A 57,671-nucleotide genomic window follows, 5' to 3' on the forward strand; every position below is an offset into this window, starting at 1 on the left:
CGCGCTGCCGCCATCGCGTTCAGGGATCGATACAATCGCAACTGGCGCCTTGAAAAGCTGGGCTTCAAATCACCCCTCGAAGCCCGTCAGGAACGGCTGATGAAGCTGGCCGCCTGAGTTGCAAGAGCGTGTCCAAACAACCGGAGCCGGTACACATGCAGATAAACCTCGTTGTGCACGAGATCAAAGGGCGCGGGAAAATGCCGAAACTTGGCGTTTGCGCGGGGCAGCGGCGGCTCGCCGCGCTCGATCTGCTGTTTTCCCAGGGCCGTATTACGAAGGATTACCAGGTGCCGGTGCTGGTTGTGAGCGAAGGCGAAGCCGTTGCCGCATCGCTGATCGAGAACAGGGAAAGAGAGGACATGCACGTCGCAGATGAAGCGGTCGCTTTCCGTCTGCTGGTCGATGAGGGTAAAAGCGTGACCCACGTGGCAGCGGTTTTCAAGGTGTCCGAGATGGTCGTGCGGCGTGCGCTCAAGATTGCCAACCTGTCGCCCGCCATGCTGGAGATGCTGCGAGATGACAGTCTCGATTACGAGCAGGCCAAAGCGTTGGCGCTGGCCGACGATCACGCGACGCAGGAACGCGTGTGGAACGAGGCGCCCAACGCCTGGCAGCGCCGGCCGTCAGAGTTGCGCGCGGCGCTCACGAAGGCGGAAATCGACGCGCGCGAGAGCGCCCTGGCGAAGTTCGTCGGACTGGACGCCTATGAGGCGGCGGGTGGCCACGTTCGACGAGATCTGTTCAGTGACGACCAGAATGCAGGCTATATCGAGGATTCTGAACTGCTGCATCGGCTCGCGACGGATCGGCTCGTCGAGCTATCCCAAACCATTGCGAAAGAGGGCTGGCAATTCGTAGAAACGAGGACGCGCGGCGACTTGATGGAGATCATGCAGTATGGCCGGGTGCACTCGACCATGCGCAAGCCGACCACGGAGGAGCAAGCGGAGCTTGACGCGCTGGTGAGCGTGCGCGACACGGCGCAAGCCGAACTTGACGCGTACTACGATGAGGATCGTGAAGTAGACGAAGACCGGTATGACCGGCTTGACGCGGCAGTGACAGCGGCCTCATACGCCGTGGACCAATACGCGGTGCGGTTCGAAGCGTTCGACGCGGACGACATGAAGCGCGCGGGCGTTCTCGTCTATCTTGATGAGGACGGGCAGGTATGCGTCGAGCGCGGACTTGTGCGCCACGACGATGCGAGAAGGCAGTCCGACGGTGGCTCGCGGACCGATGGCGCATCGGCGAGCCGTAGTGCGGCGGCGAAGCCAAAGCCGCTGCACGGCGAAAAGCTGTGCAAGCGGCTCACGGCGCACCGGACGGCTGCGGTGCAGGCGGAACTGATGACGCGGCCCAGCGTGGCGATGGCTGCGCTGATGACTCGCATGGTTCCAGTCGTGTTCGGGGAAGTCTATTCGCGACAATTTGCGGAGCACGCGATCCGGATCGACGCGCACACGTCACGAGATGCGCTGGTGTCGAACGCCGACGACATGGCAGAGAGCGTCGCCTGGAAGATGCTTGAGGGCGAACGTGCGAAATGGGCGGGGGTGCTGCCGAAGCGTCGCGATGGGTTACTGGCGTGGCTGCTGCAGCAGGAGGCGGACGTCATCTCCCGGCTGTTTGCATTCTGCGTAGCGGCGACGCTCGACGGTATCAGCGGGACGGACAGTGCCCACGCCATCAACGAGGTTACAAATGTGCTGGAAACGGACATGGCGTATTACTGGAAGCCTACGCGTGCCAGCTACTTCGATCACGTACCGAAGGCGCGCATCGAAGAGGTGATCAGCGATGCCCTGTCACCGGAAGCTGCAGCGGAGCTACGCGGCATGAAGAAGGGCGGCGCTGCAGCGACTGCGCAGCTTCGGCTGTCGGAGTCGGGTTGGCTGCCCGAAGTGCTGCGTAACCGCGAGGTGCCGGAACATCGAATCTACGGTTATGACGACGCTGAAGACGAAGATCCCGGTGACGAGGTCGACGCCGATAGTGGCACCGATGAGGCGGAGGAGGACGCGGTAGACGCGTGAACGACGGAGAGATGAGCCAGTAGAAGCCGTTGGGGTCCTTCACCCCGGCGGCTTTTTGCTATGGAAGGGGAGAAAAGATGAGCCGCGACCGCACGCCAGGTCGACCAGGCTCCTCTGCAACGCTGGTTGGCCCGCGTGCACAAATGTGGGTGTTGCGCGCGCCGCGCGCCCGACCGGGCGCAATCGACGGTGCGGCACGCCTCAGCGTCTGCGCGGGCTGCCGTATTTGCGTGCTATTTCATCGAGTCCAGTGCTGGAAAGCAGCGGCGGGTCGTATTGCTGCGCTTCGAGTTTGATCAACTGCATGCGCGAGAGGTGCGGGTTTTCGGCAGCGAGTTCGTCGAGCGTCCTGATGCCCGCGCGAGGTGGGGAAGCGGAAGGCGTGTACGCGTGCGACGCGGGTGCTATCTGCCTGACAGGGGCGGCGGGTGCAGGGATGAGTGCGGGCGATGCAGGATGGCTGATGGGCGTGCGTGTGCGGTTGGGTGCGCGTCGGCCCATGCGTTTGCGGATGCGATGCAGGGCGTTGTCGAAAACCGCGAGACTCATGGTGAGGCCGCGCTTTTGCAAACGGGCGTGGAGTTCGCGCCTGGACACTCCGCGCGCCATGGCCGCATCGATCTGTTCGATCAGATCGGCAAGCTGCGCGGTTTCAGAGCGGGTGGTGCTGGTGGCGGGCGCATCGCGCAGGTCTTCGGCGACGGTGGTGAGGTCAGTGAGCGGCATGGCGAGGTCTGCGAAGAGTCAACGCCGTTTGATAGTGCTATAAAAGTGCTAAATAGTCAAAAATGCGTGGTGAATAAAGCTTCAATAAAGCTTTAGTTATGCAAATTAATGATTGAAACCTGCTATATGGGTGCTACAGTGTTTGCTGTAGATTTGCGAATCGAGGCACGTCGGATATGTTTACGCATCGCTACGCGCTTCGTAAAATATCTCGTGCCAAAGGGGCGAGGCCCCTTTGAAACCCCGACGCGATCTACTGCCGCGTCATCCTGGTCGGCAGCTTCGCTGCCGACATTCAGCACTGCATGGTATGCGTAATGAATACGGAGGTGCAGTCATGATTCCGACCAGTGAGTGGGTGATCCAGCTTGTGATGAGGCCGCGAGCGTTTGAGCACGACAGGCGCTGGCGGTACCTGCTGTGGGCGGCTTATACGCACCCCATGACGGGCGACCAGGCGATGTATGCACTGCGCGAATGCGAAGCGCATTGGTTCCGTGCCCATCCGATCGACGGTGATCCGACACGATTCGATCTGCCAGGCCAGTCGGCCGACTGCACGCATCCAGCGGGGTTGTGACGATGCCGCCAAGGAAGAGCAACGACGGAGCAGGACTTGGCAAACCAATTGCCTTCCGGCTATCGGATGCGGACCGCGCGGTCTATCTTGAAAAGGTGAACCGAAGCGGGCTGACGCAGTCTGAATTTTTCAGGCATGCCGTGCTGACGAACCGGACGCAGGTGATCGCCCGGCCCGTTGCCAGCGCGGACCGCAAGCGGCTCCTGTACATCTTCAACAAGACCAGCAACAACCTGAACCAGATCGCCCTTCGCGCGAATTCGGGACACCTGAGCGGTGAGCTGTCGGAAGCGACCTACGAGCAAATGCTCACGGAACTGCAGATGATCTCGCGCTATCTGAAAAGCACGCTCGGGAAAGTGGACTGACCGGATACAACGCACATGGGAATCGATCATCCCTATCAGGCAACTGTCGTCATGCAGGGCACGAAACGGGATGTCGAGCAGGAAGACGACGGCATGTTCGTCACCCATCACGCATTCGATGTCGCTCCGTCGCGCTGTTCGGCCCGCACGCGGATCGGAAACCAGGGACGATGAACGATGTTAATCCGGATACGCGGCTATCACGACGGCATCAAGGCCTATCTGGAACAGGGCCAGAAGCAGGACCGTGAGTTTGAGCGCGACGAGATGGATGAACGGGTGATTCTCGCGGGGGATCTGGCGTTGACCAACGACATCATCCAGTCGATGGACACGCAGGCGGAGCGCTACATCAACGTCACGCTGTCGTTCAAGGAGGACGAGGTCTCACGCGAAGTGCTCGAGGAGATTGTGCGTGAGTTTGAAGCGTTCGCGTTTGCTGCCTACCGGCCGGACGAATACAACTTCTATGCTGAGGCGCATGTCCCGCGGCTCAAAAGCTACGCGGACCGACGCAGTGGCGAGCTTGTCGAACGCAAGGTCCATCTTCACGTGGTGATCCCTGAAGTGAACCTGCGAACGGGACGGCGGCTGGAGCCGTTTGGCAAGGTCGACCGGCATCACCGGTTCCTCGAAGCGTTCCAGGAGCACATCAACGCGAAATACGGGCTGGCGAGTCCGAAAGAGAACCGGCGCGTGCAGTTCACCGATGCGTCGGAAATGATCAGCCGGTACAAGGGCGACGTATTCGAGCCGATGAATCGCGAGCTGAAGTCCGTGATCCTCGAGGCACTGATTTCGCGTGACGTCACCCGTTACGAGGATTTCCGGGTGATGCTCACCGAATTTGGCGAGACCCGCACACGTAACGCTGGTCGCGACAGCGAATATGAAAACGTCAAGCCAGCGGGTGCGGCGAAGGGCGTGAACCTGAAGGAATTCGTGTTCTCGCGCGATTTCATCGAACTCGATGCCGACGGCAAGCGTGAAGCGCTTGATCGGAACGTCCATGCAGAGTACATCGAGACGGAGATTCCGCGCGCGACACCCCAGCATTATCTCGATGCGCTTTTCGAGTGGAGCGATATGCGCGCGCGAGAGATCAAGTATCTCAATAGCGGTAGCAGCTTCTACAAGACGTATCAGGCCGCGTCGCCGACTGAGCAGCGACGCATCCTCGACCATCGCGAACAGCGGTTCCATGACGCAGCAGGAGGATTTGATGAGCGAACAGGACGAAGCAGTAGTGGACCAGGAGACTGGCGAGATTGGGAACAGCGGTGGCACGAGCCGCCGCTCGCGGAACACGACCGCCGGGGCCGGTGGCGAAAGTGGAGAAGGGGAGCGGATCACGACCTTGACACTCACTTCGATCGATCCAGTGCGTCGTCCCGATCCCCACACCGTGTGCGAGGTGTGCCCGGCCGCGGTGTGGATGGCGACGCCGCGCGACGTCAAATGCTTCTGCCGGCTGATGCATTACTGGAGCTGGGAAACCACCAAGCCGACCGAATTGACCAACTGCGATGGACTGGCGATCGCGAGCGAGCGGGTGGAGAACAGCTAGAAGATCCAGGCAGTAACCCTCTGCTCGATGCAATCGCGGCTCGCATGTATGGTTCATGGGACGCTGCGGACAGTGCGGGTCGGGCACGGCTTGCAGCGACAGCCGCGGACAAGTTCACGCGCGCCGGTGGACCGTTTGGCGGCCCCGCACCGGGGAGCGAACCATTTGGTCTGAATCCCGCGTTGGGCGGCGGTCGACTGCCAGCGGATTTCGGTCCGCGAGATGAGATCCGCAGCCTGGCGGACGTCCAGTCGTTCGATGCGATTGGGTCGCTTCCTTTCGCATCGTCCGGTACTGGCGCCGAGGCTCTGGCAGACCCGTTCAACTCGCGCGCGCGGGCGGCGACCGGCCGGGAAGCGGATACGGTTCGGGACCAGTTCGCGCGTGATCTTGCGGAGTCACGCAGTGTCCGTCGCTCGCGCGAGCGGACGGAGTTCGCAGAGATCCGAGCGACGCTCGATGCCAGCCGGTTGCTCGCCGCACTCGCGTACTCACACGGAGTGATTGTCAGCAAGTACAGCATTGGCAAGGGTGCCGATGGCAGTGACCGGATCAGGGCGGGCTCGCGCAATCTGAACGTGTCTGATTTCCTGACCAAAGAAATGAATCTGCCGTGGACGGAAGCCGCGCAGCTGCTTCGCGAGACGTACCGGGCGCAGGTCGGACTTAGCGCTGGCCATGCGCCGCGCCACACACCCGAACGGGACCTGTGGGCCGAGTTCCAGCAATGGCGCGCAGCTAATCGCGACGGCCTGCGCCGCGCGTGGGATGAACAGACGCGGCTCGAGAAGGACCGGCGCGGCACGATCAAGGCCGCTTTCTACCGCGCACGTAGCACCGTTGCGGATCGCAAGGATCTCTCCGCCAAGGAGCGGCGTGAGCAACTGTCGGCCGCGCGCGTGGCGCGACTCGAGGGCGAGGCTGCGCTGCGTGACCGGATCGTGAGGGAGCGTGACGCCCTCAAGGGCGCAGGACGCCGGCCAATCACGGACCAGTATCGCGACTTCCTGCAGGAGCGTGCGCAGAGTGGTGACGAGCGGGCATTGCGCGAGTTGCGACGCATGCAGGAGCTCCGTCTGAGTGCGAAGCGCGCCGACGACGAGCGCGCTGTGAACATCAATCGGCCATCTGATGGCGCGAAGCAACCGGTCGGGCCTGGTCACAATGAGATCATCTATCGCGGGCCATCGATCACGTACGAGGTACAAGCCAGCGGCGAGGTCGACTACCGCAAGGACGGTGTGGCATTCCTCGTCGATGAAGGCCGCACGCTGCGGTTGTGGGACAGCGAGCCCGAAGCGATCGAGCTGGCGCTGCGTTTCGCGCAACAGAAGTTCGGTTCGACATTGTCGCTCTCCGGCCCCGAAGCATTCCAGGCCGCCGCGGCGCGCGTGGCAGCTGACACCCGCATGCGTATCGTATTCGAGCAGCCTGAGCTGGAGAGCATCCGCCAGGTCCGGCTTGCCGAACTCGATGCCGAAGTGCGGAAACGTCACGTCGTGCAGTGTAAGCGTGACGCATTGGAGCGCGACGAGCTGCGCAACGCAGTACGGAATACGCAACTACCGGTCCGTAGCGATCCGCCCACCCAAGGCCAGGACGCCGAACCGCCTGCTGATCCCGAAATACCCGACAGCGGGCCGCCTACTGAACGATGAACCACCACCCTGTTGCCCGGGTATCTGGCGGTCGTGGCGGAGGGCCTGAAATGACGAAATTGACGACGGGCAAACGCAGTTCAGATAAAACAACGACGAAGGCATCAATCCGAACTGTCCACCCACGCCCGTGCCCATTGAATACCTGCCCGTTCCGCTTCTTCCTCAGTGTCAAATTCGCCGAGTACACCGGAAGCCTCAATGACCCTGTTGACTTTCGTGATTGTGCCGCTTGCGGCGTAGCGTTCGGAGTGCAGGATTTCCTTCTGCTGCAGAATGGCATGGCCCCACAGCATGTAGCCCTTATATTGCTCGCTTTGCATCAGCGTTCGACCTCGACCTCTGCGTGACGCCCACCTACGCGAAGTACATTGCCCTCGGGCGTGATCTGGCGGGGAATGTCGTCATAGCGTGGTTCTCCCGTACGGTGCCCGACCGCGGCGACTGATGCCTTTGGGCCGGGCGCAGCCGCAACGATGCGGTGCTGCAACTGGCTACGCCCGGTGCGCATACTCGCGCGTCGACGCTTCGGTGCGTTGCGCACCGGTTGTACCCGCTGCGTGTCGCCTCGTGCCTCAGGCGGATTCCACACTTCCACGTAGCGGGCGCCGGCAAACGTGGGAAAAGCGGGAAAAGCGATCGCCAGAAGCAACAGGCCGTACCGGACTACTGTGGTCATCCTTTCTCCGATTCAAAGACGCTGCCATGGGCCACGTCGTGTGTGCCCGCCGACGCAGGCCCACGGGAAGCCCGTTCGAGGTGTCCGCGGATTTTCTCACGGCTGGATTACACGGGCGTGCGCTGCGCCGTCGCTTCTGTCCCGTCGCCACGCCAGCGTCGTCCGCCGGATCAGGTCTGCTCCAGTAACACGGACTGTCGCACAAAGACGATGGACGGGGAGGGGCTCGCGACGCCAGAATCGCCATTCGCGGCGAAGACCTCGTTAAAATAGTCGCACTGTCACACATACATTTTCAGACAACATGAGTTCCAGGCGAGGCGGGGCAGGTGTTTCTCGGCCACGAAAGCCCCTCACAAAAGCGATGTTATTGCCGATGGACCAGGCGTCGGTGCAGAAGCAATCGTTGGCGTCCCATCTTGCCCTCGTTGCCTGCCGCGACGGTCATGGCAACGGGCATCTGTTTAACGAGCTGATGCGAACCGTGTACCTCGCATGGTTTCTCCAGCAGGACGGTTATGGAAGCGAACCGGCAGGACGCTTCAAGGCGGCGGAATACGCCGTGGAAGCAGCGCTCGAACTGGCCCATGCTGCAGACAGATGGGTGCTAGGGGAAGATGCTGTTCCCGTTTTCGAGAGCCTGCTGGCGTTGCACGATGCGCAGCTCGCCACCGTACCCCTGCACAAGATAACCAGCGCAGAACGCCGCCTTAGGCAATTCCTCGCCGGCACTGCAAGTTCGCCTGTTCCGGACGTCGATCCGGACGGAATGGCATAGCAGACTCTGCCAGCGGTCGCAAACAGATGGTAGAGATCAAGTCAGGATAACTGATCATCCAGGGTCGTCTTCACCCCGGAGTGCGGTGCGCATGCTTTCCCTACCTGTCGCGATCGATGAGGCGCCCGATGCGCTGCCGCCGCGTGAGCGGAGGTGCGACGGATGCGGTCCGGGATCAATACCGCCTCCGACTATCCGCTCGTGGGAGCCTGCGCACACAGTTCGACCTGACACGCGAACGGATCCGGCAGATCGGAGGGAGGGCGATGGGAAACTGATGCACCCGGGTCGAGCCGACAGGCAGGCCAAGGCATTTTCCCGACCATTAAGCCACGGTCTACCGTTGATCAGGATGCGCAGGCGAGGCATCACGATATCAACGCCGACGTTGCGCCGAACCGTATGAGCGCAGTACGGCGAGGAAAGCTTCAACCCTTTCTAGGGTGCGCCTGGCCTGTTCAATCGGGCGACTCGGCCTGTTGGTGCAATGCAGCAATTTCTGTTACAATTGAGGTGTACTTTCCATGCGCTGTTTTCTCGCGCTATTCCAACCGGCCAGCTTATCCAAGCAGGCCGCGTCCATTGCTCGTTGCGATCTGCAACTCATGCCCGCCCGCAGCCGTGAATGTCGTCGCGCGCTCGCCGCGATTCGGCTGGCCGCTGGTCTGGCCATCGCCGGGCAAATCTGTTCAGGGGAGAATGTATGGCACGTTTTGATCGGGAGCATCCGGGGCTAGACACAGCTGCATCCGCGCCGAAGGCTGCGGGACGCCACGCATCGAAGGGCAAGGCTACCGCAGCCCTGCTCCCGATGAACGCAGTGTCCACGGCGTTGCAGGACGAAGAGCGGCAGCGCCAGATGCGCGCACTCATCCAGTTGGGGAAGGCGCGCGGCTACCTGACGCACGCCGAAATCAACGATCATTTGCCGGACAATTTCGCGCACACCGCTGCCATCGAAACCATTGTCAGCACCTTTAATGACATGGGCGTAGCGGTCTACGAGCAGGCGCCTAACGCGGAGACGCTGTTGTTGAATGACACCGCGCCGGCAGCCGTGTCGGACGACCAGGCCGACGAGGAAGCGGAAGTCGCGCTTTCGACGGTCGATTCCGAATTCGGGCGTACGACCGATCCGGTGCGGATGTACATGCGTGAAATGGGCGCGACGGGATTGCTGACTCGCGCGCGCGAGGTTGAGATCGCGAAGCGCATCGAAGACGGCCTTCATGAAATGATCCAGGCGATTGCAGCCTGCCCGGCGACTGTTTCCACGATCCTTGCGAGCGTGGAGCAGATCGAGGCCGGTGACCTGCGCATCGACGAACTGGTCGACGGTCTCAATGAAGACTCCGCAGCGGCCGGACATTCGGCCCCGGACTCTGCTGACACAAACGACATCGACGCCGACATCGACGCGGACACCGACGATGACGGCGATGAAGACAGCGATGAAGACAGCGATGAAGGCAGCGGGACGGGAGACGAAGATCGCGCGAAGGCGAACGCAGCGCGGCTGAAACAGCTCACGAGCGATAGCCTCGAGATATTTGCGCGAGTGCGCGAACTGTTCGATCAGCTTGCGCGTGCCGATGCCGCGCAAGGCAGGGGTCGCACGACCTTCACACAGACAGGCGAAGCGATCCAGCGCGAACTGGCGCCCATCCGTTTCACGGCGCGAACCATCGACCGGCTGTGTACCGACGTGCAGCAACAGGTCGCGCAGGTGCGCGCGGTGGAGCGACGTATTCTGCAGATTGCCGTCGACCGGTGCGGGATGCCCCGCGAGAAGTTCGTCGAGTCGTTTCCGGGGCACGAAACCGATCCGGGATGGACCGAACGCACGGCCGCGGGGTCGCGCGAGTATGGCGCCGCGCTCGAACGCAGTCTGCCCGCGATTCAGGCCGAACAGCAGAAGCTGATCGATATCGAAGCGAACGCCGGACTGCCGTTGCAACAGTTGAAGAAGATCAACCGGCAGATGATGGCGGCCGAGTCGAAAATGCGGCAGGCGAAGCGCGAGATGATCGAGGCCAACCTGCGCCTCGTGATCTCCATTGCGAAGAAGTACGTAAACCGCGGCATGCATTTTCTGGATCTGATCCAGGAAGGCAATATTGGCCTGATGAAAGCCGTCGACAAATTCGAATATCGGCGCGGCTGGAAGTTTTCGACCTATGCAACGTGGTGGGTGCGGCAAGCTGTCACGCGGTCGCTTGCGGATCAGGCACGCACGATCCGCGTGCCAGTGCATATGATCGAGTCGATCAACAAGCTCAACCGGATTTCCCGCGAGATCCTGCAGCAGACCGGGCAGGAGGCTCATCCTGCGGCACTGGCGCAGCGCATGGAATTGCCGGAAGAGAAGGTTCGCGGCATGTTGAAGGTCGCGAGGCAACCCGTTTCGCTCGAGACGCCGGTGGGCGAGGACGCCGACGCGACGCTGGGCGACATGATTGAAGATCCGATGGCGGCATCGCCCGCGGATGCCGCCGTGCAGGCGAACCTGCGCGCCGCGATCGATGAGGCGCTCGATGCGCTGTCGCCGCGTGAGGCGAAGGTGCTGCGGATGCGTTTCGGGATCGATACCGCGTCCGAGTATACGCTCGAGGAACTGGGCAAACAGTTTGACCTGACGCGGGAACGGATCCGGCAGATCGAAAGCAAGGCGATGCGAAAACTGATGCACCCGAGTCGGGCCGACAAGCTGCGGCAATTTCTCGATCGTTGAGCCACAAACGCGGGCGTCGGCGCGTTGCGTTGTCGAGGAGGACGGGATCTCACCGCGGGTCAGAGGGCAGGGCGATGCTTCGCGCGCACCGGGGCCAGGCTACCCGATGCGCTTCATGCGTCATTGCAGAACAGGTCGTCGCACCACCACCGACTCACAGGAGGACTGCCTGCTGCAAAAGCTCCAGCGCCTTCAGTTCGTCCAGTCGACCCGTGCGTGCCTTGCCTGCCAGCGTCTTGAGCAACGCTTCCGCAATGGGCGCGATACCGTGAAGATTGTCCAGGCTGGTCACGGAAGCGGGGAGCGACACGGGGGATTGCTGCGGGATTGCAGCGGCCGGAAGCGCCTCAGGGAGTGCCGGTGTGGCTGCCGACGCTTCGCCGCCATCCCCTTGTTCTGGTGAGCGACCCGCGCGCACGTCAGGGGCATCACTGACATGATCATCCTGGCGGACGACGACCGTTTGTTTCTCTTCTGCGAGATCCGTCGAAACAGGTGACGGGCTTTCCGGGCCGGTCAGGACGCCCGCCCGCGCGCGCCCCGTGTGCGCCTTCGCATCGGCGGGTTTCACTGACACACCATCTTTCGTTGCGGCCGCGAGCGGCTCGTGTTGTTCGACGGATGCACGGCCGCGCGAAGCGGGCATAAGCAAATGCGACACAGCCGCCGGGATCCCGGCTTCCGAGCGCGGCGTGTCCAGCCAGCCAGCTGGCAGACCAAGTCGCTCGGTGAAGCGGTTTGCTTCGACACTATCCAGCCGTTTCTTGCCATACAGCCGATGGGCCATGTTGGATCCGCTCATCGCCATGACGACACCCAGTCTTGCTTTCGATCCCTTGCGACCCGTGAGAACGTGGAGATTCGCGCGCCGAATTTTTTCTACGTCGCCGCTGTCGTTTAGTGCCAGCGCCTGCTGTTGGACTGTTGCAGGCGATGTCCTGTCTTTCGAGGGCGCGCCTTTTCGCGGCGCAGGAGGAGTGGGCTGTTCGGCCATCTGGCTTCGACTGTTCCTGACGGCCCTGGGCGACCCGCCCGCTGTTTTCTTCGGCATCTGCGCTTCCCCGGACAAACTGTCTTCAGGATATCGTTGCTGGCCGCCGTCCAGGACGGAAGGCGGCATGGGTGTTTCCGATACTACGTCTGGTTCGTCGTCGGTCTGGACGAAATCGAGCGGTGATTTCAGGCGGGCGATGGTTTCGGCCGCGAGCGCAGGATTGGGCTGGTCAAAGAAACCGTGAGGCAACCCAAGCGTGGTTTCCATGTGAAAGGCGGTCTCGGGCGTGAATCTCTCGCCCTTCATCAGTTCGGCCACCCGCGCCATGTTCGATCCAAGTCCCAGGGCGATATTCTCAGCACCCACCGTATCGACCAGAAACTGGAACGATCGCGTCTTGAAAATGGAGGCAGTCTGGGCGGTGTCACGGGCTGGTGCATTCACGTACGGTGGTCTCTGCCGGCTGGACGGAGATCGCTTCTCGTGACGAGGTTGGCGCTGGCCGCTGTCCCGAGGTCCCGCATATCGTCCGCGGGGTTGACTCATATAGTAGGGCTCCATGCGATCATTGGTTTGCTGACCGTGTGATTATAAATGAGGCGATACTGGCGTTGGACGCGTCAACGACGCCGTCGGGCGAATACGCACGCGGGGAACAAAACATAGCGCGGTATTGAGTCAGTGTCGGCATTTTCCAGTCGCGATCTGGTTAAGCTCGACCTGTAAAGCAACGGGCTCTGGTGCAAATAGACAATCTGAAGGATATTTTTACTATAGAAAGGATACCTCATCAAGCAGACAGGACGGCCTTCCAGACTGCGGGCGCAGCGGTATCTTTGAGGCCGAGCTTCGCGAGGCTGAATTGACCCTTGCGAATACGATGGACCAACTCAATACCTGAGAGAGTGATCGCTGCGTTCCTGAAACGTTTGAAGCCGAGCATGACTGTCGTCCGGGACTTGATATTGCGGTGATCCTGCTCGACCAGATTGTTGAGATATTTCGAGGATCGGACCGTCGTGTCCTCAGGCAGCAAGCCATCGGCCTGCATTTCGCGCGCAGCGCGATGCGAGGCTGCATAACCATCAAGCGTGATGGTCTTCGGTGGCTGTCCTTGATGTTCGATTGCCTTCCTGAAAAAGGCTTTTGCCGCCTTCACGTCGCGCCTGGCGCTGAGCATGAAGTCTACTGTCTGGCCCATCCGATCCACCGCTCGATAAAGATAGACCCACTTGCCGCGCAGTTTGAGGTAAGTCTCGTCGACGCGCCACGACTGGCCAGTGGGCCTGCCAAAGCGGTTCCACCGTTTAACGAACTCCGGCGCATAGCGCCGCACCCAGCGCAAGATCGTGGTGTGCGCCAGCGACGGACCCCGTTCCGCCATCATTTCGACCAGATCGCGCAGGCTAAGCTTGTAGCGCAGGTACCAGCGAACACACAGAATGATCACATCGCGGTCAAAGTGACGGCCTGCGAACAGTTCGTCCAGGCTCTTCAGCTTGCTCATCGTCGACTCTCAATTTCGTTCAGCCCGACACCTTAACCGATTCGCTCCCGCGCTATTTGCACCAGAGCCGTTCAATAAAGGCTTCGACGAGGTGGTTGTCGCCAGCATCCTGACGGTGCGCACGATGCTCGCATCCCGCGCACTCCGCGTCTCGTCGATCGTGAGCTACTGTACCGCGGGACTAACCTACTTCTTCGACTATCTCGAAACAGTCGAAGTCCGGCCCACATCCGGCGAGCTAAACAGTCGCCTCATGCAAGGATTCATCAAATGGCTGGCGACGGAGCGATCCCTTCGGTACACCGCGCAACGAAATGTCTACGCGGCGACGAAAAGCGTTCTGTCCGAGATGATTCGCCTCCAACTGGTCTCGTCCGATCCCTCTATTTTTCCTCCAAACCCGTATCCCAAAGCGTCGGCGCAGGTCGAAGGAGTGACTCCGTTCACAATGACGGAACGTAAGCGATTGGTAGACGCGCTGAAACGTGAGTTGATAGCAGTTCAAAAGGGCGATTTCGTTGGTTCGGAAAGTGAGGCGCTTGTGATCTACGCGCTCGCGCTGTGCCTTCGTACCGGATTGAACACTGTTCCGCTCATCGAATTGACTAGAGATTGCGTGAAGAGTCATCCTTTGCGATCCAACATGCGAATGCTGGTTCATACAAAGTGGCGTTCGCATTCCGTGCTCCATGCCCCGATAGAAGCGAAAGCTGCGCAGACTAGTATCTCGAGCGATGCGGTAGCGCTACTCGGTATCGTTATGAAGAGAACCGAAGGCCTTGCCAACGAGGCGTCCGATCGACTGCGAAATAGACTTTGGCTCTACCGTAGCGAGAGCAGCATATCAAAAGGTGAGATACGCGTTCTCGTTACGTCCGATTTGTATCGTGGCGCAAGTCGCCTGGTATCACGCCACGGCCTTCGCGGTGACGACGACAAGGCGCTTCGCGTCAATCCGACACGGTTTCGTAAAACACTCGAAAATCGACTTTGGCGACTGTCAGGCGGGGACCTGTACAGGCTTCTGAGCTTCCGTGAGTTTCTGCTCGAAGAAAAGGACAGAGTCGGCTCGACAAAGTGGGTCGAGCACTTTGCTTGGATCGTTCGACTCATCGACGCTCTCGTATCGGACCGGTTCGATCCGAAGAAAGCGGCCGCAGCTGCGGCTAGGACGAAAAAACGGCGCCATCCCTTCTGGGCCAGTCCCATTGAGCACGGAGTGCGAGTTGAGTAAGAGTAGCCCTCTTCATTCATTGCAGAGCGGTTCCAAATTCGGCCCGGACGCGGGAATTGGCGAACTCGATAACGTCTCAGTGGTAACCGAGAATGGGAAAACCCTAGCGGTATCCCGTTATGCCGACGACGTCTGGGACTTCTGGCCATATTTCGAACAATCGAACGTCCAGCGCAGCGCAAAGCGCATCTCTTGGGCGAGTTTGTCCTCTGCGTTCGTTCCAGGAGTCAAAGACGTCATCTTCCGCTATTGGATTGCAGGACTGCCCGGCCGAACGGGTTTTGTCGCGTTAAGACGGGAGAGGTAGTATTCGAGCCTGACAAATATGCTTTGGCTGGCCGATGAAGAAGACCCAAACACCGCGAAAGACGCTTGCTGCGGGCATCACCCGAGTGCTAAAGCGCCTTCACTATCCGCTCGATGTGATGTTGCTATGCGTGCGGTGGTACGTCGCCTACTCACTGAGTTTGCGTAATCTCGAAGAAATGATGGCCGAGCGCGGTATTGAGGTTGATCATTCCACGGTGCATCGTTGGGTGATCAAGTTGGTGCCGCTGTTCGAGAAGACGTTCCGTAAGCACAAGCAGCCGGTAGGCAAGAGCTGGCGGATGGACGAAACGTATATCAAAGTCAAAGGCCAGTGGAAGTACCTCTACCGGGCAGTGGACAAGGCGGGCCAAACCATCGATTTCCTGTTCAGAGCCAAGCGCGACAAGGTGGCAGCGCGGCGCTTCTTTGAAAAGTCGATCGCTCAGAACGGTGTACCCGAGACGGTAACCATCGATAAAAGCGGCTCTAATCTGGCTGCGTTGCACGCGGTGAACGCCGAGCGAGAGACGCCCATCACGATTCGTCAAGTCAAGTACCTGAATAACGTGGTCGAGCAGGACCATCGGGCCATCAAACGCATCACCCGACCGATGCTGGGCTTCAAGGATTTCCACTGCGCGCGCGTCATTCTCAGTGGCGTCGAATTAATGCACATGCTCAAGAAAGGGCAGATGAAATGTCGGGGCGAGACTCCGCTGTCTCCCGCACAGCAGTTCTACTCGCTCGTTTCATAAGCAATCCTCCGCATATCACCGCTGCTTGACCCATTGACCTTACTGCGACAGAGCCCGATCCGAAGCACGCGGCAGCCGACGGCACGCAATGGAATCTCTACGAAAATAATCTGCTGTCGGAACGGCACATCCGCTACGGCGGTTACGGCGGCATCGCCTATTACCATGTGAGCGATGTCTACATCGCGTTGTTCTCGCACTTCATCCCTGCGGAGTGTGGGAGGCAATCCATATTCTCGACGGCCTGACAAAAAACGACTCCGACATCCAGCCTGATATGCTGCATGGCGACACGCAGGCGCAGAGTGCGACAGTTTATGGACTGGCCTTTCTGCTCGGCATCCAACTGATGCCACGCATCCGTAACTGGAAAGATCTAAAGTGGTTTCGCCCCCTGCCCGGCGAAGCGTATCAGCACATCGACAGCCTGTTCACGAAAGAGGCTGTCGACTGGGATCTGATCGCCTGCCACCTGCCGGATATGCTGCAGGTCGCGCAGTCGATTCGCGCCGGGCGAATCTCGCCGTCGACCATCCTGCGCAAGCTCGGTACGGCGAGCCGGAAAAACAAGCTCTACTTTGCATTCCGGGAACTGGGGCGGGTGGTGCGTACGATATTTCTGCTCGAGTACATCAGCGACGAAGACCTGCGTCGTGTCACTCAGGCGGCCCAGAACAAATGCGAAGGCTTCAACAAGTTTGCGCAATGGGCGTATTTCGGTTCCGACATCATCGCGGAGAACGTACGCGACGATCAACTGAAGATCATCAAGTACAACCATCTGATCGCGAACCTCGTGATCTTCCATAATTGCCACACGATCACGCTTGCATTGAAGGAGCTGGAACGCGAGGGGATGCAGCTAACGCCGGAACTGCTCGCGGCATTCAGTCCCTACCGGACTCACCACCTCAATCGTTTTGGGCTGTTCGAGTTGAAAGACCGCGCACCCGTGCCGATAGATTACGGGATCAGGTTCTGAGTCCGCTCCTGTAAAGGCTCACGGGGCGATGATACGCATTTCCGTACGAATCCTTACCCCTACCCAAGACAGGCAGTCCGCTGTCCCTGCTGCCGTCCGGAAGACATCACGTTCGACCCGTTCGCCCCGGGTCGTACCGACCGCCAGCCCAGCCAGGCGTCGCAAGAAAGCGGTATAAACGCAGAATGTGACCGTCGTTTAAGGAAACCGGCTGCATGGCTGACCTCTACCTGCTCACTGGGCTGACGCTCCCACAGGGTGTCGCGCATGAGTCCCTGCCCGCGACCGTGACGCGCTTCGTGTCGGATTGCTGGCAGGGCATGAGCCGCACGCAGATGATGGCCCGCGCGAAACGGCGGGGTCTGCGCCTGTCGTTCCGCGCGACGGCGCCATGTCCATCTGGCGAAACTGGCGTGTTCGAGTTGCGCTTCAGCGATGGCGCAGGCGCGTGCCTGATGCTGGCGCGGCTACAGCGAATCGGAAAAAGGAGCAATCTACATCGGCAAAACGGCGGGACCTACGTGTCCCGGCCTCCGCCGCGAGACTCCCGGCAGATCAGCCTGTTCTGAGGCGTCGGTAGCGGTTGCCGCGCAAGCGGCTGGTCGATATGCTCCCACCCTCCAACATAGACCCGGAGTGAGAAGTGCGGCGCGTGACAGTCAGGAAATCATCGGTGCATGGCCGCGGCGTGTTCGCGCTACAGGCGATTCCCGCCGGCCAGCGGATCTTCGAATATCGCGGTGAGGTCACTTCGTGGCGGCAGGCGTCAGCCGGCAGCGGCGATCCGGCACGCCCGGCCATACGTTCATCTTCGGGCTGGCTGACTGGCGCGTGATTGACGGTAGTCGGACCTGCAAAATTCATTTAGCGAGTTGAAGGAAGCCGCGTGCGGAGCGTGAAAGCAACGTTATCGACGTGAAGTCGACGAACAGGCGCAGAACCATGAGAACAAAAAAGGCAGGCTTGATGCCGAGCCGAGCGATGGCGCGCAGCAGCCAGCGCAGGTTAGCCGACGGCGCACAGCACCGCATGCAGGGCGTCGCCAGTTTGCCCCTTCAGCCAGCAGCGTCGCATGCCGTGATCCTGCTGGACATGGCCGTTGATCGGCTCGATGGCCTGACGCCGTTTGAGCCAGCGGCGCTGGGGTGCCGACAACGTCCTGCTCTTGCCGCGATGCACGACCTGTACCGGCGCCACGTCGGCATCGACGCCGCGAAACCCGAGATCGACCAGCGCCGTCTTCGCACGGGGTGCGCCCGGCACCTCCTGCAACAGGATCGATGTCTGCTCGAGCTGTTCAGCCAGGGTGTGGCCGTCGTAGGGGTTGCCCGGGAACGCCCGTGCGCCGACGATCAGGCCTTGCTTCTCTGTGATTGCCAGGCTGACCTTGACGCCGAACTCATAGGGCTGCCGCGCCTTGCCCTTCCCGATGCACTCGATTTCCGGGGCATGCAATGCGTACAGTTTGTTCTTCGGGCGCTGGCGGCGGATTCGCCACGCCCGTTCCAGCCAGACGCGAAGCTTGACCTGCTCTGACTCCGAGGCGTCAGGCAACTTGCGCTCGATGTCTCGCAGCAGTCGTCCCAGCACTGTGCGCTGTCGTTTGAGCACGCGACGCAGGCGCTTGAATTGTTTGGCGTGCACGTAGCCGCCAGCACGGCGACGCAGACGCTTGCCCTCGCGTTCGTAGGTCTGCTTCAGACTCAGACCCGCGCGCTGCGCCAATTGCACAAGTTTGGCCCGCGCCACATCAAGCAGGCGACTGTCGGTCGGATACGCGATCGCCTTCTCTTGGACTGTGGTATCAACAATCACGCGTTCGAATTCGGCGGGTGTTACCGCCTTCATGTGCACGGCGGCGGCGATCGTTGTGGCCAGCAATTCCTCGACACCCGCTTCGCCCAGCGCTTGCCGGAAACGCACCAGGTTGGTTGGGTCGCACGGCAGGCGGGGCTGAAAGTACTCTTCGCCGCAGAAGAACTGGAAGTACACGTCCTGCGCCCAACGCTCGCATACCGACTCGTCACTTTCGTTGTACGCGTGCTTCAGGTAGAGCAGGCCGACCATCAGGCGAACCGGCAGGCGCGGCCGGCCTGCCGCGCTCGGGCCAGCCCCCGCCAGCGTCGCCGCACTCCCGAACAGATCGACATCATCACTGACTCGCCCTTCGCGAGCACGCCGCTCGAACACCGGGGTCAGCGTTGCTTCGATCGACGCCCACGGCATTCGCGTGGCCAACACCGCCAGCGGGTGACGAAGATCAATCATCGCGTCCAGACGGCTGCGAAAAAAATCGGGCGTGCTCATCGGCGAGGCTCGCAAACTCCCGGAAAGAAAATCAGATCGATATTGCTTCTTGGAGTTCGACAGTCAACGAACTTCTTCCGATCACTTGCTGCAGCTGGCTCTGCGCAGTGCTGAAGGGGCGACTAAGCAGCCGTTGGCGACCTCATCCAATCGGCCATCTTGAGACACTCATAGGCGCGCCGCGGCGGACATTGCAACGTCGGCTTCGAGCCAGACAGCGGACGCTGGCCGATTGACCCTAGCTGCCGCATCGCCGGCTCAGCCGACTCGCGGACCGCAACCGCCAGAAAATTGCTCGCGCTGCGTGCAATCACGATGAAAGTTCTGGATAAACCGGCACCGTGAACTGAAAGACAGCGCCGCGCGGCACGTTGGCGCTCGCCCATAATCGGCCGCCGTGTGCTTCGATGATCGAACGGCAGATTGACAGTCCCATCCCCAAACCGGCGGACTTCGTTGTGTAGAACGGGGCGAAAATGTGTTCGGCGGTGTCCGCGGCAAAGCCCGGCCCCGAATCGCGCACCGCCACGAGCACGCAGTCAGCGTCGGCTGTCCCGGTGGTGACTATTAATTCTCGTGCGCCATCGCTGACGCCGCTGATCGCCTCGATCGCGTTGATAACCAGGTTGAGGAGGACTTGTTGCAGTTCGACACGGTCTCCCTCGATCAAAGGCAAGCCGTCTGCGAGTTGCGTCTGTACCGAGGCGTCGCTCTTGTTTGCTGCGCCACGGGTTAGCTCGAGCACCCCGCGAATCGCCATGTTGAGGTCCACCGGTTCCTTCTGGGGTGGTGCCTTCTTGATCAGTGCACGGATCCGGCTGATCACGTCCCCCGCCCGACTGCCGTCGTCGACGATCCGGCGGAGCCCCTGCCGGACCTTCTCCACGTCAGGCGGCTGGGCGCTCAGCCACCGCAGGCCAGCCTGGGCGTTGGTGACCGTCGCGGCGATCGGCTGGTTGACCTCATGGGCGATCGAGGCCGCGAGCTGGCCCATGGTGGCGACGCGGTTCGCGTGCGCCAGCTCCGTCTGCACCTCCCGGTAGCGCCGCTCGCTTTCGCGGGCTTCTTCCGCCGCCCGCTTGCGCTCGGTCAGATCGAGCACGAAAGCGACACCTTCCTTGCCACCTGATTCGATACTGGCCCGACCGATCTGTGCCCCGCAGCGTTGGGCCTGCCCGACAATGGCCGGGTATTCGTCCCGCATCCACGACTCGACCAGTTCAGGGTCGCGTTGGTACGCGCTTTTTGCGACGGTGGGTTCAGAATCGGACAGATGAATCCTGGTGCCTAACGTGGGCGGTATGTAGTTTCACGACCACCCGGTTCCAGGTGAAGTGGACCCGCGTTCATTAGCGTAGATGTCCGAGTGAATCAGACCGATACCATCCCACCTGCTTTGGCTGCCGCTTCGACACGGTCCTTGAAGCTGAAGGGGCTGATTTCGGTCGGGCCAAACGGAAAGACGTCGCCGACTTTCGAAGGTATCGGCTACGGCGAACTCGATTAGATATTCGACCTCTTGCTTCACGCCCGTCCATTCTTGGCGCAGCATGCGCACGGCCTCTTCGACGACATCATCATCAAGTTGGTAGTCGTCGATGTCGGTGATACCCGTGGCCGCCAGGTCGGTAGCCGATGCCTCGCCGTTAGAGATTTTGTAACGCACCGCGTCGGCAATCACGCCGGCATCGTCCGTCTCACCGCCCAGAACCTCCTCGGCGACTAAGCCAGCGATGCCATAAAGCACTTTCCAGTTCGCGGGCAGGTCCGGAAAGGGAATCCCCGACGACAAAGCCGCCGCACGCATCACCTCGGGGCAGGTGCGAGTACGAAACTGACCGAGCCACGCCACCTCGTCCGGATTCCAGCTGTCGCTCTTCCACACTACTGCGTCACCGGCACCGCCAAAGCGCTCGTAGACAATCTTGTGAGCCGCTTCATGCTAAGCTGCTTACCGTTCTGACCGTCCACATCGAAGAAGGGATTGTCAAACGCGCATACAGCAACCTACGCGCCTCTTACGCAGCAGGCGGCATCAAGCGCATCGACTCTGCTCCCAGGCTCCAGAAAGTGCTCGTCACCGGACAGCCATGCATCGGACGCAACCGGGATGACATCGTCGCTAACTTCACTGACTCCGAGACGATTCTTGCAACCGGATGTTCGAGCATCCTGAACGTCCCGGTAATCTGGATGGGAAAGATACTGGCTACTGTCAATCTCCTCCATACCGAAGACGGCTATTACCGGGATGAGCACATTCCGGTCGTACGATGCCTGGCTCAGGCAGCACTGCCTGCCTTTCTTTGCGTTGAGCCTTCTTCCGTCGAATCTCTTGAACTGAACCACCAGTAAGGAACACACCATCATGTCAGACCGCGATGACAAGAACTCGGCCTGGACCGTGCCTCCGAGCCAATACCTCTCAAGCAGGCCTGCGCAGTTTCAGCTTCCAGCCGCACCAGAATCGCAGTACATCACCATGCGTGACGGCTGCCGTATTGCGGCTGACATTTACATCCCTCAAGCAGGTCCGCGAGCGGAGCAATTCCCGACGCTGCTCATCTTTACCCCTTACTACAGGCGTTTCGAGACAGACGGCAATGTTGCTGAGGCTGCGCCAGCCGCGGCCCGTTACCGGAATTTCTTCGTGCCTCGAGGGTACGCCGTCGTTGTCGTCGATGTCCGGGGCACTGGCGCGAGCTTCGGAACGCGCGATGCCCTTCGCTCTCCCACGGAACGCGATGACTACGGTAAGGTCGCAGAATGGACCGTCAAGCAACCATGGTCGAACGGCGTCATCGGGTCGACTGGCATCTCGTACGTTGGCGCTGCCGCCTGCTTTCTTGCCAGTACAGGACATCCGGCTGTCAAAGCTATTGCGCCTCTATTCGGCGTCTCGGACATTTATAGTGAGCAGTTGTATCCGGGTGGCCTGGTTTCGAAGGTCTGGACTCAGGCGTACTCCACCCTCATGGTGGCAATGGACCACGACCGGCGCGACCTTATCCGTCAAATCTCGTACTACGAGGACCCCGGGCTGCAAGGCCCGCACCGCGTGGATGAAGATACCGACGGCAATCTGCTCGCCGCGGCTGTCCATGAGCATCACAGCAACTTTTCTCTCACGGACGCAGCGGGTGAGTTTGCATTCAGAGACGAGGGGATGCTTCACGACCCAGAGCTCACCCTCGCCGTTTGCAGCCCGTATCACTACCTCGACCAGATTTCACCCGATGTCCCCATTTACTCTGTTTCAGGCTGGTTCGATGGCGCGGGCTACGCCAACGGCGCGATTACGCGTTTTCTGACTCGCGCTAACCCGAAGGACCGACTGCTTCTGGGCCCATGGGACCACGGTGCCCGTACGAATGTCTCACCGTGGCGAGAGCAAGAGGCTCCGCAGTTCAATCTGCTCGCTGAGCTACTCCGGTTCTTCGACACGTATTTGATGGGCGAGGACGCAGGTCTGGATGCTGAGGCGCCGATACACTACTACAACGTTCATGCTGAACAGTGGCAGGCGACGGCGGTTTGGCCTCCAGTCTCAAAGCCCACTCGATTCAACCTGTCCGCCGGAAGCAAACTGACCGAATCCTCGGCCGAACAATCCATAGATAGTTTCAAGGTTGATTTCGAAACATCGAGTGGCAAGCAAACGCGTTACGATTGCCTTGGCGCAGCGACCATCGTTGACTATTACCCCGACTGGTCTGACTGTTCCGCCGCGATGTTGCATTACGAAACTGCGCCGGTGGCTGAACCGATGTCCGTCGCAGGACACGCAGTGGCAACCCTTCGAATGGCGGTCGACCAGGGTGACGCGTCGATATTCGTCTATCTGTCTGAAGTCGACGTCGAAGGGAACGTCTTCTACATGACGGAGGGAATGCTTCGCGCGATACACCGGAAAACGTCCGAAGCCCCCGCAGAATATGTAACTGCGTGGCCTTTCCGTTCATATCACCGCGCTGATGCATCTCGTCTTGAGGTTGGAGTTGCAACCGACTTCGTTATCCCGTTGCTCCCAGTTGCCTGGACGTTGAAAAAGGGGAGCAGATTGCGCGTATCAATTTCCGGTGCCGATGCAGGTCACTTTGTACCGATGCCATATGGTCGCCCACCCGTCTTCTCGGTACACACTGGCATTGGTGGGAGCTTCGTCGAGGTGCCGCTTCAATCGGCCATCGCGTAGAAGACGTTCCACGCCCTGAGGTTAAAGAAGCCCGCCGCGCGGCGGGCAACTTCAACAAAGCGACATTGCTGCGCCCACCCGAGCGCCACGCGAGTCGGAGCCTCCCGTGTGGTTTAAATCACTAATGGTCGAACCAGGTTACCGCATGTTCCGCGGGAATCTCTTCTACGTAGCTTCTTCGAATGTCACCACGACGACGCTCAATAGCGGCCGCAGCGGGAGGCCGCCTGTGGAGAACAGGTGTTACGTCAAATCCGCGGTCGTAGACTAACCTCGATGCCGTCGCCTCAACGCAACAGAGATCGACAGAAATCGACCCGTACGAATGAAGTACAGCAGTACTGCTTCCTTGCTGGCAGGACGGTTATCGGCATTGCTACGAATTTGTGACAAATACTTCAGCAAATTGGAAGACCCTAATGCAGCCCGGAATGATGTCGTGCTGCACCTGCCTTCCTATACTCGCGTCGCTATTTCCACCTGAATCCGCTGGAGTTAATTCATGAAAAAAATCCCGGTCGCCCTCGCGCTCTCCGGTGCACTCGCCGCCTCGGCCGCCCATGCACAGAGTTCGGTCACCCTGTACGGCCTGATCGACGCTGGTCTGATGTATACCAACAACGTCAAGACCTCCGCCACGGCGCACGGCAGCCTTTTTCAGGCGACCAGCGGCACCATTAACGGCAGCCGGTTCGGTCTGCGCGGCGCCGAGGACCTCGGCGGCGGTCTGAAGGCCATTTTCGTGCTGGAAAACGGCTTCAACGTGCAGAACGGCAAGCTCGGCCAGGACAGCCGGATGTTTGGTCGCCAGGCGTTTGTCGGTCTGAGCAGCAACGAGTTCGGTACAGTGACGCTGGGCCGCCAGTATGACTCGGTGGTTGACTTCGTGGCACCGCTGTCCGGCACGGCTGGCACGTTCGGCGACACGGGCTTCGCGCACCCGTACGACAACGACAACCTGAACCACACGCTGCGCATCAGCAACGCGGTCAAGTACATGAGCAACAACTATGCAGGCCTGAAGTTCGGCGGCCTCTACGCGTTCTCGAATAACACTGACTTCACCCAGAACCGTGCTTACAGCGCGGGCGCAAGCTACGACTATGGCCCGATCAAGGCGGCCGCCGGCTACCTGCAGATCAACGGCAACGGCGCCGCCCCCCAGGCGAACACCAGTGGCGCAGTAGACCTCGCCGAAGCGCCTACCCAGACGGGTGGTTTCAGGTTCGGGGCGGACGTTCAGCGCGTGATCGGCGCGGGTCTGAACTACACGTTCGGCCCGGCAGTGTTCGGCTTCGTGTACACGAACAGCCATTATCAAGGCACGCAATCGTTCAACCTCAACAACGGTTCGCAGCGCTTCAACAACTATGAACTGAACGCCAAGTACACCCTGGCACCGGCAGTTACGCTGGGCATCACTGACACGTACACCGATGCCCATCTGTCAGGTGCGTTTAATGCGTCCGGCACGCACTACGGCACCGATCCGAAGTGGAATCAGGTCAATGTGCAGGCTGTCTATGCGCTTTCCAGGCGCACTGATGTTTACGCCGAAGGCATGTATCAGCACGCAATTGGCCAGAACGTTGTCGCCTTCATCAATACGTCGGGTGGTGCGTCGTCGACGGCGAACCAGGTGGTCGGCACGGTCGGGATGCGCACGCGGTTCTAAGGAAGCCTGAGGCGGGACGGATCTAGCCCTGTCGCAGGGCGCAACAGCAGTGTGTGCGCCGGCAAAAGCAACCGCCGGCGCAAATTAATCTGGGCACGACCGATACAGCCTGATTGAAAAGGTCGCGTCCAGATGCGTTGGGACTCTCGTCGCGGGTCCTGACGAAACGGCAGTCACGGCGTAGTGAAAGCGGAGCGAGAGTCCGTGGACACACCTGCGCCGACGCGACTTTCTCCGGGAATTATTTTTGGCCCCGTCCCCGTCTGGACGGGCATTTTTTTTTACTGACGAGGGCGATACGTGTGATGTGAGCGGAGGCCGGTACATACGTTCCTTATATCTGATAATGTCCTCTATCCCATATGGGCTGGCCATTAGACGGTGTTAGGAACTTCGAAGTACTGGGATTGCATGGACAAGCATAAGCATGGCGAAGACGACAAAATGCAGACCTGCGAGTGTTTCGGGCAAGCGTTCGTAGTCACGAGCGAGGCGTCGAAAGCGGTTGAGCCATCCGAAGCTGCGCTCGACTACCCATCGACGTGGCAACAGCACGAAACCCTTTTTCGCTTCATCGAGCTTGACCACCTGGAGATCAATTCCCTGAGCGCGCGCGGCCTGCGCAGGAGCTTCGCCCGTGTAACCCTGATCGGCAAAGGCCACTTTCACGGTTTCTCCCGTTGCCTGCTGCACCTGGCGCGCCAGCTCTATCACCTGTGCGCGCTCCTGCTCGTTGGCCGGCGTCACGTGTACGGCGAGCAACTGACCCAGCGTGTCGACCGCCATATGCACCTTGCTGCCACGCTTGCGCTTGTAGCCGTCATAGCCTGCGCGTGGACCGCTCTCACATGTCGATTGCATCGTACGGCCATCAAGGATCACCGCGCTGGGCTGCCCCCGCCGCCCCTGCGCGACACGGATGATCGAACGAAGATCACTCACCATGCACTCGAAACAGCCGGCCGCCAGCCATCGTTGCGTCTGCTGGTACACGAGTTCCCACGGCGGAAAGTTGGTCGGCAGCATTCGCCACGCAGCCCCAGCGCGAGCCATCCAGCGCAACGCATTGAACATCTCGCGCAACTCGTATTTACGCTGTGGTGCACTCTCATCCATCAACGTCAGATACGCTGCTACGAAGCTCCATTCTTCGTCTGACACGTCTGTCGGGTACGCTTTACGTTTCTCTCTTGTCATCCCTCCAGGGTACCAGGTTCTGACCGGAAGTTCCTAACACCGTCTAAAAAGGGCAATCAAAGCGCTGGCCGTGATGACACATTGCGGAAGCTCTGCCTCGGCGAGAAGCAACGGGGACGGACCGCTCCAACGGAAGTCATCGTCGGCCGGAATGGCCATCGAATCTTAGCCGCTGCATACAGCACTTGAAAATTGAGCTCGCTCGCCTGTCGAATCGTCGGTCGCCGTCGCTTTGCCAAAATGGCGGCTCGTCGCTCGTCAGCAGACGTTCGCCGACAGAGTGCGAAGGACCCTTCTTGGCCGGGTTGGGGCAGTGCCACCGGTAATTCGCTCGGCGGAGACCGGCCATTGAGCAAGGGCGAACGAGCCCTTCGTTATTCAGATTGGATGGCGACCTCGACCGGCGGCTTGTGGCCGAGGGTGTGTGGAAACTGTTTTCTTATCGCTGAAGGCGAGTTCGCCAGCCTGGCTAATCGGGATTGGTAGATCGGGTTCGCGCTAACGTAACGTCGCAAGTGCAAAAAAGCCCCTCAGGGCCTTAGGTTTCAGCCATCCTCATCGCCTTTATTGTCGCGGCAACCCCAAGTATATTCATGACGCGCTTCAGGTTGTAGGCCAATACCTGAAGACTCATTTCAGTGCTCACCCTCCCGAGCGTCCGGGTCAGGAAGTGCGTGGCACCCATCCAGTGCTTGAGCGTACCAAATACATGCTCAACGGTACTCCTGCGGATGGTCATTGCATCTGGCTTCCGCTCGAGCCGACGCTGCATGGCTTCCAGTATGTGTTCGTGCTCCCATCGTCGGATGCGACGATAGTCGCTGGGAGAACATCTCCCCTTGAGATGGCAACGCGGGCAGGCACTGGGCCAGTAGACCTGCAGAGTCATGTCATGCTCAACGGTTGTGAATCGACGAATTGCACGCTCGCCAGCAGGGCATCGATATTCGTCGTTCCTCGCAACGTAGACGAAGTCTCGCTTGGTAAAGAGACCCTTCTTCCTTGATGCGGAGGTGAGTGGTTTCGGGACATACGTTTTGATCCCGACAAGTTCGCACGCGAGGATATCCGGACCGCTGTAGTAGCCGCGGTCAGCCAGCACTTTCAGCTTCGGCTTACCCATCGCGTTCTTCGTCGACAAAGCCATCGTGCTGAGTTGCCCCTGATCGCTTCCGATATTAGTCACCTCGTGCTCAACGATCAGATGATGCTTCGTGTCCACGGCGGCCTGCACGTTGTAGCCGACCGTTCCGGTTCTTTTGCCACCACTGGTCATGGAACGGGAGTCCGGATCCGTAAGCGACAACTGTCCGTCCGGTTGTGTCTTCAACTGCTTTTTGATCTGTTCGAGCTCACGCATCCGCTGGCGCAAGCGAGCGATCTTCTCGTACAGACGCACGGTCTTCACATCGAAACCTATCGGATTGGTCCGATCTGCGGTTTCAATCATGTCGAGATATCGCTGAACGCTTTCTTCAATCTGCTGCTGACGCTTGTCGATCTTGCCAGCCGTGTAGTTCCTGTCACGGCTGTTCACAGCCTTGAACTTGCTGCCATCGATGGCGACCGTGTCGCTGGCGAGCAGCTTGAGTCCGCGACACAGTTCGACGAAACGCCGGCATACATTGCGAATTGCCGCACCATTGTCGCGACGAAAGTCTGCGATCGTCTTGAAGTCCGGTGTCAGACGTCCAGTCAGCCACATCATCTCGACATTGCGCTGGCATTCGCGCTCAAGACGCCGGCTGGATGGTACCCGGTTCAGATATCCGTAGATGTAGATCTTGAGCATCACACCAGGATGGTAGGACGGGCGGCCCGTGATTGCGGGTGTGGTACCGTTGAAACCAAGTTCCGCAAGGTCCAGTTCGTCGACGAAGACATCTACGATCCTGACCGGGTTGTCCTCTCCGATGTAGTCATCGACGCATTCGGGAAGTAGTGCGACCTGCTTGCGGTCATCGCCTTCAACGAATCGCTTCATGAGTCACCCGATCTCAATGCGTTGATTCAGTTTAGGCGATCAATGCGTTTTCACACACCCTCGGCCGGGTGCCGACTCATGCACCTTGCATACGCAGCTTGAACCCCGCTGGCCTGCGATCGGCATCACGCGACCCCTTTGAGCCGTTGGAAACGACTTCTGAGCGGCAGCTTCGGGCCCGATATGAGCCAATCGTTTCACGTCAACTGCAGCCTGCACGTTATAGCCAACCGTCCCCGTGTGGCGCGTGTCTTCCCGCAGGGTTCCGTGAGCCAATGTGCAAGACTAGCCTGGCTTGCCTTCATGTTCGTCGACCGCAGCGCGAAGCCTATTGATCCCGTCTGCGAATTCAGCCGACGCGTCGCGGAATCGAGCAGTTGGCATCGGAACGTCGATACCCTGGCGCGCAGAGGTGCTGCGCGCAGTGGGCGGTGCTCCGTGACTAGATACGTTCGGATTCCCTTCCGACGTGCCCCGACCAGTCCCGCGTCCGACGCCTTCGATTGGCACGCAGAATGGGCGTCCTATCAAGGCGGCATTACGATTCACTGAAACGAAGGTTTCGCGGTTTGCCGCAATCCGTTAAGTCAAGTCATGATTGAGATTGTCCAGGACACCACCAAGCGCCCATAGCACATCGCGCGCGAAGTCTTCGTCCGCCTCGGGCCATCCCGGCGTCCGGATTCTTGTTGCCTTGGGCCTGGCGGATTGCTGCGCCGCTCAGGGCTAGCTCTCTAGCTTGCAGATACCGGGGTGCCCCGGCCGAACAGGACGTACGGTTCGTCTTCCATTGTTCAGGTTCATACGACGGACGCCTGCCCGCATGCGCCCGTGGCGCGCGCTCATGTCCGTGGTCTAGAGCAGGCATCCTGCAAATCTAAGCAACAGCAGACCATGCGCCACGCCAGTTAGCGGGCCTCGCGGCACTTGTCGCTGCTACATCTGGTCACCGCCATGGCATACGCCAGGCATGCGCTACTGGACCACAAGATGGACGCGAACGTCTTGATGACTCTCGACCGGCTTGCCATTCTCGGTCGCCGGGAAGAAGCGCCAGTTGTGCAGCGAGGCGAGCAGCAGCTGGTTCAGACGCGGCTGTTGCGTCGGCTGCAGGAGTTCAACGTCGACGGAACCGTCGGGGTGAATCGTGAAACGCGCAAGTGCAATGGCGTGATACGCGGCTTCGCGCAAGTCGTCCGGGATTTCCGGCAGTGGCTGCGTGATGACGCGCGCGCCAGTATGGCCGCTGCCGCTGGCGGCGAGGTCGGTCCCGGCCGATGAGCGATTGGCGACACTCACCGATGGCATTGCCGATGCCAGCGGCGCAGAAGGGGCTGGGGATGGCGCCACCGAAGGCGCAGCAGGGCCCGAGGGTGCAACTGGCGGCGCGACATGCGCGGCAGCTTGCCGGGACGGTTCCTGACGTACGGGAGTTGCATGATGCACCGGCGCCGGCGTTGCATGCTTAATGGTCGCCGGCGGTGCCGGATGAGCCGGCGCGGCCGGCGCGGGCATGCTTGTGGCCGGCGGCGGGGATTCTATTTCAACGAGTTGCGCGTCGAGATTCGGAGGCGAGGGCGGCGTGATCTCAGTCGTCACGAGCAGTCCGCCGACGAGTACGAGCCCTGCGCACCACAACCCGAACGCGACAGCCACCACAACGAGGATGCGGGTTGTCGGTTCGTCGAGCAAGGACGTATTGCTGCGGCGGCCAACGTTACTCATGGTGAACGGCGATCAGGAAGTGCTGCACGCCGGCTTTCCGTGCTTCAAGCATCGCCTTGACGACCACGCCGTGCGACGCCGCGTCGTCGGCGGCAACCACCAGGTTGCCGTCTGGCTTCAGCAACGGCCGCAGATCACCCGCAAGCGCAGCAAGCTGCACTGGCTGGCGATTGACGAAGATAGCATTGGCACGCGTGACCGTGAGTGTGAGCGGCGTGTCCAGGTTGAGTCGTTGCGCCTGGCCGCCCGGCAAGTCGATCTTCACCGAATCGAGCCGCTGCATCGAAAGCGATGCGAGCATAAACGTCGCGAGCAAAAAGAACATCACGTCGATCATCGGGATGATTTCGATCTTCCCGCGCCGAGCCTGTCTTGAACGTTTCAGTTTCACGTGCGAGGTCCTTGCGCATGCTCACCGGCGAACCGCAGATGCGCCGGCCCTTCCGCGCGTTCCCGGTCGAGATGGTGTTGCGCCGCTCGTTCGGGATCTTCCTGGTCGAGTCGGAGCTGCCCGATCAGCCGTGTGCCGACGCGCTCGAAGTGATCGAGCAACTCGCCGACCCGCCGCGAAAAATAATTGAACGCGAAGAGCGCGACCAGAGCGATCAGCAGGCCGATTGCGGTAGCGATCAGCGCTTGCGCGACACCACCCGTCACACCGGTTGGGTTCACGACGCCCTGTCCGCCGATCAGCCGGAATGAGTGCATCATGCCGATGATCGTACCGAGCAGTCCCAACAGAGGCGCGGCCGTCACGATGGTTTCGAGCAGCCACAGCCCCCGGTTCAGCGCGCGCTCGATATGCTGCGCGGCAGTCTCGGCACGTGACTCGATCCACCAGATCGGCGCATGGCCGCCGTCGAGAATCGGCACGGCGAAGCTGCGCAGCGCATGGCGCTCGGGCAGAGCCGCGATCTGTGCGCGTGTCTGCGCGAAATCGACGACGGAGGCCTCGATCAGTTGGTCAATGCGGGCTGGAATTCGCGCGAATCGGTGTAGCGAATAAGCCTTGTCGAGGATGATCGCAAGGCCGGCCACCCCGAGAACGGTCAACGGGTAGACGACCCATCCACCCAGGCGTACAGCGAGAAACAGTTCGGAAAAATCGTTCATAGTGTCGTGGGTTCCTGCTGACGCGGCGGGGCGCCGCGCGGGCGCCTTAGAAGTATTTCGTGATGCCTGCATAGAAAGCGCGGGTCGGTGCGAACTGCGGGGCGCCAACGCCAATTCCGGAGCCGTCGCGCAACTGGTAAGCACGATTGAGCAGATTGACCACGACCACGCGTCCATCGAAGTTGCCAATAAGAGGCGCCTGGAAGTGATGGATGACCGCGAGGTTGATATTCACATAGAACGGCACATGGTCCGTGTTCGCAAAACCGCTGCGCAAACCGCTGCCGAAGGTGGTATCCGCGCTGTAGGTCGTACGCGCAAACGTGTAGGCGATCCCCGCCGAACCGGTGATCAACTGGTCATGGTCGAGGTTGACGGGATGGCTGGCGATGTACGCAAGTTCATCGGGTGAGAAATTGAACTGGCCCGAGACGATGTTTTCGCCGGTTGCGCGGCTAAGCGCGAGATTCGCGTATGCGGAAAAATGCTCGTCCTTATAGTTGGCGGTGAATTCGACGCCGTAATCGTGGCCCGTCTGGTAGTTGAACGGCGTGTTGATCAGGGCGGTGCCGAACTGCCCTTCGTCGAGCAGATCGGTCGCCTTCTTGTAGTAGGCATCCACGCCCACCGTGACGGCGGAGGTGACGCGCTGGGTGACGCCGACATCGAAGTAATGGCTTCGCTCGGGTTGCACTGGCGAATTTTGCGGACTCGCAGCCTGGTTTGTCGTGTTGTTGAACTGCGCCACCGTGGTCGGCGCAATCAGTTCGAGAGGCGGAGGTGTGAAGTACCGCGCGTAACCTGCATGCAGGGTGGTGCTCGGCGTTGCCTTGTACACCACGCCGACGCGCGGGCTCAACTGGCTGGCATCGACGACCTCGTTCATTTTGTCGTAGCGCAGTCCGTAATTGATGATGAGCTTGTCGTTCACCTTCCACTCGTCTTGCACATAGACGCCAAAGAGCCGGCCGATCGTCGTGCTCGCGCTGTTGATCGTCATGGGCTGGTCGGAGGACTGTGCGCCATCGACAGTGGGGAACACCGAGACGCTGTCGTTGGCGACCGCGCGGTCCTGTTCGAAATACACGCCGGCGCGCAGCGTGTGCGAACTGTTCAGCCGGTAGGTGGTATCGCCCTGCAGTCCATTGGCCCAATTGCTACGGAAGTCTTGCGAAGCGACGCCGTTAAAGAGCAGATCGCCGATCGGATCGGGGTTGAACTGCGTGCGCGTATAGCGCGTGAAGTAGGCGACCTGATAGTCGAGCTTGTCGCCGTTCGTCCCCTGCAACGCGACGGTCGCGAAGTTGTTGAGTTCACTCTGGGTTTCGTTGAGCGCCGCGGAATCGAAATCAGTGCGGCCGTTGAGCACGAATTGGGTCGGTTGCCCTGGTGTATTCGGAATTTCGAACTGGTTGCTCGCGGTGCCAAAGACGACGCTGACCCGGGTAAGCGGGTTGATCAGGTACGACATGTAGCCGAACGCATTGCCTTGCCGGGTGTGGTCATGCAGCGGCGAGCCGTCCGAGGTCGGCGCTTCGATGCCGAGATCGTTGACGCCGGCCGAACCGCTGAAGAAGTAAGTCAGTGCGCCCTGGGTGCCGTACACGTCGCCGCTCGTCTGCGCGGTGCCGTGGCTGCCGCCGTACACGCCTAGCGAGCCGCCGTTGCCCGCTTCGCCCGACTTGGTCGTGATGTCGACGATGCCAGCGGTGCGCAACCCGTATTGCGCGGGAAGCGCGCCGGTGAGCAGGTCCACCTGGTCGATGATGCGCGTATCGAAGGACTGGCCAAAGCCGGAGATCGGTTCCGGAACCATGATGCCGTTGATCCGGTATTGCAGGTTCGCGTGTTCGCCCCGCACGTGGACCATGCCATATGAATCCTGCGCGACGCCGGGCGCTTGCAGCAGGACCTGGTTGAGCGGCGTCGCATCGCCCTGCGGCATGTTGCGGATGTCCGCGCTGGTAATGCGGTACACGCTGCTGCCGGTTTCCGGCGACAGTCCGTTACGCGCCTGGTCCAGGCGCTGGGCACTGACCCGCACGTCAATCGCGTCGCTCTTTGTGAGCGCGACGGTAACGGAACTTTCCGTTCCAGGGCTGGTGGTGGCGATGCTGCTCCCGCTAGTGAATCCCGTTGCGGTGACAACAATTGCATAAGTCCCCGGCGCGACATCCTGCACCGTGAAATGCCCGCCTGCATCGGTTTTTGTGGTTGCTGCGGACGCCCCGGTGGCGGTCTGAAGGACCACATTGGCGTCCGCTACAGGCTTGCCGAGACTATCCGTGACGAGGCCGCCCACGGAGCCGTCGCCCGGCGCGGCATAAACATGGCCCGCTAGCGCTTGGGCGAAAAGCAGCAACGCGGCGTGAGAGAAAAGTGTGCGATGTTTCATTAGCTTGACTGTCGTTGTTGAATAGGTCGCATCGCACCACGCGGTATCCCCTGCGTCGTCGCGCCCACTTGTCCTTGTGCCAGGCAATACGCACTGCGGCGGTGTTTGTAACGCCACCGCTATCGGAATCGGTAATCTTTTGCGCGCAAACTGTTAGATGCAATGCAGATCGCAATGTTATAACATTTCATTCCAGAATAATACACGCACGGCGTTTTTTTCCGCACCTGACTGCATTGCGAGGCGGGTACGAAAGGTCACCCAGCGTGCGAGCAGGATTCGCACAACCCCTTGATTTCAGTTTCCTGGCCGTCGACGACGAAGTGAGCGGTGCGCGCCGCGCGCTCAAGCTTCCTCCGCAGCGCCTCATCGTGGACCACCGAAACCGACCCGCAGCGCTTGCAAACCATGAAAACCTCGTGCTGTCCGTCGACATCACCGCACGCCATAAAGGTACTGGTTGTGGCAACCCGCCTCACAAGGCCCTGCTCCATCAGGAAATGCAAGGCCCGGTAGATAGTGGCTGGTGCGACATTGGTGCGGACCGCCCGCATGTCTTCCAGCAACTGATACGCCGTGGCGCGGCCGCCCCGGCTCAGCAATAATGCGAGGACCTGCCGGCGCTGGGGCGTCAGCCGATGCCCGTGCAATGTGCAGCGGGCATCGGCCTGCCGTAAGAACGCATTCGTCGCATTTACGTCGGTCATCGAGTGCTTGCCTGGCGAACAAGGAAAATCATTGGGGTGTTTGTGTGTGTGCCCTATGTGCGTGCCATATCATGAAGTCACTTGTAGCCGCCGGCTCCAGTATCGTTACATTCAAAAGCCCGCTGCTACCTTTCGCGAATCGTGACATCTCCTCTCCAAGCCATCCCAGCCGTTGCGGGCGGCGACCCATGACTTTTTGTGAGCCTCACTAACGGGCGCCAATTGGCGTCCTACTCATGTAGACGTTCACGCCACCGCTAAACGGCTCTCACTGCAGCGATTGGCGCGCTATGGAGCGCCTTACGCGCGGCTTTGGCCAACCCGAAACATCTTCTCAAAGAGGATGGAATGTTATAACATTTCTCAGCTCTGCGTTCGGCTCGGTCAACATAAGCAGACAGCATGGTTCGGCGAACGCGTCCTACGAGGCCGCGCACGCCACGATTGAAGTCATTTCCTGTTCCCGATGCGATGTGCGGTTCACTGCGGCCAGGGTTGGCGCATGCCTGGACGCTTCCTCTATTGGCTACAGCGAGCTACCATGGACGACACACGTGTTCCAGTCACAGTGCTGACTGGTTTTTTGGGCGCGGGCAAGACGACGCTCCTCAATCGTATCCTGAGCGAGAAGCACGGTCTGCGTATTGCCGTGATCGAAAACGAGTTCGGCGAGATTGGCATTGACGATGCGCTGGTGATCAACGCGGACGAAGAAGTGTTCGAGATGAACAATGGCTGCATCTGCTGCACCGTGCGTGGCGATCTGATCCGTATCCTGGGCAACCTGATGCGTCGTCGCGATCGCTTCGATCACATCCTGGTTGAGACGACTGGCATGGCCGACCCTGGTCCGGTATGCCAAACGTTTTTCGTCGACGATGAGATCCGCTCAGCACTCCGGCTGGACGGTATCGTCACGGTCGTCGATGCAAAGCACGTGCAGTTGCATATCGACGACACGGACGAGGTGCGCGAGCAGATTGCCTTTGCCGACGTGATCCTGCTTAACAAGGCCGACCTCGTGGCAAGCCCGGAACTGGACATGCTGGAGCAGCGTGTGCACGGCATGAACGGGCTGGCGCGCATCCACCGCACGGTCAACGCCGATATACCCGTAAAGACAGTGATGGATGTGGGGGGCTTTGACCTGAGCCGGGTACTCGAAGATCGACCGACCTTCCTCGAACCGGAATATCCGTTCGAGTGGGTCGGCATCTGGTAACTGCCGCCCGGTATTACGGAACTGCGCTACGGTGGCGGCCCTGATCGCACAATCGGCACGCTGTTGACGCCGGCCAAGGGCGTCACACCAGAACACATGGACAAAGTGGTGGCCAGCGCGAACATCGCCTTTACCAGGCAACGCAAGTTACAGCCAGCCAGTGCAAAGCTGATGGCCGGTAGCACTGCAGTCAGCCTGCGCGTTCCCGAAGAGGGTGCGGAGCGAAGCGTGCAACTGCTCATTTCGCAGGCGGGTCCGTACGCACTGGTCACTGAGCACGGTCCAGACGAGTTCGATCTGCGGCTCGAGCGGGATGGGCAGCGCATCACTCCGTTGATTAGCCGCGAGTTCAACGCGGGCCACACTCACGATGAGGCCGTCAATTCGGTGGGTATCAGCCTCGAAGGTGCGTTGTCCGAGCACAAGCTCAACCGTTGGCTCGGTCCACTGCTGGCGGAAAAGGGCGCGGACATCTATCGCATGAAGGGTATCTTCCAATATTGCGGGCGAGAACCGTCGCGTCGTCCTGCAGGGCGTGCATATGCTGATGGACAGCAGCGTGGATCGGCTTTGGAAAGCCGGTGAGCCGCGCCGCAGCGAGATCGTGTTCATCGGACGTGAACTCGACCGTCAGGCGCTAACTGAAGGCCTGAGAGCGTGTCTCGTATGAGCCGCATCGAGAAGTCACCGCCGCTGCGGGTCATGTGGGAGGCACAGGGGAGCGATTACGTGAGCGCGTTGGCATGGTCGCCAGATGCAACACGGGTTGCGGTGGGACATGCGGATGGCACCCTGGCAATTCACGACGCGCTTGATGGCCGCAAGATGTGGTGCCATGACGCTCACGCCATGGGGGTGGGAAGTCTCGCCTGGTCGCCAGACGCGCGGATTCTGGCAAGCGGCGGACTGGACAACAGTGCGGCGCTATGGGCGCCGGACGAGGGGACGGAACTGCGCCGACTGAACGCGGGTCGCGGCTGGGTCCAGAACCTGGCGTGGTCGGAAAAAGGAGTCCTGGCGACCACCGCAGGACGCGAATTACGTCTTTGGCATGCGCAGGGCGACGAACTGTACGCCTTCGAACCGGCTTCCAGTACGCTGACCGGTTTGTCCTGGCAGGGCGAGGACCGGCTCATGACCTCCTGCTAGGGTATGGTAAGCGTAAATTCCTATCATAATTCTTGTAGTTATAAAGACTGCGCCGTTTATTACAATTTGTGCAGTAACGTCTGATTCTTCTTGCGCTAATCTGAGCGGCCCTCTGCGATCCGGACGATCCGCAATGGCTACCCTCGAACGCACCGCGTACCCGCGCTTCCCCGAGGTCCTGGCGCCCCGGGAACTGCAAACCTGCTACACGCCACTGCCCGACGAGCTCGAATGGGCACGCCGGGCAACGCGCGGCGAGCGACCTCGACTGGGCCTGCTGGTGCTGCTGAAGGTCTTTCAGCAACTGCACTATTTCCCTCCGCTCGATACCATTTCGGCCGGCGTCGTTGAACACGTTCGGGCAGCCGCCGATATCGGCGACACCGTGCAATTCGGCTACGACACTGAGACCTCCCCAACGCTGTTCCGGCATTACGCGGCGGTTCGCACCTGGCTCGACGTGAAGCCGTATTACGGCACCGACGCGAACGCGATCGCGACATGGGCAGCGCATACGGCGTCGCTGACGATGGACCAGCCGGTGGACATTATCAACGCGACGATCGACGAGCTGATCGCGCGCGATATCGAGCTGCCGGCGTTCTCGACGCTCGACCGGCTGACTGAACAGATCCATGCCCGGGCGCAGTCCCGACTGTTCAAGCGCGTCACGCGACGGCTGACCGATGAACAGAAACTCGCGCTCGATCGGCTACTCGCCCGCGACCTGTCGAGCCGGCAGACCGCCTACAACCGCATCAAGCGGCATGCGAAACGCCCATCGCGCCAGCATCTGGACATATTGATCGATCAGCTTGCCTGGCTCGACGAACTCGGCGATTTTTCACTGGCCGTCGCCGGGATTCCGGCCTCGAAGCTGCGCTCGCTCGCGAATCAGGCGATGGCGCTCGACGCGTCCGCGCTCAGGAATGACACACTCCCCGAGAAGCGCTACACACTGATCGTCGCGCTGCTCAACCGCATGCGCGTGCGCGCCCGCGACGATCTCGCCGACATGTTCGTGCGACGGATGGCCGCGATCCACAAGCGCGCGAGCGACGAGCTGGACGTGATCCAGCGCAAGCAGCGTGATCAGGTCGAGGACCACGTGGTCCTGCTCGACGGCGTGGCCGACATCCTCGCCGACGAATCCGACGAGACGGCCATCGCCCGAGCGGTCAGGAAGCTGCTCGCGCCGAAAGGTGACCTGGAGCCCTTGCGCGAGAGCTGTGCGGCAATCCGCGCGTTCAGTGGCCGCAACTATCTGCCGCTGCTCTGGAAGCACTTCAAGGCACACCGTTCGGTCATGATGCGCGTGGCCCGTACGCTCGAATGGGATTCGACGAGCCCAGTCCGCTCGCTGCTGAACGCACTCGATGCGGTGATGGAGAACGAATCGCTGCATCGCGAGTGGATCGATGCGGACGTCGACGTGAGCTTCGCCGCACCGCGGTGGCGCAAGCTCGTGCGGCGCTCGCACGGCGACGGATCGCCGACCAACCGCCGGTATCTCGAGCTCTGCGTGTTCTCATACATGGCCGAGGAACTTCGGGTCGGCGATCTGTGCGTATCGGGCTCCGACGCCTACGCTGACTATCGCGACCACCTGCTGCCGTGGCGGCAATGCGAGCAGCAATTGCCCGACTACTGCGACAAGCTCGGCATGCCAACGACTGGCAGTGACTTCGTGCTCGATCTTCGTCAATGGTGGACCGACGCCTGCCACAAGCTCGACACCGAACTACCGCACAAGCGCGAGCACGTCGTGATCGACCGTCACGGTGAGCCGATCCTGCGCAAAACCGTCGCCAAGGAAATCCCGGCGAGTGCGATCGCTTTACAGGAGCGGCTCAACACCCGCCTGCCGACGCGGAACATGCTGGACATCCTCGCGAACATCGAGCACTGGACCCACTTCACGCGGCACTTCGGGCCCTTGTCCGGGAGCGATCCGCAGATTCGCAAGGCCGCCGAGCGCTACCTGCTGACCATTTTCGCGATGGGCTGCAATCTCGGCCCGACCCAGGCGGCCCGCCATCTCGACTCCGATGTCACCGCGCATATGCTGTCGTTCGTCAACCGTCGGCATATGAGCCTGGACAAGCTCGAGACCGCACAACGTGAACTGATCGAACTGTACCTGCGGCTGGACCTGCCGAAACACTGGGGCGATGGCAAGACGGTGGCGGCTGACGGCACGCAATACGATTTCTACGACAACAACCTGCTGGCCGGCTATCACTTCCGCTACCGGAAAATGGGCGCGGTCGCGTACCGGCACGTCGCCGACAACTATATCGCGGTGTTCCAGCACTTCATTCCGCCGGGCGTCTGGGAAGCGATCTATGTGATCGAGGGACTCCTGAAGGCGGGGCTGTCGGTCAAGACGGACACCGTTCATGCTGACACGCAGGGCCAGTCGGCCGCCGTTTTCGCATTCACGTACCTGCTCGGCATCAACCTGATGCCGCGGATTCGCAACTGGAAGGACCTCGTCCTGTATCGGCCGGACAGCAAGGCCAAATACAAGCACATCGACAAGCTGTTCACCGCCACGATCGACTGGGTGCTGATCGAGCAGCACTGGCAGGAACTGATGCAGGTCGCGCTGTCGATTCAGGCAGGTACGATCTCGTCGCCGCTGCTGCTGCGCCGGCTCGGCTCCGAAAGCCGCAAGAACCGGCTGTATCTGGCCGCACGCGAGCTCGGCAACGTCGTGCGCACGGTGTTCCTGCTCGAGTGGATCGGCAGTCTGGAATTGCGGCAGGAGGTCACCGCGAACACGAACAAGATCGAGTCGTACAATGGCTTCTCCAAATGGCTGTCGTTCGGTGGTGATGTGATTGCCGAGAACGAGCCGGAGGAGCAGCAGAAGCGGCTACGCTACAACGACCTGGTCGCATCGGCCGTGATCCTGCAGAACACCGTGGACATGATGCAGGCGCTGCGCGAGATGGCGGCAAACGGCGAGAAAGTGCGCGCCGAAGACATCGAATTTCTGAGCCCGTATCCGACCCACAACATCCGGCGCTTCGGCCACTATAAACTGCATCTGGATCGCCGGCCGGAAGCCTGGATCAGGGACCCGCTGTTCGGCCATGGTGCCCGCACCTACGCATCCCGCCAATGACTGCACGCCCGGCCATCACTACGACCTATTTCGGCGATGTCGACACCGCCGCGCTCGAGCGGCTCGAATCGAGCTACGACACCACCCGCCTGCTGGCCGCCGTCGATATCGTCGATCGTCTCCGCGCCCAACTTCACGATCCCGAGGGGCTACGTGACGATCTACTGGAGATCCACAGCATGGCACATTCGGTGCTGAATGGCGCACCATCAGTGCCGGCGCGACGCGAAGGCGCCTTGCCCGAGCGGGTGCTGGACGCACTCGATCTGATTGATGAATTTGTCATGGAACTCACGCGGGTGAGGACGATCCTTGAGCCGCTCGAAGCGCTGCACCCTGATGAGGGGTTCGGCGAGGATTGAACGGCGCCCACCCACTGATCGTGACCACGGGGGCCGGTCCCGGCCGGTGTTATGCGGCCGCAGACGGCCACAAACTGCCGGTCACATGCGCCGCCGGAAGGCCGCTCAGGCGTCGGCTCTGCTTCGCAACCGGCCATCTGATTGTCGCAAGGCGAGCGCTCGTTCAGCGGCCAGAAGGGACGTCAATCTGGCCGGCCAAAGACGCCCTGTTCCACCGAGCGGAGGCATCTCCCCTGTTAATCCCTGTCAGCTTGCCGGATTTCGTGCCATGACGACCCATGCCGCGCCGTTGATCATCACCGACCCCTCGCCGGGGAGGCTCGCGAAGGCGGCACGAACTGCGGCGGAGGCACGGGCGCGGATGTCGTCGGGCTGACCAGCGAGCGCACGCGACAGCGGGCCGACCTCAAGCGTCATCCTCACTGCGTCGTCGATCGCCGCGTCCCGCGTTTCGCCCTCGCCGAATGGGACGGCCGCGTCGAAGGGCGAGATAACGATTTCGGTGAAACCGGCCGCCGTCAGGATGCGCGCCACGTGCTCCCGGTCGCCGAACGAAAACGGGCCGGGCGCTTCGGGATCGGGGAGCGCGCTCGGCGGGACGATGTCCTTGAGCGCGCCCACCGGCAGTCGCATCCAATCGTTCTCGGCCGCACCGCGCCAGCAGACGAAAGCGACCCGGCCGCCCGGCCGGAGCGCGCGTCGCATATGGGCGAACGCCGCTGTCGGATCGGGGAAAAACATCACGCCGAAACGCGAGAACAGAATGTCGAACGCGCCTTCGGGCAGCTCTGCGCTGCTGGCGTCGGCCACCTGAAACAGGGCCGGCGTATCGTGGCGCGCAAGCGCGCGCGCTCGATCGATCAGCGGTTCGGATATGTCCACGCCCAGCACTTGGCCCCCCGCGCCGACGCGAGCGGCCAGAGCCAGACTTGACGCACCCGCGCCGCAGCCGATGTCCAGCACGCGCTCACCCGTCGCGGGCGCGGCGGCTTCGATCGCGGCCTGGCCGAACACCGCCACCAGAGCGTCGAGCCGGGCCTGGTTGGCGACCCAGCGCTCCCCGCTTTGACCATTCCAGTCACCCACCTGATCAGCACTTTGCTTTGCCATGTCATCTCCTCGACTCGACGATCCGCCTTTCGCCGCGTCGATTTACGCCAACCTTTTCGAAGGCGACGACGCAACAAGAGCAGGGATCTGTGCTCTCAAACCACCATCGACTGCTGGGCGAAGATACCCGCCATCGCGCCCTGCGATGAAGCCTGGGTGACCGAGGGCAAGAAGGGCGTGGCGAGGTCGCCAGCGGCGTAGATGCCGGGCATGCTGGTTTGGCGGCGCTCGTCGACTTTGAGGACGATGCCGGTGGGCGTATCGACCGTGGCGAGGCCCAGTGATTCATGCAGGCGTGCGGACGGCTTGTTGCGCGGATGGGCGAACAGGACGTCGACCGCGACATTGCGGCGGGTATCGAGATTGACGGTGTTGATATGGCTATTGTGATGGGCGATCTCGACGATCCGGCCATCGACGACAGGTATGTTGCGACGCGCCAGATCGACTTGGATATCGGGCGCAATGTCATGACCATCGGCGAAGACAGTCAGCTTGTCCGTCCAATCGCGGAACAGCCTGGCAGACTGGTGCGACTGCGGGCTGGACCAGACGAGGCCCCAATGCTGGCCGGCGACTTCAAAGCCGTCGCAATAGGGGCAGGGCACGATGGACGTGCCCCAGCTTTCGGCAAAGCCCGGAACATCAGGCATCTGGTCGGCGACGCCATAGCTCAGGATCAGGCGGTGCGCCCTCAGGCTTTCGTTATCGTCAGTGACGACGCAGAAATCGTCGATGGCGCCAGACACGCTCTCGGCCCGGGCATTGACCAGCCTGATCGTTGGATAGCGCGTCAACTGCTGCCGCGCCTCGACCAGGATGTCCAGCGGTGGCTTGTGATCGTGGCCGAGCAAGCCATGCGAGTGGCCTGCAAAGCGGTTGCGCGGCCGGCCGGTATCGAGAACCGTGACCTTGCGGCGGGCACGGCCGAGCTGCAGGGCGGCGGCGAGGCCGGCAAAGCTGCCGCCGATGATGATGACGTCATCCATGGTGATGGGCTCCGTGTTGTGATTGGAGGGGTGGGCTGGGCGTGGTGTGCAATATCGTCCAGCGATACGCGCTTGAGACGGTCAGCGAGTAGGGCTTCGGCATTGGCGAGAAAGTTGCTGATGGCTGTATTGATCGGCCCCACAATCCCGCATTCGATATCGCCAGGCGCCCCGGGGAAACCTGATTTGGGCAACTGGTTGAAACCTATCCTTGGCTTGCACATTTAAGATACTGCGTGGTATCGTAGTGCAAGAATTTGAATACTGTCAAGTACTGGAATTGTTGTGACCGAAAACAGCCAGAGCCGGCGCGGCCGGCCCGCCAACGAGGCGCTTCGCCAAACGATCGTCGACGCCGCCTGCGAACTCTTTGTGGAATTGGGTTTTCAAGCGACGACCATGGACAAGGTCGCGCAGAGGGCGAAGATATCCAAGCTCAGCATCTATCGGCACTTCGAGAACAAGGAGGCGCTGTTCAGCGCGGCCATGGTGGCCCACTGCCATCAATTTGCACCCCAGGCCCTTTCTGAAAGCGTCGACGGTTCAGCCGAAGATCAGCTCATGGCGGTGGGATCATCCCTGCTTCGCACGCTGTTGAGCCCGGACGTCCGCAGTGTCGAAGCCATGGTTTTGGCCGACAAGACGAATCAAAAGTCGTTAAGCAAGCTCCATTACGAAGCCGGGCCCGCCCATGTCATCGCCCAAATCGAGGCCGTGTTGCGTCAGTTGCACGCGAAAGCGATTCTGAACGTACCCGATGCTCTCCGATCCGCCCGCTTGTTTGCCGCGCTTTTCAAAGGATCCGATCTTCTGCTTGTCGCACGCTTCGATGAGGCGAGAGCAGAGGATGACAACGAAATCGAGTCCTATTGCCGGTCGGCCGTCGCCATGTTCATCGCCGCGCACGGTGGCATCTAAAGGTGCGCTATCGCGGCTTGATGAAGAACCCGCAGAGTTGCACACGCTGTTCGCTCTAAGCAATCTGTGGATGACGCGCGAACGACTGATGCGCGAGGCCGCTGCATGAGCGCAAAAGCCGCCCGCGCGGGCAGGCAATCGGCGCCTTCCTTATGCCGAACGTAGCGCTGCATTCGAGCCAGGTGCCGCACCGCTTCCACCGCATCGGCCCTATGTGGATGGCTCAGTGCGGCAAAACGAGTTCTGAACACCATCCCTAACCTTGCGGGCGCTTCCTTTCGATCTGGTGAACGACAAGCTGATTGCTTATAGAGAAATCAAACTTAAGTTCGAGAGCAATTCGAGGGTCGAGCAAGACGTCATCCTTGCACGGCGTAAGCCGCCTCACCAACTCACGGGTCTAAGCGCCCGCAGAGGCCGATGACTTGCCCCCCAGGCGACGGCACGGAATGACCGTTCCACTCCGATACCTACCCTTAGAACAGAGACTGCTCGACCGGCTGCAACGGGTCGGGTACGGAAGTTCGTGGTACGGCCGGCGCGAATGAGCCGCGCTTGAACTGGGAGCTTCGGCAACCGTTAAGGTTTGTTCGACGCCTGCCGACATGCGCGGAGGCGTGCACATTCCTGCGGCCGATGGCAGGCATCGAATTAACCTTAACGCATGCTGCCGGTCGACGTCAGGCTGAGACCGGGCAACATGCGTCGTTAGATGGGGCGTGTACTGCGTTGCTCGCGCGACCATTCTCGCCGCCGAAGCGGCCCACGATCCGGCGATAACAAAGGACGTCGGTGCACTGAGCGGGCGCAACGCTCGCGCATCGGATCTTGCCCGCGCGCGATGCGGCCAAGGATCTATATGAAGCTTGCGCCTCCGTTGACGGGGATCGTTTGGCCCGTGATGAACGCATTTCCTCGCTACGGATTCCGGGGTTGAGCTTCGTCAGCATTTGACCATCGACGAGAAATGCGATCTCGCGAGAATTGTCGTAGCCCCAGAAACATACACGATGCCTAGGAGGTGTCGTAAGAGCGACTCGGATTTGGGAAGCTGAGCACGATCTTGCTTTTTGCCATCTAATCTCTCGAAGAGACGTAGCGCCACTTCGCGGCGTTGATATCGATGCGCGCATCATCGTCGAGCCGCTTCTGGGCGCGGTCGGACTCCGCCTGCCGCAAGGCTTCGACGCGAGCTTTCTGGGTCGCCACATAGTCTTGCGGTCTGCCCGACATGATCGGGCTCATTGGGGTTCGCTTCAGCATCTGGACGCCTGCAAAAAGAGCGTGCAACTTCAAGGCAGTGGCCTGAGGCCAGAAAGCACGCTTGAGCACGGCGACGCGCCACATCAAGGTCGCAATGCTCATTCGCGTGCGAGATTCAACGTGTATTCCCGCCGGTACTGGCGAGTCGGACACGAGTGGCGAGTCGATGAAAGCCGCTTGCGCACTCAAGTTGGCTATCCGAGAGTGCGCCGCATGGCGCGACAAAGCAAGAACAATCGGCAAACCGGCGGCTGGGTGCATGAAGAGAGCACGCACTATCAGCAAACTTGCGCAGTATCAGCAAACTTGTGCACTTACCCCTTAAGGTGTGTGATCGGGTCTTTTAAGTAGATCGCGACAGTAATTAAAAATGCGCCCAGAATGAGTCGCAGAGCGGCCCCTTCCGTGGGCGCCTAAATGGGGAGCGAAATGGCAAAAGGTCAACTGCGTAGTAATCGCGAGGCAAAGAAGCCTAAACAACCTAAAAAGTTACCATCTCCCGGAGCAGGTCTGTTCAAGACGTCTACCCCGAAGACTTCTGTGTCGAGCGGCGTGACGAAGAAGTAACCGACACGCGCATGTGACGCGCGGTCGTTTCACTTTGCTTGTGCGCACTTTCGACGAAGGTGTAGCAGCGGCCCGGTAGAAAGAGCGTCATTGCAATTCGGGCTGCACCTTGTTGCCTCTCATTGCTGATCGTTTTCAGCGCGTGTCTGAGTCGTGACCGATTGCCGCCCCGGTTCGTGCTGTCGCGGTGGGCTTTCCTTTTGGGGGCGAAATGGTGAGCAAGTTTGTTCGCGGCGAAACGCAATGAGCGCGCCGCAACGTCTAACCGTGCGGCACCAGAGCGTCTACCACTACTTGGAGCCAGTGCGCTTCGGCGAGCATCGCATGATGTTCCGCCCGCGTGCGAGTCATGATCTGCGGCTTCTCACCGCGCAGTTGCTGATCACGCCCACACCTGAACGGCTGTATTGGTTGCACGATGTCTTCGACAACTCGGTCGCAGTCGCCACGTTTTCGGTCGAAGCATCCGAGCTGCTCTTCAGAAGCGAGGTGACGCTCGAACATTACGAGGCGCCGCTGCCTGACTATTCGCTGGAAGCCTATGCGTCGACCTGGCCTTTCGCGTATACGAGCGAGGAAGCCTGTGATCTGGTGAACGCGCGAAGCCGACAGTTTCCGAACGACGATGTCGACCTGTGGGCGCGACGCTTTATCGATCCCGGCGGCACGACGGGCACGATGACGTTGTTGCGCAGCATGACGCTCGAGATCAAGAACAACTTCATGTACGTGCGGCGCGTCGAGAAGGGCGTCAATCGTCCTGCCGACACGCTACGCCTGCGCAGCGGCAGTTGCCGCGATTTCGCGGTGCTGATGATGGATGCCGTCCGCTCGCTTGGCCTCGCGGCCCGGTTTGTCAGCGGCTATATCTTCGTGCCGGACCACGACACCACCCTGGGCGGCGGCGCGACCCACGCATGGCTGCAGATCTATCTTCCCGGTGCAGGCTGGGTCGATTTCGATCCGACCAACAGCATCGTCGGCAACCGGCATCTGATTCGTGTGGCGGTAGCGTGGAATTACGATCAGGCGCTGCCGCTCTGGGGCACATGGCACGGCGCGATGCATTCGTTCCGCAGTCTTGAGGTCGACGTGAGCGTGACCGAAGACGCCTGAGCGCTCAGCGCGTTACGACTTTATCAATGGAAGGATGGTCAGATGAAACTTCGCGTGGGCTATGAACTGATCTACGAGTGCGCGCAGCCGACACCAATGATGTTGATGTTGAACACGCATTTTTCCCGCGTGCAGGATGTCCTGTCTGCCGATCTGCTGGTGGTCGATCCGCCGGTGGCGATCACGCAGTATCGCGATAGCTTCGGCAATCTGTGCAGCCGCATCGTCGCGCCGCAGGGGCTGATTTCGCTCTCCACCACCGCGCTGCTCAACGTCTCCGATCAACCCGAGACGCGCGAGCCGTTCGACTATCAGCATGCCGTCGAAACGCTTCCGGATGAATGTCTGGTGTTCCTGCTCGGCAGCCGCTATTGCGAAACCGATCTGCTGTCCGACATTGCCTGGAAACTGTTTTCCAATACGCCTCCGGGCCGCCACCGGGTGCAGGCGATTTGCGACTACGTGCATCGCCATGTCACGTTCGGATACGAATTTGCACGGCCGACCAAGACCGCGTTTCAGGCGTGGCAGGAACGCAAGGGCGTGTGTCGCGACTTCGCTCATCTGGCCGTGGCGCTATGCCGCGCGATGAATATTCCGGCGCGCTACTGCACGGGCTACATCAGTGACGTCGGTGTGCCGCCGCCGTGGAGCACGATGGATTTCGCGGCATGGTTCGAAGCCTATGTGGGCGGCTCCTGGCAGACCTTCGATCCGCGCAACAACGTGCCGCGTATCGGTCGTGTGCTGATGGCGCGCGGCCGCGATGCCGCCGACGTTGCGATCAGCAACACATTCGGTCCGACGAAGCTCATCAAATTCGACGTCCACTGCGCGCCTGAATGATGACGAGTGGTCATTCGTTGGTGGTGTCGTAGAGGACGGGTTTGGGTCGGGATGCATCAGATGCATCAGGCAGCGGTCGGCCAGTTACAGCCATTGAATGATTGAATGAAACGGTCGCAGGAAGGTCTCTTCCACGCTCATCAGCGGACGCATGTTCGTTGTAAGAGCAACTTCCGTTGGTTCTGTATATGCTGTACTCGGACCGCACCAACGGCTGAAGGAATGGATTGGACAGGCTTCCCACATTACGACTGCCTTTCGGGGGAAATGTGGCATATCCAGGGGTACGTTAATGCGCCATGCATATCGACGAGCGCTTACCGGGGCGCTAGCGCCGCCTGTTGCGGTGTCCAGTTCGAGAGCAACGAGACGTATGTTCATATTGCATGTTGGGGCAAACGCATTGCCCCAACTACCCATAGATTGACTATGGGCACCGTGCGAAAAAGCGCTGTTGGAGGTGACTGACAATCATTCGCAGACCGTCAAGCGCCTGCCGTTCCCAAATAACCGGAGGTGGTCATGTCTCAAACAGATGACGCAGCAAAGAACGGAGCGCGCAGGGCATTCCTCAAAAACGTGGCGGTCGCCGGCGTGGCGACCGGTTTTTCTGGCGCGGTCGAGGGGACATTGGCACAAGCCGCTGGCGCATCGACGCCGACCACTCCGGCGTCGAAGCCTGCGACGGTCGCAACGATCGCATTGAACAAGCAGTACGCGGACTTCCTATCCTTCGCGGACGCTCAGGATTTCGAGGACGCCAAGCGCGGCCTCGTCGCCACACTTCCGGAACCGCTCATCATCAAGGGACAAGGCGCTGTCCCCGCGTGGAACCTTCAACAGTTCGCGTTCGTAAGCGGTGGTCCGGAGAACAACGCTCCCTCAACCGTCAATCCGAGTCTTTGGCGTAACGCGAAACTCAACATGGACCACGGCCTGTTCATGGTGGTCGATGGCATCTGGCAGGTGCGTGGCTACGACCTCTCCGTGATGAGCATCATTCGAGGCGATCAGGGCTATGTCGTTGTCGACCCGTTCATCACGACCGAAGTCGCCTCAACGGTGTGGAAGCAACTCGTCATACCGCACCTGGGCAACAAACCCATTACCCATGTCATCTATACGCACAGCCACGTGGACCACTACGGCGGCGTGCGCGGCCTTGTCAGCGACGAAGACCTCGCGTCGGGAAAAGTGAAAATCGTCGCGCCGGTGGGCTTTACCGAAGCCGCCGTCGGTGAGAATGTCATTGCCGGCAATGCGATGGGGCGTCGCGCCAGCTACATGTATGGCTCGCTGCTGCCGCGCAGCCCCATGGGGATTGTCGACGGCGGCCTTGGCAAAACGACTTCAGTCGGCACCATCACATTGGCCGTGCCCTCCATGTATGCCGAAAAAACCGGGCAGAAGATGACGCTCGACGGCGTGGAGATCGAGGTGCTGATGGCGCCGGATTCGGAGGCGCCTTCCGAATTCATGTTCTACCTGCCGAAGTTCAGGGCGTTCTGCGCCGCCGAAGACGCCACCCACACGCTTCACAATCTCTACACGCTGCGTGGCGCAAAGGTCCGGGACGGCCTGCTCTGGTCCAAATACCTTCAGTCAGCGCTCGACATGTTCGGCGACGATATGCAGGTCCTGTTCGCCTCGCATTACTGGCCGACCTGGGGCAACGATCGCATCGGCGCATTCCTGCGCGCGCAACGCGACATGTATCGCTATCTGCACGACCAGGTGATGCGAATGGCCAACCAGGGACTGACGCCGCTGGAGATCGGTGAAGCCATCCGTCTGCCCGACAGCCTTGCGAAACTTTGGTATTGCCGAAGCTACTACGGCACGGTCTACCACGATGCCCTTGCTCAGTACAACCTGCGTCTCGGGTTCTTCGACGGCGTTCCCGCGAACCTGCACCGGCTGCCACCAACCGAGAGCGGCAAGCGGTACGTCGAGTTCATGGGTGGTTCGGCCGCCGTTGTGCGAAAGGCGCACGAATATTACGACAAGGGCGAATATCGATGGGTGGCGGAAGTCGTGAACCACGTCGTGTTCGCAGAACCGCAAAACACCGCTGCCAAACAGCTACTGGCTGACGCTTACGAGCAGTTGGGCTACCAGTCGGAGTCGGCGCCGTGGCGCAATTTCTACTTGACGGGGGCGATGGAGCTGCGCAACGGCGTCAGGAAGCTGCCTGCGCCCAACCCGCAGAGCCCCGACACCATCCAGGCGATGCCGCTTGACATGTTCCTCGACTACCTCGGTATCCGGCTCAATGGCGACCGCGCAAGCGGAAAAACGGCGTCGTTCAATCTCATGTTGAGCGATACGAAGGAAAACTACGTGCTGGGTGTGGAGAACAGCGCGTTGAATTACTCGAAGGGCAAGACTTCGAACACGGCCGATGCCTCGGTCACCATGACACGTGCGAACCTGAACGACATCATGATGGGAAAAACCAACATGCAGAAGCTCGTGATGGCTGGCAACGCCAAGATTGACGGCAATAGCCAGAAGCTCGGCGAGTTCATCTCCTGGCTCGACACCTTCGATTTCTGGTTCAATATCGTCACACCTTGAGGTACAGCCATGTGCGCGATATGCGAGTTCAAGATCGAGTTCAGCATTGGCCACCCGCTGGCACTGAGCGTAGCGGTTGCGACTCGAAAAGCGATTGAGGCAGGGTTGATCGACGAGATGGACATCGATGACGGGCCGCTGTCAGCAGCCCGAAAGCGCATGTCCTCCGTCGACGCCCTGAACCTGCTGCAGGCACGTATCGAAGGTGCCCATGCGGCACAAGAACTTCTGGATCTGCCGGACTTCTATGTCCTGCTCATCGAGAACGATACGTGGGGGTTCTTCCATGCGACTATGGAAGGCTTCGACCCGGATATCGTCCCGGAGATGCCTGATGTCGCTGCAACGGATGAGGCGAAGCGCAGCAACGTTGTCATCACGACCGAGGCAGCCTTGCGCGGGTGGCTGGCCGGGCACTTCGATATTGAGAGGGCATTCCAGGAGTCGCTCTTCATGGTCGATGCGCCACAGACTCCCGCCGCGTCCTTGACACGGATGCTCACCACTACCGAGTTAGCCGGGGTTAGTAATTGATGATTCCGGGTCGGCTATTGCAAACCGTATAGGGCAGTAGCCAATGGCATGGTCCCATCCCTGGACTCCAGCCCGCGAATGTCTACTGCGCACCCGGGAAGGGCCATTGAAGTCTCGGCACGTCGATAGGCCGTTCAGGGTCGAGAGTACGCGTTCGCTTTCCGCGGGACGAGTCATTCCCGACCACCGACCTGTGAATGACGGGAAAGCACCCCATACCCGTCTGACCGGCACCGATGCTCGAATGACGGCTCAGGCCGACTTGCCGTCCTCCCGGATTATCGCCGGCTGCCCGACCGCTCAGCTAGCCGTCCGCTGAAATGCCGCTTCGTCGCCGGCGGAGAGTGGGTTGGCGGGGCGATGTGCCCATTCCGAGACGGGCTCTTCGAGCACGTTATGGTTCGGGCTTTCCCCGCATCGACGGACGCCACCCAGCTGAGCAGGCAGGAGCAGCGCTGGCGCTCTCGCGCATAGGTACAGGCCGCAGCGGCCGCCGATTCTCCTTTCCAGCTAAGAAGTGCTAAAGATAGTGCCGCGTTCCCGAGAATCAAAACCGATTCGTTGGTGTACGCAACTAACGGTCAGGCCCTCGCAGCGGCCGGCTTGGCTCCGCCACAACAGCATTGCCCAAAAAAGGGCCGCCGGCCAGATTATTCATGCTTCGAGAAGCGTGCCCGATTCACCCGCGCTGTTCAGGGGCGCTCGAAGTCATCGGGTGTCAGTTCCAGGCGTACGCACGGATGCGCAAGTAGCTTCCGTTCGGCGATCGCGCGGATGCGGCTGTACCCGTCCCGGAAAATCCTCAGGATCCGGGCGTCCCCGGCCCGCGGCTCAAGCCAGAAATGGGCCTCCAGCGCTGCAATCGTGACGATGCATTCGACGGTGGTGTTTCCGCGGACGAGCCAGAACGACACACCCTGTCGATTTGCCAGAATCTGCGGCTCGAATTCAGGTTTTTCCATGGCTGGTTCCGGGCGTCATCTCGTAGGCGAGTGAGCAGGCTGTCGATCGCTCCGATGATGCCAGCGATGGTCGCCGGCATGGGGCCACTGGCTGCCTGACATCACTAAAGTGGGCGGAGGATTGCGCGCTCCGCTTGCCGGTTTGTACCGGCGATCGAACCGTCATCAGGAAACGGTCAACCGCCGTGCCGGTCGATCATGCAGGTTGTCGCGCTCACTTCCGGGTCGTAAACGCCTCACTGATCTGCCGCGCGCGCTTAACCTCGTCACTGTGCAGGTAGATCGAGGTGGTCGATACCGAGGCGTGCCGCAGGTTGTCGCGCACCGTGGTAAGTTCGGCGCCGTGACCGAGCGCGTAGGTAGCGTGGGTGTGCCGCAACCAGTGGGGGCTGGCGCGGCGCAGCTTCTCCGCGAGCGGTGGGTGATCGGTTTCGATGGCACTGGCGGCAAGGACGAGAAAGCGCTCAAGCACGCTCCACAGGCGCACGCTGCTGATGGCGGCGTCACTGTCTGCCTCCAGGCTGCCGATGACCGGTGTGTCCGGCCGCCAGCGCGCCGTAGAAGTCGGCAGCTGGCGCCCGGCCAGATAGCGGGTTAGTGCGTCCCACGCGAGCGGCGGCAGCGCCACCCGCGCGACCTTGCCGCCTTTGCCGGTGACCCGCAGCCAGTGCTCGCCGCGTGCGTCCGTCTCGACGTGGCCGAGCGTCGCGCCGACCAGCTCACTCGCGCGCAAACCCGTCGCAAAGCCGAAATCGAGCAGGAACCGTAAGCGCTGCGCGGCTGAAACCGTCCAGCCGTGAGACCATTCCAGCCCCTCGGCCATTGTACGCACCAGTGCCCATTCTCCGTCGGTAAAGGCGCGCGACGCATCGAGCGTCGATGCCGTCTTGCCGCCGCGCACCTTGATGCCGGCAAACGGATTGGCCAGCACGTAGCGCTGTTCGACCAGCCAGCGGAACAGGGCGCCGAGAATTGACAGCGCGTGCGCGACCGAGCGCGCCGAGAGGGTGCCGTTAAACGGCCGCCAGTCCGGTGACGTGCGCGGGCGCACCGGGCCGATCCAGCGTCCCCGCGGCGCCGGATGGCGCAGGAACGTCCGGTACGCGATCGCGTCTTCGGTCGTGAGCGACGACAGCGCGCGCCCGCGCTCGACGATGGCCCAGAGGATCAGCCGCTCGGCTTCCTTGCGGTAGGTCCGCTGCGTGGCGGGCGCCTCGTGCAGGGATAGCCACGTCTGCACGGCCTCGTAGTCGTTGGACGCGTCGAGCGTGCAGGTGGCGGGCGGTGCGCGGAACGTGCCGGCGGAGCCGTCGACCTCGTGCGGCAATTTGAGGGTTTCCCACGGCACGATGTCGCCGCGCTGGCTCGCGACCACCAGCCCACGCGCCCTGTCCGTGAGCGCGGGCCACGCGGCGAAGAACGCCTCGATCGAACGGGCGCTCGCCATGCCGAGTCCCGGCACGGCCTTCCACCACTGGCGCCGGCGCGGAATGCGCACGGTGAGATCGGCGAGCGTCGTGATGCCGTACGCGTGCAGTACGCGCACCGCGCGCGGGGAAAACCACTGCGCGATGTCGTCGGCGATTCCCGGTTCCGGCGGGCGCGCTGTGCGCAGCGCATCGATCGCCTGCGCAACGCCTTTTTCGTGCTGCTCGCGTCCCGCTACCGGACGAGTGAGGAGTGCGACGAGATCGTCGCGATGGGCCGCACGCGCGATGTCCACCAGCCTGCGCCGGATGCGCCCGAGTACGCCGCGTGCGGATTTCCCGTCACCGAGTGCGGAGGGCAGGTAACGCGCCACGGCCTGCCGCACGGACACGCCGGCGTACCACGCGCGCAGCACGGCAAGCTCGTCGGCACCGGGAAAACCGGACTCGGAAGATTCAGCGTCAGCAGCAGGCGGGGAGGGCAGGGTGAGGCGCGTTTTCATACCCTGGAGTTTAGCGCAAGAACAGGCGCATTTAGATAAGCAAACTTATCTTGATAGCCGCGTTTTACGATGCGTTTTTCGCCAACGTATCTTCACGGATTGGTGTGGGCACCCTTGTGAGGGATGGCGCGGTGTCCGTATCGACGGTAACTTCCTTACCCCCGCCCGACGCCGGATGGGCCGGGCGGGGCTCATCATTTCCGCATCGACGCGGTGCGACTCCGTGCAGCGATCTGCGCTACCCGACGCCGCTCGGTCCGACTGTGGTAAAACAGCGCGCGAATGCGCCGGTCTGCGGCGCACAGATGCAATCAGGAGCCGAGGTTGAGAAGGAGGTCAGGGAACAGCTCGCACGTCATCGCGGTCCGCGTCGAGGCGGCGATCGAACAGCGATTGAGACTGCTGGCGGAAGTCACAGGGCGCGGCTAGTCGTTTTTTCTCAACCAGCTGATCGAGAAGGGCATCGACACGATGGAAGACGCGTGGCTGCCGCAGGAAGAGGTTACCTAGGTCCGCGGCGGGGCGCTCCCGGCGCAGCACCATGGCACGACCTTGGATCTGTTCGGGGATTCAGTTTGCGAGCAGTGAGCGCGGTCGCCTTATGCATCTGTGAGTGATGGGCGGGGAGAGGGTAAGTACGCGGTAACGGTCACCAAGGCGCAGCGCATTGCAGTGATGGACGACCGCACGGCATTTGACTAGGGGCGGTGGATGAATTGAAGAAGACTGTCGTCGCGGTCGGCTGCCATATCGTCGCGTCGGAATACACCAACGACAAGGCCGTCGAGTTCAACGCGGAGCGCACGAATATCAAGGCGGCGAACGCAGACCTCCTGTACTTTGCCGGCCTTGATAATTAGGCGGCGCACCTGACCGATCCGATGAGACAACTCGGCATGCGGACGCAGTTCGTAGGGAGCGGGGGCATTGCCGACAGCATCTTCCCCGGCCTGGCGGGCAGTGCTTCCGAGGGCGCAATGGCGTGGGAGTACGGACGGCCTGTCGAGTTCCTTCCCCAAGGCAAAGCGTTCGCGGAAAAATTCAAAAAGAGATTTGGTCCCAGACCAATATCCTGGCGCTTAATGCTGCAGTCGAATCTGCACGTGCAGGGGAGAGCGGCCGCGGCTTTGCGGTGGTCGCCTCTGAAGTGCGCAATCTAGCACAGCGTTCGACTTCTGCGGCCAAGGAGATCAAGGGTCTTCTTGAAGAGTCGGTCGTTAACGTCAAGGTGGGGGCAGAAGAGGTGAATGTGGCCGGACGGACCATCGCGGGGCTGACGGACGCGATCACCAACGTAACCACGATTACCTCTGAGATAGCGGCTTCCGCACACGAGCAGAGCCGCGCGATTGACGAGATCAATCAGGCGGTATCCGTATTCGATCGGTCGACGCAGGAAAATGCCGCGCTTGTCGGGGAGATCGCCGCAGCATCGGAGTCGTTGAGCGTGCAGGGCCGGGAACTCCATTCCACTGTAAGCTTTTTCAGACTGGATTGACAGGACAAGCGTCACGCGCGGTGTGCGGCCGCTCGGCGCGCCTGTACATGGGTAACAGGTGGCCAGATGTCGCGTTCGATGACACACACAGTCCGCGCATCCGACCGACTACCGGCCGTGGCATTGACGCATTCCTCGATCGTCTATAGACGGCACGCTATTCGGAAGTACCGCTTCACCAAATGCGAAGGGTCTTGTCGGCCTTCTTTCGGTGGATGAAGGCAGGAACGTCGGCTTGATTGCCTTTGACGAGTCTGCGACGGCATCATGGTGCGCCTGACCTCCGCTCGGAAGGTCCGAGTGCAGTTCGAGCTTCCCGTGCTACCGTCGTTTCTTGCCTGTCTACGTGAGCGTTCCGGAAGGCGCGTGCGTCGGGAGCGGGAACAGAACGATGAAGCGTCGCGCTACAACGCCGGTAATTGACAATCGACGAATGGAGTTAAATAAGCGGCCTAGATCAGGAGGCACCAAAATGCAAAGAACGGTAGATCCCGCGTTCTCATCGCATGAGAGATGTTGGACCTGTTGTATAGCCCACCGCCGATTCCAGGGTCAAACCAGTCACCGTTCTCCTGTTTGAAATCCCCCGCCGTCAGAAGAACATAGGCCTCCTCCGGGACGTGTTGATGGTCCGAGTACCGGGTGTTCGGCGCCATCAACGAAAAGCCAAGTTGAACGTCGTAACGACTTTCCATTCCGCCGGGGCCAACTATCATCCCATTCACATGGTCTTCGACATAGTTCTCGCTTCCGTTCAGTCCCGTTGTTCGGCGCTGCCATCCAATGAACGGTTCGAGTTCCTTGACGGATCGTGCTGCGCAGGCCAAGGGCGTATCACCTGCCGACACAGATGCAAGCGCGCGGTCCAGGTAGGTGCACGCAGGGTAGATTGTCAAATTTCTTTTCCCGTCATCGCTCTCAGTTGCCAAACGCCTGAACACCTTGCAGGACAGTTCCCGTGCAGCTTGCGGTAAAGCCTGGTTCTGAAAAAGAACGTGCGCAACGTTGATGAAATTCTGCAGGGTCTTCTGTCGTGCGTACATGGCTCGTCCAGTCAGTCAAAGCTGACGGTGGATGGCGCTATAGGCGCGGCTTCTTGCCGTGCGCCCGCCTGGCGACCGAACTCGAGGAGCGCAACGCTTCCGAAAATCATGAATACGGCTATGAGTTCGAGTAGGCCGACGCGTTCGCCTACACTCCAGCCGATCAGCAGCGCGACGACCGGCGTGACGTACACAGCGCTCGCGGCGGCTACTGCGCCGAGTTTCTCGAGCAGGTAGTAATAGAGCAGAAAAGAGGTGCCGGTGCCAAGCAGCCCCAGTCCAAAAGCAAGTCCCGTCGCGGCCTTCCAGTCTTGCAGAATTCGGCTCATACCGTGCAGGTCCGTCAGGCTAACGAGAATCAGCAACGCCAGTCCCATCTGCCATGTGACGATTGCCAGCGGAGGAACGCTAGTCCCAGACAGATACCGGCGCACATAAATGTAGGATAGACCGAACACAATCGATCCGGCCAACATCCACGCTACCCCGATCGCGCTAATCGCAGCATCGGGGCCCGTGCTCGTCCATGGGCGCGAGATGAGAGCGATACCGAGGATTCCTGATAGCACGCCAGATGCCATCATTCGGTTCATGCGTTCATTGCGCAGAAAGACGCCCGACGCAATCGACGTGAAGAGCGCTGGTGATCCGCCGAGAACGCCCGCAATGCTGGATGGCAGAAGCGCAGTGCCTTGCGCCATCGCAAAGTATGAGAACGCCGTCGCAAAAGCCGCCATGTTGGTGAAGTGATGGAGGTATCTGAGCTGGGCGAGACGGACGACTCTTTTGCGCCAGGCAAGCACCGCGAGCGGCGCGAACCCGAAGAAGACGCGCAACAGGGAAATCTGTCCTGCGGTTACGAGTCCTGACGCCCACTTCATGTAGATGAAGTTCGAGCCCCAAAAAACTCCGAGAAGTGCGAAGGCAGCGTAAATCCGAATCACGGTCTCTCCCTGCTGCGGTTATGCTTCTCGGAGAGGATGTCGCGCGACGAGCGGTCGCTCGGGCTTCCCTTGGAGGCCCTGGCATCGAGCGCACGCCGCAACGAGAAGCTGTGCCGGAGTGTATTCGCGAGCCGCGATGCGCCAATCGAATTTCATGCAGTTTATAGTTAGCGCAAAGCGGGCTTGTGCAATTCCGCAGGAGAGCGGGAAATGCTAAGTTTCAGGTGCCCTGGTGTAATCGCGAGAGGGCTTTTGCGCCTATAAGCCATGGAAACTGATATGCCGAACACCGGTTGCGACACGCTGCTTCGTGGCGATTCGCCTGTCCTTGTCGTGACGCCCCACACGGGTACCCTGATTCCCCAAGAGTTGTGCAAGCACGCTGGCTGGGTGCCTGTCGAGGGCCGGCTGGCCGATCCTGCCGGACTTCTGTTTCATGACGCCGCGCGCCGCTGCGGCATCACCCTGATCTCCGCCCGGTATCATCCATGCGTGATCGATTTCATGGTGTCCGCGGATGGTCCTCCGTTGTCTGTTGGAGTGGATCGTGGAGGGCTGTGTCGAACGCACACGTCACGCGGAGAGTCTCTATATGAGCCGGATATGCCGCTGACTACCGCCGAGGTGAATGAGCGCGTCGAACGACTGTGGCGACCATTTCATCTGGCCGTCGCAGAAGAACTTCGGCGCCTTCGCGCGCTGCATGACCATATTCTGTTGCTTGTGCCGCATGCGAGCTGCTGGCTTTCGCCATTTCGCGAGGAGTGCGCCGGCCGCGACTGCAACGTCGGAACCGACAACGGTAAAGCCTGCGACCGGAAACTCGTCGGCGCGCTGACGGAATCCGCCAAGGCCCAAGGACGCTCGTGGGTGGTTAACGGAAACATCGCCGAGGGCTTTACCGCGGAGCACTATGGAAACCCCGCATCCGGCGTTCATGTGTTGAACGTGGAGATTTCGGGCCAATGGAGAGTCGATTGCGCATCCGAGGCTGACCGGACGCTGGCGGGACCGGCGGATGGCGGTGCATTGCGAGCGTCGCGGGACCGAAACACGAGCCTCGTCGACACCGCCATGGCGCCGCTGCTTGAGACCTTCGAAAATGTTCTGCGAGATCTGCCCGCGGCCGTCTGGACGGAGGCTGACCGGCATACCGGTGCGCATCAGTTGTAGAGTTCCCGTTGCGGGGAAATCGCCTCGCTGAACATCGTGCTACATTCAGTCACCCATGAGCCGCCGGAAATGAAAGAGCGCCTTCCTGAACAGTTTCCCGACTGGGACTTGCTCGCGAGCTGGGTAGCGGTCG

The 57,671-nt window shown here is 60.7% G+C and carries 47 protein-coding genes and 6 pseudogenes (1 of these 53 running past the window's edge); 30 read left to right on the forward strand and 23 right to left on the reverse strand.

Going from position 1 to position 57,671, the window contains the following annotated elements:
- Positions 1–200: 200 nt before the first annotated feature.
- Positions 201–2,039, forward strand: coding sequence for a ParB/RepB/Spo0J family partition protein (locus F6X42_RS23425; protein ID WP_187636483.1), 1,839 nt, complete (start codon positions 201–203; stop codon positions 2,037–2,039).
- Positions 2,040–2,240: 201 nt separating this feature from the next.
- Here the strand turns inward: F6X42_RS23425 and F6X42_RS23430 are convergent, their stop codons facing one another.
- Positions 2,241–2,765, reverse strand: coding sequence for a hypothetical protein (locus F6X42_RS23430; protein WP_246530191.1), 525 nt, complete (start codon positions 2,763–2,765; stop codon positions 2,241–2,243).
- 337 nt (positions 2,766–3,102) lie between these two features.
- On the opposite strand from F6X42_RS23430, the gene F6X42_RS23435 reads away from it, so the two are divergent.
- The 4 genes from F6X42_RS23435 to F6X42_RS23450 are packed head-to-tail and all read left to right on the forward strand — an operon-like array spanning position 3,103 to position 6,938.
- Positions 3,103–3,345 carry a hypothetical protein gene (locus F6X42_RS23435; protein ID WP_187636484.1) on the forward strand — a complete coding sequence of 81 codons (243 nt, stop codon included), beginning with the start codon at positions 3,103–3,105 and terminating at the stop codon, positions 3,343–3,345.
- Positions 3,346–3,347: 2 nt separating this feature from the next.
- The gene (locus F6X42_RS23440) at positions 3,348–3,713 is read left to right on the forward strand and encodes a plasmid mobilization protein (protein ID WP_187636485.1); all 366 of its coding nucleotides are present in this window, start codon (positions 3,348–3,350) and stop codon (positions 3,711–3,713) included.
- Positions 3,714–3,728: 15 nt separating this feature from the next.
- Entirely contained in the window at positions 3,729–3,887 is a 159-nt protein-coding gene (locus F6X42_RS23445) for a hypothetical protein (protein ID WP_187636486.1), read from the forward strand.
- 3 nt (positions 3,888–3,890) lie between these two features.
- Positions 3,891–6,938, forward strand: coding sequence for an LPD7 domain-containing protein (locus F6X42_RS23450; protein WP_187636487.1), 3,048 nt, complete (start codon positions 3,891–3,893; stop codon positions 6,936–6,938).
- 104 nt (positions 6,939–7,042) lie between these two features.
- Here the strand turns inward: F6X42_RS23450 and F6X42_RS23455 are convergent, their stop codons facing one another.
- Both F6X42_RS23455 and F6X42_RS23460 read right to left on the reverse strand, forming a co-directional pair.
- Positions 7,043–7,261: a DUF6566 family protein gene (locus tag F6X42_RS23455; RefSeq protein WP_187636488.1), complete on the reverse strand. Its 219-nt coding sequence runs from the start codon at positions 7,259–7,261 to the stop codon at positions 7,043–7,045.
- Positions 7,261–7,617: a hypothetical protein gene (locus F6X42_RS23460; protein ID WP_187636489.1), complete on the reverse strand. Its 357-nt coding sequence runs from the start codon at positions 7,615–7,617 to the stop codon at positions 7,261–7,263. The genes F6X42_RS23455 and F6X42_RS23460 overlap by 1 nt, the downstream gene beginning before the upstream one ends.
- A gap of 376 nt (positions 7,618–7,993) precedes the next feature.
- Here F6X42_RS23460 and F6X42_RS23465 point away from each other — a divergent pair, with 376 nt between their 5' ends.
- Together F6X42_RS23465 and rpoD are read left to right on the forward strand one after the other, a co-directional pair.
- Positions 7,994–8,395 carry a hypothetical protein gene (locus F6X42_RS23465; RefSeq protein WP_187636490.1) on the forward strand — a complete coding sequence of 134 codons (402 nt, stop codon included), beginning with the start codon at positions 7,994–7,996 and terminating at the stop codon, positions 8,393–8,395.
- 703 nt (positions 8,396–9,098) lie between these two features.
- A complete protein-coding gene (gene rpoD / locus F6X42_RS23470; protein WP_187636491.1) occupies positions 9,099–11,126 on the forward strand; it encodes an RNA polymerase sigma factor RpoD in 2,028 nt (675 codons plus the stop codon).
- A 154-nt stretch (positions 11,127–11,280) separates the two neighbouring features.
- On the opposite strand, the gene F6X42_RS23475 is transcribed toward rpoD, so the two are convergent.
- Together F6X42_RS23475 and F6X42_RS23480 are read right to left on the reverse strand one after the other, a co-directional pair.
- On the reverse strand, positions 11,281–12,666 hold the full coding sequence (locus tag F6X42_RS23475) for a hypothetical protein (RefSeq protein ID WP_187636574.1): 1,386 nt from the start codon (positions 12,664–12,666) through the stop codon (positions 11,281–11,283).
- A gap of 244 nt (positions 12,667–12,910) precedes the next feature.
- The gene (locus tag F6X42_RS23480; protein ID WP_376776411.1) at positions 12,911–13,618 is read right to left on the reverse strand and encodes an IS6 family transposase; all 708 of its coding nucleotides are present in this window, start codon (positions 13,616–13,618) and stop codon (positions 12,911–12,913) included.
- A 1-nt stretch (position 13,619) separates the two neighbouring features.
- Here F6X42_RS23480 and F6X42_RS23485 point away from each other — a divergent pair, with 1 nt between their 5' ends.
- The 5 genes and pseudogenes from F6X42_RS23485 to F6X42_RS23505 form a co-directional block, all read left to right on the forward strand.
- Positions 13,620–14,861, forward strand: a complete 1,242-nt coding sequence (locus F6X42_RS23485; protein WP_187636493.1) for a hypothetical protein — start codon at positions 13,620–13,622, stop codon at positions 14,859–14,861.
- A 341-nt stretch (positions 14,862–15,202) separates the two neighbouring features.
- The gene (locus F6X42_RS23490) at positions 15,203–15,925 is read left to right on the forward strand and encodes an IS6 family transposase (protein WP_187636494.1); all 723 of its coding nucleotides are present in this window, start codon (positions 15,203–15,205) and stop codon (positions 15,923–15,925) included.
- Positions 15,926–15,987: 62 nt separating this feature from the next.
- Positions 15,988–16,907: pseudogene (locus tag F6X42_RS23495) on the forward strand (Tn3 family transposase); the annotation flags it as partial.
- A gap of 215 nt (positions 16,908–17,122) precedes the next feature.
- Positions 17,123–17,476, forward strand: a complete 354-nt coding sequence (locus F6X42_RS23500) for a hypothetical protein (protein WP_187636495.1) — start codon at positions 17,123–17,125, stop codon at positions 17,474–17,476.
- A gap of 74 nt (positions 17,477–17,550) precedes the next feature.
- Positions 17,551–17,756, forward strand: a pseudogene (locus F6X42_RS23505) (SET domain-containing protein-lysine N-methyltransferase); the annotation flags it as partial.
- A gap of 11 nt (positions 17,757–17,767) precedes the next feature.
- Here F6X42_RS23505 and F6X42_RS23510 read toward each other — a convergent pair.
- The 3 genes and pseudogenes from F6X42_RS23510 to F6X42_RS44165 form a co-directional block, all read right to left on the reverse strand.
- Positions 17,768–19,214: pseudogene (locus F6X42_RS23510) on the reverse strand (IS5 family transposase).
- Positions 19,215–19,524: 310 nt separating this feature from the next.
- The gene (locus F6X42_RS23515) at positions 19,525–20,418 is read right to left on the reverse strand and encodes a sensor histidine kinase (protein WP_376776408.1); all 894 of its coding nucleotides are present in this window, start codon (positions 20,416–20,418) and stop codon (positions 19,525–19,527) included.
- A 105-nt stretch (positions 20,419–20,523) separates the two neighbouring features.
- A complete protein-coding gene (locus F6X42_RS44165) occupies positions 20,524–21,099 on the reverse strand; it encodes a hypothetical protein (protein WP_187636578.1) in 576 nt (191 codons plus the stop codon).
- 483 nt (positions 21,100–21,582) lie between these two features.
- Here F6X42_RS44165 and F6X42_RS23525 point away from each other — a divergent pair, with 483 nt between their 5' ends.
- Both F6X42_RS23525 and F6X42_RS23530 read left to right on the forward strand, forming a co-directional pair.
- Complete coding sequence (locus tag F6X42_RS23525; RefSeq protein WP_187636496.1) at positions 21,583–23,409, forward strand: CocE/NonD family hydrolase; 1,827 nt, start codon at positions 21,583–21,585, stop codon at positions 23,407–23,409.
- Positions 23,410–23,911: 502 nt separating this feature from the next.
- Entirely contained in the window at positions 23,912–25,084 is a 1,173-nt protein-coding gene (locus F6X42_RS23530) for a porin (protein ID WP_187636497.1), read from the forward strand.
- 384 nt (positions 25,085–25,468) lie between these two features.
- Here F6X42_RS23530 and F6X42_RS23535 read toward each other — a convergent pair whose 3' ends face one another.
- The 7 genes from F6X42_RS23535 to F6X42_RS23565 form a co-directional block, all read right to left on the reverse strand.
- Entirely contained in the window at positions 25,469–26,281 is an 813-nt protein-coding gene (locus F6X42_RS23535) for an IS5 family transposase (protein ID WP_187636498.1), read from the reverse strand.
- Positions 26,282–26,819: 538 nt separating this feature from the next.
- A complete protein-coding gene (locus F6X42_RS23540) occupies positions 26,820–28,265 on the reverse strand; it encodes an IS1182 family transposase (RefSeq protein WP_187636499.1) in 1,446 nt (481 codons plus the stop codon).
- Between the two features lie 975 nt (positions 28,266–29,240).
- Positions 29,241–29,990, reverse strand: coding sequence for an energy transducer TonB (locus tag F6X42_RS23545; protein ID WP_246530192.1), 750 nt, complete (start codon positions 29,988–29,990; stop codon positions 29,241–29,243).
- Complete coding sequence (locus F6X42_RS23550) at positions 29,983–30,381, reverse strand: ExbD/TolR family protein (RefSeq protein WP_187636500.1); 399 nt, start codon at positions 30,379–30,381, stop codon at positions 29,983–29,985. The genes F6X42_RS23545 and F6X42_RS23550 overlap by 8 nt, the downstream gene beginning before the upstream one ends.
- On the reverse strand, positions 30,378–31,103 hold the full coding sequence (locus F6X42_RS23555; RefSeq protein ID WP_187636501.1) for a MotA/TolQ/ExbB proton channel family protein: 726 nt from the start codon (positions 31,101–31,103) through the stop codon (positions 30,378–30,380). The genes F6X42_RS23550 and F6X42_RS23555 overlap by 4 nt, the downstream gene beginning before the upstream one ends.
- 46 nt (positions 31,104–31,149) lie before the next feature.
- Positions 31,150–33,498, reverse strand: a complete 2,349-nt coding sequence (locus tag F6X42_RS23560) for a TonB-dependent receptor (RefSeq protein WP_187636502.1) — start codon at positions 33,496–33,498, stop codon at positions 31,150–31,152.
- Positions 33,499–33,755: 257 nt separating this feature from the next.
- The gene (locus tag F6X42_RS23565; RefSeq protein WP_187636503.1) at positions 33,756–34,205 is read right to left on the reverse strand and encodes a Fur family transcriptional regulator; all 450 of its coding nucleotides are present in this window, start codon (positions 34,203–34,205) and stop codon (positions 33,756–33,758) included.
- Positions 34,206–34,746: 541 nt separating this feature from the next.
- Between F6X42_RS23565 and F6X42_RS23570 the strand changes: the two genes are divergently transcribed.
- From F6X42_RS23570 to tnpC, 6 genes are all read left to right on the forward strand, one after another.
- The gene (locus F6X42_RS23570) at positions 34,747–35,427 is read left to right on the forward strand and encodes a CobW family GTP-binding protein (RefSeq protein WP_187636504.1); all 681 of its coding nucleotides are present in this window, start codon (positions 34,747–34,749) and stop codon (positions 35,425–35,427) included.
- A 96-nt stretch (positions 35,428–35,523) separates the two neighbouring features.
- Positions 35,524–36,012, forward strand: a complete 489-nt coding sequence (locus F6X42_RS23575) for a GTP-binding protein (protein WP_222945696.1) — start codon at positions 35,524–35,526, stop codon at positions 36,010–36,012.
- On the forward strand, positions 35,975–36,097 hold the full coding sequence (locus F6X42_RS45955) for a GTP-binding protein (protein WP_376776409.1): 123 nt from the start codon (positions 35,975–35,977) through the stop codon (positions 36,095–36,097). The genes F6X42_RS23575 and F6X42_RS45955 overlap by 38 nt, the downstream gene beginning before the upstream one ends.
- Positions 36,094–36,576: a WD40 repeat domain-containing protein gene (locus F6X42_RS23580; RefSeq protein ID WP_187636505.1), complete on the forward strand. Its 483-nt coding sequence runs from the start codon at positions 36,094–36,096 to the stop codon at positions 36,574–36,576. The genes F6X42_RS45955 and F6X42_RS23580 overlap by 4 nt, the downstream gene beginning before the upstream one ends.
- 133 nt (positions 36,577–36,709) lie before the next feature.
- Positions 36,710–39,706 carry a Tn3 family transposase gene (locus F6X42_RS23585; protein ID WP_187636506.1) on the forward strand — a complete coding sequence of 999 codons (2,997 nt, stop codon included), beginning with the start codon at positions 36,710–36,712 and terminating at the stop codon, positions 39,704–39,706.
- On the forward strand, positions 39,703–40,068 hold the full coding sequence (tnpC, locus tag F6X42_RS23590) for a Tn3 family transposase post-transcriptional regulator TnpC (protein WP_090812213.1): 366 nt from the start codon (positions 39,703–39,705) through the stop codon (positions 40,066–40,068). The genes F6X42_RS23585 and tnpC overlap by 4 nt, the downstream gene beginning before the upstream one ends.
- A gap of 246 nt (positions 40,069–40,314) precedes the next feature.
- Here the strand turns inward: tnpC and F6X42_RS23595 are convergent, their stop codons facing one another.
- Together F6X42_RS23595 and F6X42_RS23600 are read right to left on the reverse strand one after the other, a co-directional pair.
- Complete coding sequence (locus F6X42_RS23595) at positions 40,315–41,178, reverse strand: class I SAM-dependent methyltransferase (RefSeq protein WP_026226061.1); 864 nt, start codon at positions 41,176–41,178, stop codon at positions 40,315–40,317.
- Positions 41,179–41,273: 95 nt separating this feature from the next.
- Complete coding sequence (locus F6X42_RS23600) at positions 41,274–42,167, reverse strand: NAD(P)/FAD-dependent oxidoreductase (RefSeq protein ID WP_187636507.1); 894 nt, start codon at positions 42,165–42,167, stop codon at positions 41,274–41,276.
- Positions 42,168–42,452: 285 nt separating this feature from the next.
- Between F6X42_RS23600 and F6X42_RS23605 the strand changes: the two genes are divergently transcribed.
- Positions 42,453–43,085, forward strand: coding sequence for a TetR/AcrR family transcriptional regulator (locus tag F6X42_RS23605; protein WP_018421953.1), 633 nt, complete (start codon positions 42,453–42,455; stop codon positions 43,083–43,085).
- Positions 43,073–43,194, forward strand: a pseudogene (locus F6X42_RS23610) (IS5/IS1182 family transposase); the annotation flags it as partial. The gene F6X42_RS23605 and the pseudogene F6X42_RS23610, both read left to right, overlap by 13 nt.
- A 968-nt stretch (positions 43,195–44,162) precedes the next feature.
- Here F6X42_RS23610 and F6X42_RS23615 read toward each other — a convergent pair.
- On the reverse strand, positions 44,163–44,450 hold the full coding sequence (locus F6X42_RS23615) for a hypothetical protein (protein ID WP_184050798.1): 288 nt from the start codon (positions 44,448–44,450) through the stop codon (positions 44,163–44,165).
- Between the two features lie 708 nt (positions 44,451–45,158).
- Here F6X42_RS23615 and F6X42_RS23620 point away from each other — a divergent pair.
- From F6X42_RS23620 to F6X42_RS23635, 4 genes are all read left to right on the forward strand, one after another.
- On the forward strand, positions 45,159–46,031 hold the full coding sequence (locus F6X42_RS23620; RefSeq protein WP_187636508.1) for a transglutaminase family protein: 873 nt from the start codon (positions 45,159–45,161) through the stop codon (positions 46,029–46,031).
- A gap of 42 nt (positions 46,032–46,073) precedes the next feature.
- Positions 46,074–46,877, forward strand: coding sequence for a transglutaminase-like domain-containing protein (locus F6X42_RS23625; protein WP_090812139.1), 804 nt, complete (start codon positions 46,074–46,076; stop codon positions 46,875–46,877).
- A gap of 522 nt (positions 46,878–47,399) precedes the next feature.
- Positions 47,400–49,454, forward strand: coding sequence for an alkyl/aryl-sulfatase (locus tag F6X42_RS23630; protein ID WP_187636509.1), 2,055 nt, complete (start codon positions 47,400–47,402; stop codon positions 49,452–49,454).
- Positions 49,455–49,559: 105 nt separating this feature from the next.
- Positions 49,560–49,988: a hypothetical protein gene (locus F6X42_RS23635; RefSeq protein ID WP_246530193.1), complete on the forward strand. Its 429-nt coding sequence runs from the start codon at positions 49,560–49,562 to the stop codon at positions 49,986–49,988.
- 692 nt (positions 49,989–50,680) lie between these two features.
- On the opposite strand, the gene F6X42_RS23640 is transcribed toward F6X42_RS23635, so the two are convergent.
- The 3 genes from F6X42_RS23640 to F6X42_RS23650 all read right to left on the reverse strand — a co-directional run bounded on the left by F6X42_RS23640 (position 50,681) and on the right by F6X42_RS23650 (position 53,423).
- Positions 50,681–50,950: a DUF1488 family protein gene (locus tag F6X42_RS23640; RefSeq protein ID WP_018420601.1), complete on the reverse strand. Its 270-nt coding sequence runs from the start codon at positions 50,948–50,950 to the stop codon at positions 50,681–50,683.
- 214 nt (positions 50,951–51,164) lie between these two features.
- Entirely contained in the window at positions 51,165–52,880 is a 1,716-nt protein-coding gene (locus F6X42_RS23645; protein WP_187636511.1) for a site-specific integrase, read from the reverse strand.
- A gap of 336 nt (positions 52,881–53,216) precedes the next feature.
- Complete coding sequence (locus F6X42_RS23650) at positions 53,217–53,423, reverse strand: hypothetical protein (RefSeq protein ID WP_187636512.1); 207 nt, start codon at positions 53,421–53,423, stop codon at positions 53,217–53,219.
- An 87-nt stretch (positions 53,424–53,510) separates the two neighbouring features.
- On the opposite strand from F6X42_RS23650, the pseudogene F6X42_RS23655 reads away from it, so the two are divergent.
- Together F6X42_RS23655 and F6X42_RS23660 are read left to right on the forward strand one after the other, a co-directional pair.
- A pseudogene (locus F6X42_RS23655) lies at positions 53,511–53,956 on the forward strand (ABC transporter substrate-binding protein); the annotation flags it as partial.
- A pseudogene (locus tag F6X42_RS23660) lies at positions 53,941–54,378 on the forward strand (methyl-accepting chemotaxis protein); the annotation flags it as partial. The pseudogenes F6X42_RS23655 and F6X42_RS23660, both read left to right, overlap by 16 nt.
- 452 nt (positions 54,379–54,830) lie before the next feature.
- Here F6X42_RS23660 and F6X42_RS23665 read toward each other — a convergent pair.
- Together F6X42_RS23665 and F6X42_RS23670 are read right to left on the reverse strand one after the other, a co-directional pair.
- Entirely contained in the window at positions 54,831–55,421 is a 591-nt protein-coding gene (locus F6X42_RS23665) for a dimethylsulfonioproprionate lyase family protein (RefSeq protein ID WP_187636514.1), read from the reverse strand.
- An 11-nt stretch (positions 55,422–55,432) separates the two neighbouring features.
- Complete coding sequence (locus tag F6X42_RS23670; RefSeq protein ID WP_187636515.1) at positions 55,433–56,365, reverse strand: DMT family transporter; 933 nt, start codon at positions 56,363–56,365, stop codon at positions 55,433–55,435.
- Positions 56,366–56,644: 279 nt separating this feature from the next.
- Between F6X42_RS23670 and F6X42_RS23675 the strand changes: the two genes are divergently transcribed.
- Complete coding sequence (locus tag F6X42_RS23675) at positions 56,645–57,538, forward strand: N-formylglutamate amidohydrolase (protein WP_187636516.1); 894 nt, start codon at positions 56,645–56,647, stop codon at positions 57,536–57,538.
- Positions 57,539–57,607: 69 nt separating this feature from the next.
- Positions 57,608–57,671: the 5' end (the start) of a LysR family transcriptional regulator gene (locus tag F6X42_RS23680; protein ID WP_187636517.1), read on the forward strand. It continues 938 nt past the right edge of the window; 64 of the gene's 1,002 nt are visible here — the first part of the coding sequence; its start codon is at positions 57,608–57,610; its stop codon lies beyond the right edge, outside the window.

Source organism: Paraburkholderia podalyriae (genome assembly GCF_014397785.1).
GTDB lineage: Bacteria > Pseudomonadota > Gammaproteobacteria > Burkholderiales > Burkholderiaceae > Paraburkholderia > Paraburkholderia podalyriae.

Bases quoted from the DNA above. Each gene is read 5' to 3' on its own strand.
- F6X42_RS23425 (WP_187636483.1), top strand. From the start codon at position 201: ATGCCGAAACTTGGCGTTTGCGCGGGGCAGCGGCGGCTCGCCGCGCTC.
- F6X42_RS23430 (WP_246530191.1), bottom strand. From the start codon at position 2,765: ATGCCGCTCACTGACCTCACCACCGTCGCCGAAGACCTGCGCGATGCG.
- F6X42_RS23435 (WP_187636484.1), top strand. From the start codon at position 3,103: ATGATTCCGACCAGTGAGTGGGTGATCCAGCTTGTGATGAGGCCGCGA.
- F6X42_RS23440 (WP_187636485.1), top strand. From the start codon at position 3,348: ATGCCGCCAAGGAAGAGCAACGACGGAGCAGGACTTGGCAAACCAATT.
- F6X42_RS23445 (WP_187636486.1), top strand. From the start codon at position 3,729: ATGGGAATCGATCATCCCTATCAGGCAACTGTCGTCATGCAGGGCACG.
- F6X42_RS23450 (WP_187636487.1), top strand. From the start codon at position 3,891: ATGTTAATCCGGATACGCGGCTATCACGACGGCATCAAGGCCTATCTG.
- F6X42_RS23455 (WP_187636488.1), bottom strand. From the start codon at position 7,261: ATGCAAAGCGAGCAATATAAGGGCTACATGCTGTGGGGCCATGCCATT.
- F6X42_RS23460 (WP_187636489.1), bottom strand. From the start codon at position 7,617: ATGACCACAGTAGTCCGGTACGGCCTGTTGCTTCTGGCGATCGCTTTT.
- F6X42_RS23465 (WP_187636490.1), top strand. From the start codon at position 7,994: ATGGACCAGGCGTCGGTGCAGAAGCAATCGTTGGCGTCCCATCTTGCC.
- rpoD (WP_187636491.1), top strand. From the start codon at position 9,099: ATGGCACGTTTTGATCGGGAGCATCCGGGGCTAGACACAGCTGCATCC.
- F6X42_RS23475 (WP_187636574.1), bottom strand. From the start codon at position 12,666: ATGAGTCAACCCCGCGGACGATATGCGGGACCTCGGGACAGCGGCCAG.
- F6X42_RS23490 (WP_187636494.1), top strand. From the start codon at position 15,203: ATGAAGAAGACCCAAACACCGCGAAAGACGCTTGCTGCGGGCATCACC.
- F6X42_RS23500 (WP_187636495.1), top strand. From the start codon at position 17,123: ATGGCTGACCTCTACCTGCTCACTGGGCTGACGCTCCCACAGGGTGTC.
- F6X42_RS23515 (WP_376776408.1), bottom strand. From the start codon at position 20,418: ATGCGGGACGAATACCCGGCCATTGTCGGGCAGGCCCAACGCTGCGGG.
- F6X42_RS23525 (WP_187636496.1), top strand. From the start codon at position 21,583: ATGTCAGACCGCGATGACAAGAACTCGGCCTGGACCGTGCCTCCGAGC.
- F6X42_RS23530 (WP_187636497.1), top strand. From the start codon at position 23,912: ATGAAAAAAATCCCGGTCGCCCTCGCGCTCTCCGGTGCACTCGCCGCC.
- F6X42_RS23535 (WP_187636498.1), bottom strand. From the start codon at position 26,281: ATGACAAGAGAGAAACGTAAAGCGTACCCGACAGACGTGTCAGACGAA.
- F6X42_RS23540 (WP_187636499.1), bottom strand. From the start codon at position 28,265: ATGAAGCGATTCGTTGAAGGCGATGACCGCAAGCAGGTCGCACTACTT.
- F6X42_RS23545 (WP_246530192.1), bottom strand. From the start codon at position 29,990: ATGAGTAACGTTGGCCGCCGCAGCAATACGTCCTTGCTCGACGAACCG.
- F6X42_RS23555 (WP_187636501.1), bottom strand. From the start codon at position 31,103: ATGAACGATTTTTCCGAACTGTTTCTCGCTGTACGCCTGGGTGGATGG.
- F6X42_RS23560 (WP_187636502.1), bottom strand. From the start codon at position 33,498: ATGAAACATCGCACACTTTTCTCTCACGCCGCGTTGCTGCTTTTCGCC.
- F6X42_RS23565 (WP_187636503.1), bottom strand. From the start codon at position 34,205: ATGACCGACGTAAATGCGACGAATGCGTTCTTACGGCAGGCCGATGCC.
- F6X42_RS23570 (WP_187636504.1), top strand. From the start codon at position 34,747: ATGGACGACACACGTGTTCCAGTCACAGTGCTGACTGGTTTTTTGGGC.
- F6X42_RS23575 (WP_222945696.1), top strand. From the start codon at position 35,524: ATGGACAAAGTGGTGGCCAGCGCGAACATCGCCTTTACCAGGCAACGC.
- F6X42_RS45955 (WP_376776409.1), top strand. From the start codon at position 35,975: ATGGACAGCAGCGTGGATCGGCTTTGGAAAGCCGGTGAGCCGCGCCGC.
- F6X42_RS23580 (WP_187636505.1), top strand. From the start codon at position 36,094: ATGAGCCGCATCGAGAAGTCACCGCCGCTGCGGGTCATGTGGGAGGCA.
- F6X42_RS23585 (WP_187636506.1), top strand. From the start codon at position 36,710: ATGGCTACCCTCGAACGCACCGCGTACCCGCGCTTCCCCGAGGTCCTG.
- tnpC (WP_090812213.1), top strand. From the start codon at position 39,703: ATGACTGCACGCCCGGCCATCACTACGACCTATTTCGGCGATGTCGAC.
- F6X42_RS23595 (WP_026226061.1), bottom strand. From the start codon at position 41,178: ATGGCAAAGCAAAGTGCTGATCAGGTGGGTGACTGGAATGGTCAAAGC.
- F6X42_RS23600 (WP_187636507.1), bottom strand. From the start codon at position 42,167: ATGGATGACGTCATCATCATCGGCGGCAGCTTTGCCGGCCTCGCCGCC.
- F6X42_RS23615 (WP_184050798.1), bottom strand. From the start codon at position 44,450: ATGAGCATTGCGACCTTGATGTGGCGCGTCGCCGTGCTCAAGCGTGCT.
- F6X42_RS23620 (WP_187636508.1), top strand. From the start codon at position 45,159: ATGAGCGCGCCGCAACGTCTAACCGTGCGGCACCAGAGCGTCTACCAC.
- F6X42_RS23625 (WP_090812139.1), top strand. From the start codon at position 46,074: ATGAAACTTCGCGTGGGCTATGAACTGATCTACGAGTGCGCGCAGCCG.
- F6X42_RS23630 (WP_187636509.1), top strand. From the start codon at position 47,400: ATGTCTCAAACAGATGACGCAGCAAAGAACGGAGCGCGCAGGGCATTC.
- F6X42_RS23640 (WP_018420601.1), bottom strand. From the start codon at position 50,950: ATGGAAAAACCTGAATTCGAGCCGCAGATTCTGGCAAATCGACAGGGT.
- F6X42_RS23645 (WP_187636511.1), bottom strand. From the start codon at position 52,880: ATGAAAACGCGCCTCACCCTGCCCTCCCCGCCTGCTGCTGACGCTGAA.
- F6X42_RS23650 (WP_187636512.1), bottom strand. From the start codon at position 53,423: ATGGTGCTGCGCCGGGAGCGCCCCGCCGCGGACCTAGGTAACCTCTTC.
- F6X42_RS23665 (WP_187636514.1), bottom strand. From the start codon at position 55,421: ATGTACGCACGACAGAAGACCCTGCAGAATTTCATCAACGTTGCGCAC.
- F6X42_RS23675 (WP_187636516.1), top strand. From the start codon at position 56,645: ATGCCGAACACCGGTTGCGACACGCTGCTTCGTGGCGATTCGCCTGTC.